The organism is Blastococcus sp. SYSU D00813 (genome assembly GCF_054050735.1).
The window spans coordinates 111,451-167,089 of sequence record NZ_JBJGZX010000004.1 but is presented as its reverse complement, the minus strand read 5'-3'; the positions used below and the strand labels follow the sequence as shown (position 1 = coordinate 167,089).

Genomic DNA, 55,639 nt, shown 5'->3' with positions numbered 1-55,639 from the left:
GTCGCGGAAGTCGGCCACCCGCTCGTCGGCGGGGTCGGTGATCTGCTGGGGGCGCACACGGCCGATCCTCGGGCATCGGATCCGACGCCCCCGTGTCCGGCCCCCCGACGTGGGCATCGCTTCCCGCGCCTCGGGGGGCGGGGACGGCGGACTGCCCGCAGGATCAGGCGGTGCCCTCCCCCGTGACCGTCGTCGGCGGCGGCATCGCCGGCGTCGCCTGCGCCCGGGCGGTGGCCGCCACCGGTGGCGCCGTCCGCCTGCTCGACCGGGCACACCTCCCCGGCGGCCGCATGGCCAGCCGCGGCATGCGCGGCGGGCGGGTCGTCGACATCGGCGCCTCCTACCTGACCACCTCGGAGGGGTCGGCCTTCGCCGGGGTCGTCGCCGGCTGGGTGGACCGGGGCCTGGCCCGGCCGTGGACCGACACCTTCGCCGTCGCGGGCCCCGACGGCGTCGAGCGGACCACCACCGGCCCGGTGCGCTACGCGGCACCGGGCGGGCTGCGCTCGCTGGTGGCCGACCTCGCCGCGGGTCTCGACGTCACGGCCGAGCACACCGTCGAGCAGGTGCGCCCCGGTCCCACGGTGGACGGCGAGCCGGTGCCGGCCGCCGTCCTCGCCATGCCCGACCCCCAGGCGGCGCGGCTGCTCGACCCGGCCACGGCCGGCCGGCTGCTCGGCGACCGGCCGTGGGAGCCGGCGCTCGCCGTCGTCCTCGGCTACGACCGGCGCCGCTGGCCGGCCGACCTCCACGGCGCCTTCGTCCACGACGACGCCGCGGTCTCCTGGATCGCCGACGACGGGGACCGGCGCGGCGACGGCGCGCCCGTGCTGGTCGCGCACACGCCCCCGGGCCTGGCCCGTGACCACCTCGCCGACCCCGAGGCCGCCGCTCCGGCGGTCGCCGCGGCGGTCGCCCGGGTGCTGGGGCTCGACGTCGAGCCGGCGTGGACGACGGTGCACCGCTGGACCTTCGCCCGCCCCGCCGAGCCCCGCGAGGAGCCGTACGGGCTGCTCGACGCCATCGGCGTCTGCGGCGACGGCTGGGCCGCCCCCTCCCGGGTCGAGGCCGCCTGGACCTCCGGCGACGCGCTGGGCCGCGCGCTCGGCACCCTCGGCTGATGCCGGCGGGACTCGAGCCGCCACCGGGCCCGGCCGACCAGGCCGCGGAGGAGGAGCGTTCCGACGGCTCCCCGCTCAAGGCCGGGCTGCGCGGCATCGGCCTGCCCGCGCTGGTCGCCGTCGCCGTCGGCGCGCTGCTGATCGCCGTCTACCTGGCCGCGTTCCCCGCCGCCGAGCCGCACGGCCTGCCCGTGGGCGTGGTCGGCGCCGACCCGCAGGTGGCCGAGGTGCAGCGCGCGCTGGACCGGGACCGGCCCGGCGCACTGGCGCTGGAGCGGCTGGACGACGCCGCGGCCGCCGAGCGGGCGGTGGCCTCCGGGGACGTCTACGGCGCGCTCGTCCTGGGCGGCCCGGCGCCGCAGCTGCTGGTGGCCGGGGCGCACGGCCAGCCGGTGACCCAGGACCTCTCCGACACCCTCGGGCCGGTGGTCCAGCAGGCGGGCCCGCTGACCGTCACCGACGTCGCCCCGCTGGCGGCCGGGGACGAGCGGGGCCGCGCCATCGACCACACCGCCTTCGGGGTGGTGCTCGGCGGCTTCCTGTTCGGCATCACCAGCTACCAGGCGGCCCCGAAGCAGCGGCTGCGGCTGCGGCTGCTCAGCGCCCTCCTCTTCGCCGCCGCCGCGGGCGTGGTCGGCGCGACCCTGGCGGTCACCGCCTCCGACGCCCTGCCGGCGGGCTGGTGGACCGTCGCCGGGCTGGTCGCGCTGCTCGCCCTGGCCTCCGGCGCCGCCTCGGCGCTCGCTCTCCGGTTGCTGGGCGCGGCCGGCACCTTCGTGGCCACCGCGGTGCTGCTCACGATCGGGGCGGCCACCAGCACCGGCAGCTACCCCGCCGAGTACCTGCCGGGGTGGCTGGAGCCGCTGGCGCACGTGCTGCCGCCCGGGGTGGCGGTCGGTGCGCTGCGCGGCGCGGCCTACCTGTCCGGCCACGGGGTGGGCTCCGGCGTCGTCGTCCTGGCGCTGTGGTCGGTGGTGCCCTTCGCGGTGATCGCCGTCCTCGACGCGGTGTCCCGCCGCCGCGAGCCCGCCTGACCCCTGCGCGAGATCTGCACACTCGGGGCTCTGCGGGGTCCGGAGGGCCCGAGTGTGCAGATCTCGCGCGAGGGACCTTCGGCCGTTGACCCGCGCCCGGCAACTCATCTACCGTTGAGTTCATCAGGCGTTGAGTTCTCGTCCGGGAGGTCCCCATGACCGACGCCGTCACCGTCACCGATCTCGTCGTGGACCGCGGGGCACGCCGCGTGCTCCCCAGCCTCAGCTGCGCCGTCCCCGCCGGCCGGGTCACCGGTCTGCTGGGACCCAGCGGCAGCGGGAAGTCCACGCTGATGCGCGCCCTCGTCGGCGTGCAGCGCATCCGCTCGGGGCAGGTCACCGTGCTCGGGGAGCCCGCCGGCTCCCCCGCCCTGCGCTCCCGCGTCGGCTACGTCACCCAGGCGCCCAGCGTCTACGCCGACCTGACCGTGCGGGAGAACGCGCGCTACTTCGCCGCCCTGTACGGGCGCGGCGCGGCGGCCGCGGACGCCGCGCTCGCCGACGTCGGCCTGCGGGACGCCGCCGGTCAGCTGGTGGCCGACCTCTCCGGCGGCCAGCGCGGCCGGGTCTCGCTGGCCTGCGCCCTGGTGGGCGAACCCGAACTGCTGGTGCTCGACGAGCCGACCGTGGGCCTGGACCCGGTGCTGCGGGTGGAGCTGTGGGAGCGCTTCGCCGCCCTGGCCGCCGCGGGGACGACGCTCGTGGTGTCCAGCCACGTCATGGACGAGGCCGGCCGCTGCGACCGGCTGCTGCTGCTCCGCGAGGGCGAGCTGCTGGCCGACTCCACCCCCGCGCGGCTGCGCGCCGAGACCGGGACCGACGACCTCGAGGAGGCGTTCCTGCGCCTCGTCCGGGCGCGGCAGCAGGAGGTGGCGGCATGACCGCGACCCTCAGCCCCCGGCTGACCGGGGCGACGACGGGGCGGGTGCTGCGCCAGCTGGGCCACGACCACCGCACCGTCGCGATGCTGACCGTGCTGCCCAGCCTCCTGCTCGGGCTGCTGTACCTGCTGTGGCGGGACGTGCCCGTGCTCCCCGGCCAGGCGCCGGTGTTCGACCGGGTCGGGCTGACGATGCTGGGGATCTTCCCCTTCGTGGTCATGTTCCTGGTCACCAGCATCGCCATGCTCCGCGAGCGCACCTCCGGGACCCTGGAGCGGCTGCTCACCACCCCGCTCTCCCGGCTGGACCTGCTGCTGGGCTACGGCCTCGCGTTCGGCGCCGCCGCGGCCCTGCAGGCCCTGGTCACCGTCACCGTGGCCACGACGCTGTACGACCTCGACGTGGCCGGGTCGCTCGGGCTGGTCGTGCTCATCGCCGTGGTCGACGCCGCGCTCGGGGTGGCCCTGGGGTTGCTGGCCAGCGCCTTCGCCCGCAGCGAGTTCCAGGCGGTGCAGTTCATGCCGGTCGTCGTCCTCCCCCAGTTCTTCCTGTGCGGCCTGCTGGTCCCGCGCGAGCAGATGGCCGGGTGGCTGCAGGCGGTCAGCGACGTGCTGCCGCTGACCTACGCGGTGGAGGCCCTGCAGGAGGTCGGCGGCTCGGCGAGCGCGACGGGCACGATGTGGCGGGACGTCGCGATCGTGGCCGGCGTCGCGCTGCTGGCCCTGGCGCTGGCGGCGGGGACCCTGCGGAGGAGGACCAGCTGAGCGGTACCCGACGGCGCCCCGGCGGACGCCGCCCCGGCAACCCCGGCACCCGCGAGGCGGTGCTGGCCGCGGCCCGGGCGGCGTTCGCCGAGCGCGGCTACGACGGCGCCTCCATCCGCGCCATCGCCGCCGCGGCCGAGGTCGACCCGGCGCTGGTGCACCACTACTTCGGCACCAAGGACAAGCTGTTCCTCGCCGCGGTCGAGGCGCCGGCCGACCCGGAGCAGTTCCTGCCCGAGGTGCTCGCCGGGGGCCGGGAGGAGCTGGGCGCCAACGTCGTCCGGATGCTGCTGCGGGTCTGGGACGGCCCCACCCGCCCGGCCGGACTGGCCCTGGTGCGCTCGGCGGTCGGCAACGAGTGGGGCGCGCGGATGCTGCGGGAGTTCCTCGTCTCCCAGGTGCTGCGCCGGGTGGTGGGCACCCTGGACCTGCCCGAGGACGAGGTCGCACCGCGCGGCGCGCTCGTCGCCTCGCAGCTGATCGGGGTCGTCATGACCCGCTACGTGCTGCGGGTGGAGCCGCTGGCCTCGGCGCCGGCCGAGCAGGTGGTGGCCGCCGTCGGCCCCACCGTGCAGCGCTACCTCACCGGCGACGTCGACCTGCCCGGCTGACCGCTCGGCGAGGGAGCGGGTCAGCGGGGCAGGCGGGCCAGCTGGCGGCTCTGCGCGACGAGCCGGCCGGTGGAGTCCCAGATCCGGCAGTCCTCGTCGGTCCAGCCGCCGGCGACCTCGGTGTTCACGTTCTCCACCAGGCACCACCCCGGCGCCGGCAGCGCGCGGACGAGCACCTGCAGCTGCACGGTCGGCGCCCAGCCCATCCGGCCGATCGCGAAGCCCGCCGGCGGCAGCGCGTCGGCGAAGACCAGCAGCGCCAGCGGGTCGGGCTCGCGGCCGTCGGCCAGCCGCATCCAGGCCCGCAGCCGCGGCTCGGCGGCCGGGCGGCCCTCGACGAAGCCGGACGTCGCCGGGTCGAAGCGGATGTCCAGCCGCTCCACCAGCCCCGGCACGGGCACCCCCGGCGGGCGGAGCACCGCCGAGCACTCCTCCGGCCCCGGGACCGACGGCACCGGGTTCGCCGACCAGTCCACCGGCTCGTCGCCCAGCGTCGCGGTGGTGACCTGCGCGGTGAGGGTCGGCCCGGTCTCCGTCGACAGGACGGCGACGCTGTTGGCCAGCGTGCGCCCGGCCGGCCCGGACGTCAGCTGGACGTCTGCCCGGCCCCCCGCGCTGGACCGCAGGAACGTCGCCGAGACCGCCACCGGGTGGGGGTGCGGACTGCCCAGCAGCGCCGCCCGCACCGCGACCGCCATCAGGTAGCCGCCGTTGAGGATGCCGCCGCCGACCTCCCACCCGGGGTCGAGCTCGGCGACGGCGCCTCCCCCCTCGGCGGCGGTGACGGCGGTGGCGCGGTCGAAGGCGCTGTCGGTGGCACGAGGGAGGTCGTTCTGCGGCACGTCGGTCAGGGTGCCAGGGTGCTTCCCCATGGAGTACACGCACCTCGGGCGCAGCGGCCTGTCGGTCTCCCGCCTCTGCCTGGGCACCATGAACTTCGGCTGGAAGACCCCCGAGGCCGACGCGCACGCGATCATGGACCGCGCCCTGGCCGAGGGCGTGAACTTCTTCGACACCGCCAACGTGTACGGCCGCAGCGCCGGCCGCGGCCGCACCGAGGAGGTCATCGGCACCTGGTTCGCCCAGAGCGGCGACCGCCGGGAGAAGACGGTCCTGGCCACCAAGGTCTACGGCACGATGTCCGACTGGCCGAACGACTCCCGCCTGTCGGCCCGCAACGTCGTGCGGTCCTGCGAGGCCTCGCTGCGCCGGCTGCAGACCGACTGGATCGACCTCTACCAGTTCCACCACGTGGACCGGGAGACGCCGTGGGACGAGGTCTGGCAGGCCTGCGAGACGCTCGTCGCCCAGGGCAAGGTCCTCTACGTCGGGGCCTCGAACCACGCGGGCTGGCAGCTGGCCACGGCCAACGCCGTCGCCGCCCGGCGCGGGTCGCAGGGGCTGGTCAGCGAGCAGTCGCACTACAACCTGCTCACCCGGCACGTGGAGCTGGAGGTGCTGCCGGCCGCCGAGCACCACGGCATCGGCGTCATCCCGTGGAGCCCGCTGGCCGGCGGGCTGCTGGCCGGCGTCCTCGACGAGTCGGCCGGCGACCGCCGCCGGGACGAGCGCGTCCGCGCCCGGATCGAGCGGCACCGGCCCGCGCTCGAGGCCTGGGAGGCGCTGTGCCGCGACCTCGGGCACGCCCCGGCCGACGTCGGTGTCGCCTGGCTGCTGCACCGCCCGGGCGTGACCGCGCCGATCGTCGGGCCGCGGACCATGGAGCAGTTCGAAGGCGGGCTGCGGGCGCTGGACATCACGCTGGACGAGGCGACCATGAGCCGCCTGGACGAGATCTTCCCGGGCTACCGGCCGGCGCCGGAGGAGTACGCCTGGTGACTCAGCCGCCGGGCGGCCAGCCGGCCAGCCGGTCGTGCCGCGGGCGCGGGCCCAGCGTGCTGCGGACGAGGGTGACCTCATCCACCGGCCACGACGGCCCGCGGTAGCCGGCCAGCCGGTCGGCCAGCGTGCCGTCGGCCGGCCGGCCCGGGCGCCAGCGCCCGAGGGTGAGGTGCGGCCGGAACGGCCGGTCCTCCACCTCCAGCCGCAGCGACCGGGCGACCCGCCCGAGCGAGGCCGCCAGCGCCCCGAGCTCCGTGACGTCGCCGGTCAGGCCGGCCCACAGCACCTGCGGGCGGCGGGCCGAGCCGAAGCGGCCCCCGCCCGCCAGCCGCAGCGTGAGAGGCGGGCACGCCGCGACGGCCTCCCCGACCCGGCCGGTGAGCGGCTCCAGCGAGCCCGGCGGCACCGCGCCCAGGAACAGCAGGGTCAGGTGCCAGCGCTCGGGCGCCGTCCACGCCGGGGCGCCGGGGGCGTCCCGCAGCGGGCCGACCGCCGCCGCGAGGGAGGCGAGCGCGGTCTCCGGTGGGGTGACGGCGACGAACAGCCGCAGCGGGGCCGGCGCGCTCAGCGGGGGTCCAGGCCGGCGTCGGCCAGCCCCGCCTGCAGCCGCGCCCGCTCGATGTCCCGCGCCGGCCCGGCCGGCGTGAGCGTCATCGTGTGCGGGACCTCGAGGAGGGCGGCCGCCTCGACGAGGACGTCGTCGTAGGCCGCCTGGAGCCCCCGCCGGCGGGCGACCGGGGCGCCGGCCGGGACGAGCGCGAGCTGGCGGGCCAGCCGGCGCAGGTCGGCGGCCACCTGCTGCAGCGGCCGGTGCACCGGCTCCTCCGCGCGGCGGCGCCGCGTCGGCACGCGCACGGTGCCGCAGAACAGGCCGGTCAGCAGGCCCAGCAGGCCGAAGGCGCCGACGAGAGCGGCGGTGAGCAACGCGATCTGCAGCAGGGCGCCGGCCATGGCGGCCTCCGGGTCGGCGAGGTGCGGGCGTGGTCCGAAACGGTACGCCGACTCAGCCCCCGGCGACCGGGGAGCCCTGGACCTGCTCCCGGACCTGCGGGGACGCCTGCCGGCGGCTGCGGGCCAGCCACACCGCGGCGCCCAGGCCGGTGACGACCATGGCGATCCCGGTGAGGACGATCGCCCAGGGCGCGCCCAGGTGCTCGGCCACCCACCCGATCGCCAGGCCCCCGACGGGCATGCCCCCGGTGAGGCAGGTGAAGTAGAGCGCCATGACGCGCCCGCGCATCTGCGGGTCGGCCCCCAACTGGACGAAGCTGTTGTTCGCCACCAGGAGGACCATCGCCGCCGCGCCGTAGGGCACCAGCATCGCGGCGAACGTGGCGTAGCTGGGCATGACGCCGGAGACGATGCCCATCACGCCGAACACCACGACCGCGACGACGAGGAACCGCTCCCGCGGCCGCGCGCTGCGCCGGGCGGAGACCAGCGCGCCGGACACGGAGCCGACGGCGAAGAAGGTGCCGAGCAGCCCGTAGGCCTCGGCGCCGAGGCCGAACTCCTGCCGGGCCATGAGCGCGAAGGTCAGCTGGCTGTTCAGGCCGAAGCCGCCCACCAGGAGGATCAGGACCATGGCCAGCCGGAGGTCCGGGCGCGACCAGGCGTAGGCCAGTCCGGCCCGCAGCTGCCCGCGCCCCCGCGCCGCCGGCGGGCTCGGGAACAGCTCGTCGGCACGCATCGCGGCCAGCGCGGCGATCGTGAACCCGAAGCTGGCCGCGTTGACGAAGAAGACCAGCGCGGTGTCGCCGGACGTGGCGCCGATGATCAGCCCGGCCAGCGCGGGGCCGAACAACCGGGCGCCGTTGAAGGTGGAGGAGTTGAGGCTGACGGCGTTGACCAGCAGGTCCGGGCCGACCATCTCGGAGACGAACGACTGCCGGACCGGGGCGTCGATCGCCGACACCGACCCCAGGGCCCCCGCCAGCACGAACACGTGCCACAGGGCGACCCCGCCGGCGGCGACCAGCAGGCCGAGGACGAGGGCCAGCACCCCCATGACCGCCTGGGTGAGCACGAGCAGACGGCGCTTCGGGTAGCGGTCGGCCAGCACGCCGCCGTACATGCCGAACAGGAGCACCGGCCCGAACTGCAGCGCCGTGATCACCCCGAGGGCCACACCGCTGTCGCCCGACAGCTGCAGGACCAGCCAGTCCTGCCCGATGCGCTGCATCCACGTGCCGGTGTTGCTGAGGAGGTTCGCCGAGGCGTACAGCCGGTAGTTGCGGACCCGCAGGGACCGGAAGGCGCTCCGGGACGACGTGGCGTCCTCCGTCGGTGCCGTCACCGAGCGGCCAGCTTCTCCATGATCGTCGCCGCCTCCCGCAGGACGGTGCGCTCCTCGTCGGTGAGCTCGCCGAGCTGCCCGGTCAGCCAGGCCTCGCGGGCCTGGGCCTCGGCGGTCAGCAGGTCCTCGGCCGCCGCGGTCAGGTCGATGACGACCTGCCGCCCGTCGGTCGGGTGCGGGCTGCGGGTGACCAGCCCCTGGCCCTCGAGGGCGACCACGATCCGGGTCATCGACGGCGGCTGCACCCGCTCGTGCGCGGCCAGTTCGCCGGGGCTCATCGGGCCGTGCCGCTTGAGCGTCGACAGGGCGGCCAGCTGCGTGAGCGTCACCGACGTGTCGACCCGTTGGTGCCGCAGGCGGCGGGAGAACCGCATGACGGCGAGCCGCAGGTCGTGGGCGAGCGCCGCGGTGTCCAGGGTCGTCCGGGGCACGGTCCGTAGCCTACCTAACGACCCCTCCGTGGCCCCGCTGCAGGGACCCGCCGCGAGCTCGCGAGTGGTGGGGGGCAGCGGGGTCCTTCGTCAGACGAGCTGCTGGATCGGCTCGAGGGCGAAGTACACGACGAAGACCACCGCGATCACCCACATCAGCGGGTGGACGTCCCGGCGGCGGCCGACCGCCAGGCGCAGCAGCACGAAGCTGACCACGCCCGCGCCGATCCCGTTGGTGATCGAGTAGGTGAACGGCATCAGCGCGATCGTCAGGAAGGCCGGGATGACCAGGGACATGTCGTCCCAGGCGAGGTGCCGGATCTGGGTGATCATCAGCGCGCCGACGATCACCAGCGCCGGCGCGGCCGCCTCCGACGGCACCATCTCGACCAGCGGGGTGAACAGCATCGCCACGAGGAAGAGCACGCCGGTGACCACGCTGGCCAGGCCGGTGCGGGCGCCGTCGGCGACGCCGGCGGTGCTCTCGATGTAGGTCGTGTTCGACGAGACGCTGCCCGCACCACCGGCCGCGGCGGCCAGCGAGTCGACCAGCAGGACCGGCTGCGACTTCGGCAGGTTCCGCTTCTCGTCCAGCAGGTCGCCCTCGGCGCCGACGGCGGTGACGGTGCCGACCGTGTCGAAGAAGTCGGCGATCATGATCGAGAACACGATGAGCAGCGCGGCGATGACGCCGATCCGCTCGAAGCCGCCGAAGAGCGAGAAGTTGCCGATCAGCGACAGGTCGGGGCTGCTCACGACGTCGTCGGGCAGCTCGGGCACCTGCAGCGCCCAGCCGCGGGCGTTCTCCCCGGCGTCGCCGAACCGCGGACCGATGTCGGCGACCGCCTCGACCACGATCGCCAGCGCCGTGGTCGCCACGATGCCGATGAGCAGCGCGCCCTTCACCTTGCGGACGACGAGCACGGCCATGAGCAGCAGCCCGACGACGAACACCAGCAGCGGCCAGCCGGCGAGCCCGCCGTCGACGCCGAAGCTGATCAGCGGGTTGCCCGGGCGGATCACGCCGGCGTCGGCCAGCCCGATGATCGTGAGGAAGAAGCCGATGCCGACGGCGATGGCGGTCTTGAGCTGCGCGGGGATGGCCTCGAAGACGGCCTTCCGGAAGCCGGTGAGCACGAGCACCGTGATGAGCAGGCCCTCCAGCACGACCAGGCCCATGATCTCGGGCCAGCTGAGCTGGGTGGCCGCGTAGACGCCGACGATCGCGTTGATGCCCAGCCCGGTGGCCAGCGCGAAGGGGTAGCGGCCGACGACGCCCATGAGGATCGTCATGACGCCGGCGATCAGCGCGGTGACCGCCGCGACCGAGCCGAACGGCAGCGTCGTGCCGTCGATGTCGGCGCCCGACAGGATGATCGGGTTCAGGATCACGATGTAGGCCATCGTGAAGAACGTCGTGAGCCCGCCCCGGACCTCGCGGGTCACGGTCGAGCGCCGGGCGCTGATCTCGAAGTAGCGGTCGAGGCCGTTGCGCGGCTTGACCCGCGGGCCCTCGCTGCGCCGCGGGGTGGTTCGCGGCTCGGCCGCGGAGACCTCGGCGGGGGTGTCCCCGGAGGCGGAGCGGGACTTCTCGGGCATGGCGGATCTCCCCGTATGTGCGCCGGACGGGCGGCGACACTGTGCCACACGCCGGCCACGCGGAGATCACGGTCCGGCGACGCCTAGGGTCGGGGCGTGCCCGGACCGACGAAGCAGGCGCCGCCGCCGCTGCGGGTCGACACCGCCCGCGTGGTGCTGGCGGGCATCGCGCTGTGGGTGGTGGCCCTCGTCGTGGTGCTGCTGCTCGGCGACCGGGTCGACCGGGTGTGGACCTGGACCTGCCTGGCCGGCATCGCACTGGCCGTCCTGGGGCTGGGGATCATGCGCTGGCAGGGCCAGCTCGGCCGCCGCGACTGATCAGTCCGTGAGGACGTCGTACTCCGAGGTGTCGTAGCGGGCCGTGGTGACCACCTCGGTGGCCTCCTGCACCACGAGCGTCGCCTGGCTGTGCGCCCCGCAGCCGTAGTCGACCGTCACGACCCGGCCCTCCGCGGGCGCGTAGGCGTTGCCGCAGGCGCCCGCGGCGTGCCGCAGCGACCCGGCGAGCGGCAGGAAGAACCCGCAGGTGCCGCACGGGCCGGGGGCGTGCCGGGCCATCGACGACCGCGGCCCGAAGTCGCCGCCGTTCCACCGCGCCAGGGCCTCGGCGCGGCCCTGCTGCGACATCACCCGCTCGCGACCGAGACCGATCTCCTGCGCGACCACCCGGGCCTCCGGGTCGTCGGCGGCGTCGTCGTCGACCGTGTAGGCCGGGACCAGCCGGGGGTCGTCCTCCGTGGCCGGCAGCACGTCGCCCACGGAGAGGTCGCCGGGCCGCAGCCGCTCGTGCCACGGCACCCACGCCGGGGCGAGCAGCGCCTGCTCCCCCGGCAGGAGCACGACCTCGTCGACGGTGACGGTGTCCTCGCCGGTGGCGCGAGCGATCGTGACCGCCCAGTACCAGCCCACGTAGCCGGGCAGCGTGCTCGCGAAGGAGTGGGTCAGCACCTCGCCGAGGGCCGGGTCGGCCCCGGTCTCCGGGGTGGCCGCGAGGTGCTCGCCGACGACGGCGGGGTCACCGGCGGTCTCCTCCGCCGCGGCGCGGGCGAGGTCGACGGCGGCGGCCAGGGCGGACGGCGGGGTGTCGGGCACGGCGCCATTGTCGCGCACCGGTCCGCCTCCGTCCCGCGCCCCCGGGCACGCGGCGGCTTCCACCTTCCCCGCCTGATCAGGGAGGTGCGGCACCATGGAGCGGTGTCCGACTCCCCGCCCCCCGGTCCGCGCCGCGGCCTGCTGCGCCGCCGGTCGGCGCCGCCGGTGACGGGGACCATGGACACCGCCCCCGTCGAGCGTCCCCGCTCGGTGACCAGGCCCATGCCCGCCGCCGACCCCGTCCCGGCCGACGACACCCCGACGTCCCGGGTGCCCCTCCCCGCCCCGGCGTACGACCAGCAGCCGGCACCCGCGGGGAACCTCCCGCCCGCCGTCCCCGGCGCTCCGGTGCACCCCGGCACGCCGCCGGCCGGGGCGCCCGCGTACCCGCCGGGAGGCCACGTCCCGGCGCCTGCCGCCCACCCGCCGGCGGCCTACCCCCCGGGCGCCTACCCACCGGCGGCCTACCCGCCGGGGGCCTACCCCGCGGCCGCGTACCCACCGGCGGCCTACCCGCCCGCCGCCCATCCACCCGGCGCCGGGTACCCGGGCGGCGGCTACCCGGGCGCCGCGTACCCGGGCGGCGGCTACCCGGGCGGGGCGTACCCCGGGGCCGCGTACCCGCCCGGCCCGCCGGCGCCGTGGTACCCGGGTCAGCAACCGCCGGGCTGGCCGGCCGGGACGCCGGACGCCGCTGCGGAGACGACGGTGCTGCCGGAGGAGCCGGGTCCGCCGGCCGGGCCGGCGTCCGCGGTGCCGCCGCGGGCGACGGTGACCCGGGTGGCGGTCGCCCGGTCGCGCGAGCTGACCGGCGCCGCCGTGCGCCGGGTGCGGGCCGCCAGCGCCGCCGACGGCGCCGCCGAGAGCGGCCTGACGAAGCTGCTGTGGACCAACGCCCTGCACGCGGCCGGCGACGCGATGATCGCCGTCTCGCTGGCCGGCACGCTGTTCTTCGCCGCGACCACCGACGCCCAGCGCAGCAACGTGGCGCTGTACCTGCTGGTGACGATGGCGCCGTTCGCCGTCGTCGCCCCGGTGATCGGCCCGCTGCTGGACCGCCTGCAGCGCGGCCGGCGGCTGGCGATGGCCGCCTGCTCCCTCGGCCGGGCGGTGCTCGCGCTGGTCATGGCCGCCCACTTCGACGACTTCGTCCTCTACCCCGCCGCCCTCGGCGTGCTGGTGCTGTCCAAGGCGCACAACGTGCTGCGCGCCGCGGTGCTGCCCCGGGTCCTGCCCGGTGCCATGTCGCTCACCAGCGCCAACTCGCGGACGTCGGTGTTCGGGCTGGTCACCGCCGGGGTCTTCGGCGGCCTGGCGGCCGGCGTCGCCGCGGTGTTCGGGTTCCCGCCGGAGCTGTGGCTCACCGCCGTCGTCTTCACCGCCGCCGGCGTGCTGGCCGTCCGGCTGCCCGCGCACGTCGACGTCCCGGCCGGCGAGCAGCCCGCCGACGTCCTCACCACCACCCCGCAGGAGACGGCGGGCAGGCGGCGCCGCCAGGTCAGCCCGCACGTCGTGGTCGCGCTGCGGGCCAACTCGGCGCTGCGCGGGCTGGGCGGGTTCCTCACGATCTTCTCGGCGTTCCTGGTGCAGGCCACGGCCGACGGCTGGGAGGCCACCCTGGCGCTCGGCGGCATCGCGGCCGCCGCGGGGCTGGGCAGCGTGCTGGGCACCGCCGTCGGGTCGCGGCTGCACACGGCCAGCCCCGACCAGATGGTGCTGGTCTCCGCCGGCGTCGCGGCCGGGATCACCGTGCTCGCCGCCGTCTTCTACGGGTTCGCGATGGCCGCGGTCGTCGCCGGCGTCTCGGCGGTGACGAACGCGCTGGGCAAGGTGTCGCTGGACGCGATCATCCAGCGGGAGGTGCCCGACGCGCAGCGCGCCTCGGCCTTCGCCCGGTCCGAGACGATGCTGCAGCTGGCGTGGGTCGTGGGCGGCGCGCTGGGCATCGCCCTCCCGCCGATCGGCTGGCTGGGCTTCACCGTGGCGGCGGCCCTGCTGGTGCTCGCCGTGGGCGTGGTCCTCTGGGGGCTGCAGCGCCAGCGGCGCGCGGCGCCGACCGAGCAGTGGGCGCAGTGAGGCCGGCGGCGGCCGGGGCCGCCGCGCTGCTGGCGGTGCTCGCCGGCTGCGGGGAGGACGAGCCGGACGCGCCGCCGCAGGTGCAGGTCACCGTGGGCCCGCAGGACGTCGACGTCGACCCCACGCAGTACTGCGTGGACGGCGAGGGCCAGCGCTACACCTCGGTGCAGCCGCCGGTCATCGAGGTCTCCCCCGACTCACCGATCGCGCTCACCGTGCCCGACGCGGTGGCCGAGCGCGGCTGGAGCGTGCAGGTCTTCGACGACCGGCTCGAGGAGCAGCTCGGCGAGGTCGCCGTCGACGCGGACGAGGCCACCTTCGAGGTCAACAGCTCCGACGTCGTCCCCGTGGCCTTCTACCTGGTCGTCGTCGAGGACGGCGACACCGACTGCGACGGCTTCTCCGGCGCGTGGCCGATCGGCTTCATCCGCGCCGGCTAGGCACCCCAGGTCCGTACGCGACGCCACCAGCCGTGGCTCCCTCGCAGGGCCCCGCCGCGAGCTCGCGAGTGGCGGGGGGCGAGGGGGCTTCCCTCAGTGCTCCAGGTCCGTGGCGACCGCGCGGAGCACGGTGCCGACCTTGCGGGCGTGGGCCCGGTCGGGGTGCCGGCCGTGGCGCAGGCCCTCGGAGACGTCGTCGAGGAGCTTGATCAGGTCCTCGATGATCGGCACGAGCTCGTCGGGCTTCTTGCGGGTGGCGGCCGCGTGCGCGGCGGTGACCGACGGCAGCGGGTCCAGGACGCGGACCTGCAGCGCCTGGTCGCCACGGCGGCCGGCGACGATGCCGAACTCGACGCGCTGGCCCGGCTTGAGCTCCTCGGTGCCCGCGGGCAGGGCGTCCCGGTGCACGAAGACGTCGGGGCCGTCCTCGCGGGAGAGGAAGCCGAAGCCCTTCTCCGGGTTGAACCACTTCACTCTGCCGGTGGGCACGTCGATCCCTCAGTCACTCGCGGTCGGTCCGGCAGGTCGCCGGGGGTCGGCGCGGCACGGCTGGCCGCTCCCCGCCCAGGTTAGTCGGCCCTCCGGCGGACCGGGCAGCGCGTCAGGGCCGATCGCGTCCTCGGTCCGGTGCCGGCCGTCAGTCCTCCTCGGGGACCTCGACGATGCCCAGCCGGCCCAGCAGGACGAGGAAGACGACGGCGAAGTCGTTGCCGGCGGTGTCGCGGCGGACCCGGGCCCAGTCGACCTGCTCGCGCAGCGCCCGGGCGACCGGCAGCATCCGCGCGAAGTCGCAGTAGTGCTCGTCGAGGGCCATGAGCTTGGTGACGACGATGTCGGTCGCGGCCAGGACCGGCATGTGCACCGACAGGACCGGCTTCTCCTCGGCGCGGTCGATCAGGTCGGTCTCCACCGGGGCGCCGCACACCCGCCACAGGACGTCGACGAACGAGTTGCCCTGGACGACCTTGGTCAGCCAGTCCTCCGCCGGGTCGGCCACCTCGAGCCCGGCCTCGGCCAGCACCTTGGCGGCCCGCTCGGACTCCGCGGCCGGGACCAGGAAGTCGGCGTCGTGGTCGGGCTCGGGCGCGCCCCGGACCCACGCGGCGTAGCCGCCGCACAGGGCGAAGGGCACCCCGCCCTCCTTCAGGGCCACGGCGGTGCGCTTGAGCAGGTCGCGGATCTCGTCGCGGTCGTCGGGCTGCACGGCAGGCTGCTACCCGCTCGTGCCCGCGGCACGCACGGTAGGGACGGGCCGCCCCGGGGCATGCCCCGGACGTGCGCATCGCGACCTTCAACATCCTGCACGGGCGCTCGCCGGCCGACGACCGGGTGGACTGCGACCGGCTGGCCGCCGCCGTCAAGGCCCTGGACGCCGACGTGCTGGGGCTGCAGGAGGTGGACCGGGACCAGCCCCGCTCGCTGAACGCCGACCTGACCGCGGTGGCCGCGGAGGCCATGGGCGCCGTCGACTCGCAGTTCGTGGCCGCACTGGCCGGCACCCCGGGCGGCACCTGGATGGCGGCCACCGGCGACGAGCAGCCGGGGTCGGCCAGCTACGGCATCGCGCTGCTGTCGCGGCTGCCGGTGGTCTCCTGGCGGGTGGTGCGGCTGCCGGCCCTGACCACCCGGGTGCCGGTGTGGTTCCGCGGCGACCGGCGCCCGCGCGTCGTCGGCGACGAGCCGCGGGTGGCCGTGGCCGCCGTCCTGGAGGGACCGCACGGGCACCTCACCGTGGCCAACACGCACCTCTCGTTCGTGCCGGGGTGGAACGAGTACCAGCTGCGCCGGCTGATGCGGTCGCTGTCCGGCACCCGGGAGCCGCTGGTGCTGATGGGTGACCTCAACATGGAGCCGCGGCAGGCCGCGCGGGTCAGCCGGCTGCGGCCGCTGGCGTCGGCGGCCACGTTCCCCGTCGAGCACCCCGACCGGCAGCTGGACCACCTGCTCGCCCGGGGCCCGATCAGCGCCGCCGGGCCGGCGGAGGCGGTGCGGCTGCCGCTGTCGGACCACCGCGCGCTGGCGGTGGACTGCCGGCTGGCCTGAGGGCCGACGGGTCGCGCGACGGTGTGACCTGCGCGATCATCGGGGCATGGCCGGCCGAGCACTCAACGTCGTCGCCACCGTGGTGCGGGTCGTCTGCTCGCTCATCGGGGCGGTCATCCTGCTGTACGCCGTGTTCGTCTTCTTCGAGGCGAACCCGGCCAACGGACTCGTGGAGTTCGCCCGCGGCGTGCGCGAGGACTTCGGCTGGTTCACCCAGGACCTGTTCAGGCCCGACGACCCGAAGACCGGCGAGACGATCAACTCGGCGCTGGCCGCGCTGGTGTGGGTCGTGGTCGGGACGATGCTGTCCAAGCTCGTCGTGCGGCTGGCGCCGGCCCCCAGGGCGAAGGCCGGCTGACCAGCCGCACGGTCGGCCTCAGCGGCGCTTCTTGCGGGGGTTCTCCCCGGCCTGCAGGCCGGCGCGGTTGGGCTTGTCGGTGGGGTGGGCGTAGCGCAGCCGCTCGGGCGGCAGCGGGAAGCTGTGGTCCTCGCCGAACGGCGACAGGGCACCGGCCATCTCGCTGACGAGCTCGGTCACCGGCGGGCCGGCGTCCTCCGACTGGCCCCAGGTGGGCTCCACCAGGTGCGCCTGCTTGGGGTTGCGCTTGCTCATTCCGCCTCCGAGGTCTGCGTGCGCACGCGCCGGTGCGCCGGTTGCCGTCATTCTCGCCGACCGCCCGGCGCCGGTGCACGCGACACCACCCGGGGTGGTCAGCGGCGCCGGCGCGGCTCCCGTGCGCCGTAGAGGGTGCCCAGCCCGTCGGCGGTGAACACCCACTCGCCACCGCCGACGGGGACGGCCCGGACGTCGGCGCCGTCGAGCCGCTGCACCGCCCGCGCGCGCCACAGCGTCGTGCTCTCCAGCAGCCAGTGCACGTTCTCGTCCCGGTCGGCGCCGTAGGGCTCGAAGGCCAGCACCGCCGGCCCCCCGGCCCGGAGCACCCCGGGCCGCCACGGCTCGCGGGCCAGCGCCGCGGCCCAGCGCCGGGCGCGCAGCAGCGAGCCGGCCCCGATGACGACCGCCGCCGGCGCGGCGAGCAGCAGCGCGACGACGGCCAGGCCGACGAACGGCACCCGCCGGCCGGTGTCGTCCGCGACCGCCGAGACGGCGACGCCGACGAGCACGGCGACCACCGCGGCCACCACCCCGCCGCCGATCCAGCGCAGCGCACCACCCCGGTACGCGGCGAGCGCCGCGACGGTGACGGGGTCGTCGGCGGCCGGCTGCACGCGGCCATCGTCGCAGGCGCCGTACCGTGGACCGGATGCCCGCCGAACGCCCCGCGACCCTGTCGGCCTGGTTGCGCACCCGCAGCGACGCCCAGGTGGCCGCCCTGCTGGCGGCCCGGCCCGACGTCGCCCGGCCCGCGCCGTCGGACGTGGTCGCGCTGGCCAGCCGGCTCGCCGTGCCCGTCTCGGTGGACCGCGCCCTCGACGAGCTGGACGCGGCGACCCTGCAGGTGCTCGACGTGGTCCTGCTCGCGCCCACCGACGGGGTGGAGGCCGCCGAGCTGCCCGCGGCGCTGCCGGAGGTGCCCGACGAGGTGCTCGCCGGCGCGGTCGAGGCGCTGACCACGCGGGCGCTGCTGTGGGGCGACGAGGTCCTGCACGCCCCGGACCCGGTGCGGCGGGCGGTCCGGCACCCGGCCGGCCTCGGCCGGCGGGCGGCCGAGCTGCGCCTGGTCCTCCCCGCCGACCTGCCCGCGGCGCTGGGCGAGCTGGACCCCGACGAGCGGGAGGTGCTCGAGCGGCTGGCCGGCAACCGCCCCGTGGGGCACCTGCCCGACAACGCCGGCGGCCCGGCGACCCCGGCGCGGCGGCTGCTGCAGCGCGGCCTGCTCGCCCGCATCGACGCCCTCAACGTGGAGCTGCCCCGCGAGGTGGGCCTGGCCCTGCGCGGCGACCGCCCCTACGGCCCGCCGCGGCTGCGGCCCGAGCCGCACGCGGTGTCGCGCGAGCCGGGCACGCTGGACCGGCGGGCCGCCGGCGCGGCGCTCGAGGCCGTGGGGCGGATCGGCGAGCTGCTGACGGTCCTGGAGGAGGAGCCGGCGGGGCTGCTGCGCAGCGGGGGCGTCGCCGTCCGGGACCAGAAGCGCATCGCCCGCACGCTGCACGTCGACGAGGCCGACGCCGGCTGGCTGCTGGAGCTGGCGCACGCGGCGGGGCTGCTCGACGTGGGCGGGCCGCACCGGGACGAGTGGCTGCCCACCCGGGCCTACGACGTCTGGCGCGAGCAGGACCTGGCCGACCGCTGGGCCGTGCTGGCCGCCGGGTGGCTCGACAGCTCCCGGCTGCCCTCGCTGGTCGGGCAGCGCGACGTCGCCGGCAAGGCGGCCAACGCGCTGTCGCCCGACCTGGTCCGGCACACGGCGGCCGGCATCCGCCGGGGCGCGCTCGCCGCGCTGGCGGAGTACCCGCCCGGGTCGGGGCTCGAGGCCACGGAGCTGGTCGAGCTGCTGCGCTGGCGCACGCCCCGCCGGGCCGACCGGCTGGCGCCGGTGCCCGGCATGCTCGAGGAGGCCACGCGGCTCGGCGTCCTGGTCGGCGGCGTGCTGTCGACCGGCGGCCGCGGGCTGCTCACCGCCGGGGAGGACGGCGCCGCCGACGGCATGCGCGGGCTGCTGCCGGAGCCGGTCGACCACGTGCTGGCCCAGCCGGACCTGTCGCTGATCGCGCCCGGACCCCTGGTCGCCGAGCTGGCCGACACCCTCGCCGTCGTCGCCGACGTCGAGTCCTCGGGCGGGGCGACGGTCTACCGCGTCTCGGAGGCGAGCGTGCGCCGCGCGCTGGACTCGGGGTGGTCGGCCACCGACCTGCACGAGTTCTTCGGCCGGGCCTCCCGCACGCCGGTCCCGCAGGCCCTGGACTACCTGGTCGACGACGTCGCCCGCCAGCACGGCCGGCTGCGGGTCGGCTCGATCGAGAGCTACGTGCGCTCCGACGACCACGGGCTGCTCTCCCAGGTGCTCAACGACCGGCGGACCGCCTCCGCCGAGCTGCGCCGCCTGGCGCCCGGCGTGCTGGTCAGCGGTCTGGGCGCCGACGAGGTGCTCACCGTGCTGCGCGAGGCCGGCTACGCCCCGGCGGGCGAGTCGGCCGGCGGTGCCGTCCTCACCCGTCCCCCGGCGCGCCCGCGGGCCCTGGGCCGGAAGACGACGACGGCGACGACGGCCGCCCCGCGTCCGCTCACCGAGGCGGAGCTGGCCGCGACGGTGCGGGAGATCCGGGCCGGCGACGCCGCGCTGTCGGCCCGCCGCGGCGAGGCGGTGCGCCAGGTGCCCGGGGTGACCACCGCCGGCACGCTGGAGCTGCTGTCCCGGGCGATGCGGGCGGGCCTGCCGGTGTGGCTGGGGTACGTCGACGCGCAGGGCAGCGGCAGCCAGCGGGTCGTGCAGCCGGTGTCCCTGGGCGGCGGCTTCCTGCAGGCGTTCGACGAGGGCCGGGGCGAGACCCGCACCTTCGCCGTCCACCGGATCACCTCGGTCGCGCTGGTCGACGAGGACGCCCCCGCCGGCTGACCCGGCTCAGCCGCCAGGAGCGGCCGCGCGGGCGAGGTCGGTCTCGATGTCGCGGGCGGTGACCGCCAGGGCGGCCACGAGCTGCGGCAGGCGTTCCTCGGAGAAGCGCAGGCTGGGCATCGACACCGAGACGGCGGCCTCGGCCCGGACGCCGTCCGGCCGGATCGCGCGGCCGACCGCGGTGAGCCCCGCCTCGGTCCGCCCGGCGTTGAGGGCGAACCCGTTCTCGCGGACCGAGCGCAGCTCGGCCTTCAGCGCAGCCGGGTCCGGCCGGCCGGGGCGGTCGGCCCACCGCTGCTCGCCGTACCGCGCCTCGATGTCGTCGTCGGGCAGGTCGGCCAGCAGCACCCGCCCGCCGGAGGTGAGGTGGGCGGGGAAGACCATGCCCTCGCGGTCGCCGACGCGCAGCGCCTGGGAGCACTCCACCGAGCCGACGAAGCGGACGACGTCACCGGCGAGCACCTGCACGTTGGCCGTCTCCCCGACCCGGTCGACCAGGGCCGCGAGGTGCGGCATCGCCACCGCGCGCAGGAGCGCCGCACGCGAGGAGGCGTGCGCCCCCAGGGAGAGCACCGGGCCGGCGACGTACCGCCGGTCGCCGTCCTGGGCGGCGAAGTCGCGGTAGACCAGCATCGCCAGCAGCCGGTGCGCCGTGGACCGTGCGACGCCCAGCCGCTCGGCCGCCTCGCTCACGCTGAGCGACCCCTCGACCTGCAGCGCCACCGCGAGCTGCAGCGCGTGGTCCACGCTGGTCACCGCGTACGGCGGGCGGTTCTTCACCGCAGAATCGTATGGGCACTGTCCAGAACACAGGCGCACGCTGGGGGCGTGACCCGCGTCGCCTCCCCCGTCTCCCTGACCGCCGTCGACGCGCCGGGGCAGCCGACCCCGAGCCCCGAGCTCGAGCAGCTGTACCGCGGCTTCGAGCGGGAGCTGCTGGTGCCGCTGTGGACCGAGATCAGCGGCCTCATGCCGGTGCACCCGAGATCGCGGGCCGTCCCGCACCTGTGGCGGTGGCGCAACCTGCTGGAGCTGGCCGACCGGGCCGGGCACCTGGTCCCGGTCGGCCGCGGCGGGGAGCGGCGCGCGATCGCCCTGGCCAACCCCGCGCTCGGCGGGCGGCCCTACGCCACCCCGACGCTGTGGGCCGCGATCCAGTACCTGATGCCGGGCGAGGACGCCCCCGAGCACCGGCACACCCAGCACGCGTTCCGCTTCGTCGTCGAGGGCGACGGCGTGTGGACCGTCGTCGACCGCGACCCGGTGCCGATGACGCGCGGCGACTTCCTGCCCCAGGGCGGGTGGATCTGGCACGCCCACCACAACGCCGCCCGGCACCCCATGGCCTGGATCGACGGCCTCGACATCCCGTTCCAGTACGCCACCGAGACGCAGTTCTTCGAGTTCGGCCGCGACGAGATCAGCGACGCCGAGCGGATCTCCCCGGAGCGGTCGCGCGCCCAGCGCCTGTGGGGCCACCCCGGCCTGCGACCGGTCTCGGTGCCCGGGCCGCAGCAGTCCAGCCCGCTGCTGAACTACCGGTGGGTCGACACCGACGCGGCGCTGGCCGACCAGCTCGAGCTGGAGGACGAGGGCTCCCCCGGCACGCTCGGGCCGGGCCACGCCGCCGTCCGGTACACGAACCCGACCACCGGCGGCGACGTGCTGCCGACCATCCGCGCCGAGATGCACCGGGTGCGCAGCGGGACCGAGACGGCGCCGCGGCGCGAGGCCGGCTCCTCGGTGTTCCAGGTCTTCGACGGCACCGGCACGGTCACCGTCGGCGACACCTCCTGGCGGGTGGAGCGCGGCGACATGTTCGTCGTCCCCTCGTGGCAGCCGCTGTCGATCCGGTCGGAGGCCTCGGCGTCGGACTCCGACTCCGGTGCCCTGGACCTGTTCCGGTTCAGCGACACCCCGATCCTCGCCGCCCTCGGCCTCGACCGGGTGTCGGTGGACGCCGGCTGATGGGACCCGGTCCCGACGTCCTCGTCGTCGGCGGGGGCATCGGCGGGCTGGCCAACGCGCTGGCGCTGACCCGCGAGGGCCTGCGGGTGCGGCTGCTGGAGCGCGCCGCCGAGTTCGGCGAGGTCGGCGCCGGCCTGCAGATCGCGCCGAACTGCACCCGCATCCTCGACTCCTGGGGCCTGCTGGACGAGGTCCTGTCGCTCGGCGTCCGGCCGGAGGCGCTGGTCATGCGCGACGCCCTCGACGGGTCCGTGCTGACCCGGCTCGATCTCGCCGACGCCCACGCCCGCTACGGGTCGCCGTACGTCGTCATCCACCGCAGCGACCTGCACGGCACGCTGCTGCGCGCCTGCCGGGACGCAGGGGTCGACCTGGTCACCGGCGTGCGGGTCACCGGCTACGAGCACCGGGACGACGGGGCCACGGTGCTGCAGGAGGGCGGGCGGGAGACCGCTCCGGTGGTGCTCGCCGCCGACGGGCTGAACTCGGTCGCCCGCCGGCTGTTCAGCGACGACGAGCCGGTCAGCTCCGCCTACGTGGCCTACCGGGGGGCGATCCCCGCCGAGCAGGTCGCGGCGATGGACGTGTCGATGTCCGAGGTCGTCGTCTACGTCGGGCCGCACTGCCACTTCGTGCAGTACCCGCTGCGGCAGGGCGAGATGTTCAACCAGGTCGCGGTGTTCCGGTCGCCGAAGGCGCTGGCCGGCCGTGAGGACTGGGGGACGCCGGACGAGCTCGACGCCGCCTTCGCCGGCACCTGCGAGCAGGTGCGGGCCGGCCTGCCGCTGATGTGGCGCGACCGCTGGTGGCGGATGTTCGACCGCGAGCCCCTCGACTCCTGGGTGCAGGGCCGGCTCGCGCTGACCGGGGACGCCGCGCACCCGCCGCTGCAGTACCTGGCGCAGGGCGCGGTCATGGCGATGGAGGACGCCTGGGTGCTCGCCGAGCACGTGGGCGCGCGGTCCGCCGCCGGGACGCCGGACTGGGACGCCGCCCTCGCCGCCTACGAGGCCGTCCGGAGCGTGCACTGCCGGCGGGTGCAGACGACCGCCCGCGCATGGGGGGAGCTGTGGCACCTCACCGGCGCCGACCGCGAGTGGCGCAACGCGGTGCTGCGCGCCCGTGACGTGCACGACTACGCGTTCGTCGACTGGCTCTACGGGCCCACCGCGCTCACCCCCGACCGGGAACCGCCGATGTTCACCCCGATCCCCCGCGGCTCCGCCGTCCCCGCCTCGGGCATGCTGCCGGGATGAGCGACGGGCCGAGCATCCAGGAGCGACTCTTCCCGGAGCTGACCTGCTTCGGCTGCGGGCACGCCAACCCCCGGGGGCTGCAGCTGCGCAGCTACCCGGGCGAGGACGGCGTGACGGCGACGTTCACGCCGTGGCCGCAGCACGACAACGGGCTCGGGTACCTCAACGGCGGGATCATCTCGACGGTCCTGGACTGCCACAGCGCCGCGGCCGTGATGCACGAGGCCGACGCCCGCGGCTGGGGCCCGCTGCCCGGCGCCGCGCTGGCCTACGTCACCGCAGGGCTCGACGTCCGCTACCTGCGCCCGGCGCCGCTGACCGAGCCGGTGACGATGCACGCGGTGGTGAGCGAGGCCGGCGAGGCGGAGATGACCGTGGACGTGGAACTGCGGTGGGACGGCAAGCCCCGCGCCACCGCCGTCGCCCACTGGAAGCGCTGGCGCCCCCGCGTCTGAGGCAGGCGGAGGGGTCCTCACCGGTCGCGTGTCGCCGCGGAGCCCGGAGCCGAGCTCCCGGGTGCGGAGCGCGGGCGCCGGGCCGGGGGCACCGCTGCGGGGGGAGCCGGTCGGCTCCCGTCGTCGTCGTCGTCGAAGGTGGGGACGAGCGTGCTGCGGCACGCCCCGCCGGGAGGGGACACCGGCCGCGACGGAAGGAGCTGTCGCCCGGCGGCGTTACCTTGGGTAGTCCGGCGCACCCTCCGCGCCGTCGTCCCCGATCGAAGGACTGCCTGCGTGAGTGACGGCCCCCTGATCGTCCAGTCGGACAAGACCCTGCTCCTGGAGGTCGACCACCCGCTGGCCAAGGAGTGCCGGGCGGCGATCGCGCCGTTCGCGGAGCTGGAGCGCTCCCCCGAGCACGTGCACACCTACCGGGTCACCCCGCTCGCGCTGTGGAACGCCCGCGCGGCCGGCCACGACGCCGAGCAGGTCGTCGACGCGCTGGTCCGGTACTCGCGCTACCCCGTGCCGCACGCGCTGCTGGTCGACGTCGCCGACACGATGGACCGCTTCGGCCGGCTGACGCTGGTGAACAACCCGGTGCACGGGCTGGTGCTCACCTCGTCGGACCGCGCGGTGCTCGAGGAGGTCGTCCGGTCCAAGCGGGTGGCGCCCATGCTCGGTGCCCGCATCGACCCCGACACGATCGTCGTCCACCCCTCCGAGCGCGGCCGGCTCAAGCAGGCGCTGCTCAAGGTCGGGTGGCCGGCCGAGGACCTCGCCGGCTACGTCGACGGCCAGGCGCACCCGATCGAGCTCGACCAGTCCGGCTGGCACCTGCGCGACTACCAGCAGGAGGCCGTCGAGGGCTTCTGGGCCGGCGGCTCCGGCGTCGTCGTCCTCCCCTGCGGCGCGGGCAAGACGCTGGTCGGCGCCGCGGCGATGGCCGAGGCCAAGGCGACCACGCTGATCCTGGTGACCAACACCGTCGCCGGGCGGCAGTGGAAGCGCGAGCTCATCGCGCGCACGTCGCTCACCGAGGACGAGATCGGCGAGTACTCGGGTGAGCGCAAGGAGATCCGCCCCGTCACCATCGCGACCTACCAGGTGATCACCACCCGCCGGAAGGGCGAGTACCGGCACCTGGACCTGTTCGACGCGCAGGACTGGGGCCTGATCGTCTACGACGAGGTGCACCTGCTCCCGGCGCCGATCTTCCGGCTGACCGCCGACCTGCAGTCCCGCCGCCGGCTGGGCCTGACGGCCACGCTCGTGCGCGAGGACGGCCGGGAGGACGACGTCTTCTCCCTGATCGGCCCGAAGCGCTACGACGCCCCCTGGCGCGACATCGAGGCGCAGGGCTACATCGCCCCGGCCGAGTGCATCGAGGTGCGGGTCTCCCTCGACGACGAGGAGCGGATGACCTACGCCGTCGCCGAGCCGGAGGAGCGCTACCGGATCGCGGCGACCGCGTCGTCGAAGCTCCCGGTGATCCGCCGGGTGCTCGACCGGCACCCCGACGAGCAGAAGCTGGTCATCGGCGCCTACCTCGACCAGCTCGAGGAGCTCGGCCGGGCGCTGGACGCCCCGGTCATCCAGGGCTCGACCACCAACCGGGAGCGGGAGAAGCTCTTCGACGCCTTCCGCGCCGGTGAGATCAAGACCCTGGTGGTCTCCAAGGTCGCCAACTTCTCGATCGACCTGCCCGAGGCCGCCGTCGCCGTCCAGGTGTCGGGCACCTTCGGGTCCCGGCAGGAGGAGGCCCAGCGGCTCGGCCGGGTGCTGCGGCCCAAGGCCGACGGCCGGCAGGCGCACTTCTACACGGTCGTCAGCCGCGACACCCTCGACAGCGAGTACGCCGCCCACCGGCAGCGGTTCCTCGCCGAGCAGGGCTACGCATACACGATCGTCGACGCCGACGACCTGGCCGGCCCCGGCGAGGTCAACGGCCCCGACTGGGTGGACGAGCCCGCGGACTGAAGGAGGCCCCCTCGCCCCCCGACCCTCGCTCCGCTCGGGCCGGGCCCCGGCGAGGGGGCCGCACGACTCGAGTCGGTGGACCGCGACGGCCACGGGTGGTGGGGTCGCCGGCATGACGACGACGCGCGACCCCGTCGACCTCCTGGAGCTGCCCGCGGGGCTGAGCGCCCGGCGACCGGTGGAGGCCGACCACGTCCGCCTCCAGGCGGTGCTGGGCGCGTGGTGGGGCCACCTCGGCGGCGACTCCGGGGACCTGCAGCGGGCGCTGCTGCTCCCCCGGCTGTTCCTCCAGCACTTCACCGGCACCAGCACCCTCGTGGAGGACGCCGACGGGCGCGTGGCGGCCTTCCTCGTCGGCTTCCTGTCGCCGGACGCGCCGGTCGCCTACGTGCACTTCGTCGGCGTCGACCCCGCTCGGCACGGCGGCGGCCTGGGCCGACGGCTGTACGAGGCCTTCTTCGCCGCCATGACCGCCAGCGGCGCGCGCGAGGTCCGCTGCATCACCGGGCCGGACAACCGGGCCTCGGTCGCCTTCCACACCCGGATGGGCTTCGCGCTGGAGCCCGGCGACCGGGAGCACGACGGCGTCCCCGTCCACTCCGACTACGACGGGCCGGGCCTGGACCGGGTCAGCTTCGTGCGGCCGCTGCCCTGAGCACCCCGGCCAGCCGCGCCATCCCCTCGGCGATCTGCGCGGGCGTGTTCGTGGTGAACGACATCCGCAGCGTGGCCCGGTCGGGCGTCCCGGCGAAGAACGGCGCCCCGGGCACGAACGCGACGTCGGCGCGCACGGCGTCGGGCAGCAGCGCCGCGGTGTCGACGTGGCCGGGCAGCCGCACCCAGGTGAACATGCCGCCGTCCGGGTCGCTCCACGTGCTGCCCTCCGGCAGCGTCGAGGGCAGCGCGGCCACCATCGCGTCCCGCCGCTCGACGTAGGCCGCGCACAGCCGGGCCACGTGCGCCTCGACGTCCGTGGCGGCCAGCCACGCGGCGGCGGCGGCCTGGTCGACGGTCGAGGTGTGCAGGTCGGCGGCCTGCTTGGCCACCGTCAGTGCAGGCAGCAGCCCTGCAGGCGCGCGCAGCCAGCCGATCCGCAGCCCGGGCGCGGCGATCTTGGAGAAGCTGCCGAGGTACAGCACCCGGTCCTCCCCCGCCGGCTCGGCCGCCAGCGGGCGCACCGGCGTCCCGCGGTAGCGCAGCTCGCCGTACGGGTCGTCCTCGACGACCCACAGGCCTGCCGCGGCGGCGATCTCGGCGACGGCGGCCCGCCGGGCCGCGAGCAGCGTCCGGCCGGTCGGGTTGGCGAAGGTGGGCACGAGGTAGAGCAGGGCCGGCCGCTCGCGGGCGACGACGTCGGCCAGCGCCTCGGGGTCGATGCCGTCGGCGTCGCTGCGCACCGGGACCACCCGCGCCCCGGCGAGGGAGAAGCACTGCAGCGCGGCCAGGTACGTCGGCTCCTCGACGGCGACCACGGCGCCCGGGTCGAGCAGCGCGGCGGCGACGAGCGTCAGCGCCTGCTGGGAGCCGGTGGTCACGAGCAGGTCGCCGGCGGTCGTGGGCAGCCCGCGGGCGGTCATCCGCCCGGCGACCAGCGCCCGCAGCCGGGGGTCCCCCTCCGTCGGCGCGTACTGCAGGCTGCGCCGGGCGTGCCCGTCGGCGAGCGCGGTGTCGAACGCCGCGCGCAGCCCCTCGACGTCGAAGAGCTCCGGGGCCGGCAGGCCACCGGCGAACGAGATCACCTCGGGCCGGTCGAGCAGGGCCAGCAGCTCGCGCACCGGCGAGCTGGCCACCCCGCGCAGCCGCGCGGCGAGCGCCGGGGTGGGACGGGACGGGACGACGGTCGACACGGGGAGCTCCTGCGGGTGCCTCGACGGGGTGGGTGTGCGGCGCGGAGGCCGGCGGGTGGTGTCCCTGCCGCGTCGACGCGCCGATCGGGCTGCCTGGTCGAGGAGCTCGCCCCGAGACTAGCGCCGCGGGCGCTCGCGGGGCCATCGGCTCCCCGCTCCGGGGGACCGCGTCCGGGATGCCCGCGGGGCCGGACGGTCGTACTCTGGCGCGATGGCTGATCTGTCGGACCTGGTCCGGCGCCGCCTCTGGGAGCTGGACCGCAGCCCCGAGGAGGCGTCCCGGCGGTCCCGCTGGGTGATCCCGCCCCAGGTCGTGGAACTGCTGAGCCGCCGCGGGCGGAGCTTCATCTCCGAGGGTCTCGCGGCCCCGCTGGCCCGTGCCCTCGACGTGACGGAGACGCGGCTGCGGCGCACGGCCGGGCTCCCCGCCATCCCCGACCCGCGGGCCGGCATCGACACCCGGCCCGACCTCCGGGTGGTCGGCCAGGACTCCTGACCCGGCCGCCGGGGCGGCTGGGGACGGCGGGACCCGCGGGGCGGGACGGACCGGTCCGCACGCGGCATGACGCTCGCCACACGCGTGTCGTCCCACCGGACGGAACCGCAGGTCAGAGCGATGCGGGAGGCATCCCATACGTCGTCGGCGGGGCGGCGCGCAAGCGCCGGGTGGTTGGGCGTGTCCCCGCGCCGGACGGCAGGATGGACCCCGACATGGGGAGTGCAGCACGTGCGGAGGCGGTCGCCCCGCAGAGGACCGGCCGACCGCTCCGGGCGTGGCAGCAGGCCGCCCTCGAGCAGTACGAGGAGCAGTCCCCCAAGGACTTCCTCGTCACCGCGACCCCGGGCGCCGGCAAGACGACGTTCGCCCTCACGCTGGCCGCCCGGCTGCTGTCCCGGCGTGAGGTCGCCCGCGTCGTCGTCGTCGCGCCGACCGACCACCTGCGCCTGCAGTGGGCCGAGGCCGCCGACCGGATGGGCATCGTCCTCGACCCGAACCTGACCAACGCCGTCGGTCCGGTCCGCGCCGGCACGCAGGGCTACGTGACCACGTACGCGCAGGTCGCCGGCAAGCCGATGCTGCACGCCGCCCGGGCCACCGCCGTGAAGTCCCTGGTCATCCTGGACGAGGTGCACCACGCCGGCGACGGCCTCTCCTGGGGCGAGGCGATCGAGGAGGCCTACGGCATGGCCGCGCGCCGGCTGTGCCTGACCGGGACGCCGTTCCGCACCAAGCCCGACGAGCGCATCCCCTTCGTCCGCTACGAGGAGGACACCTTCGAGGGCGAGGCCGGCGGTCTGGTCAGCCGCGCCGACTACACCTACGGCTACAAGGAGGCGCTGGCCGACAGCGTCGTCCGCCCCGTCGTCTTCGCCGCCTACACCGGCACCGCCCGCTGGCGGAACTCCGCCGGCGAGGTCGTCGCCGCCTCGCTCACCGAGGCCGGCACCAAGTCGGTGGAGATGCAGGCCTGGCGCACCGCCCTGGACCCCAAGGGCCAGTGGGTGCCGCACGTCATCGCCGCGATGGACGACCGGATCACGCACCTGCGCGAGGAGGGTGGCATGCCCGACGCCGCCGGGCTCATCCTCGCCAGCGACCAGGACGACGCCCGCGCCTACGCGCGCATCGTCAGGCGGGTCACCGGCAAGGCGCCGGAGCTGATCCTCTCCGACGACCCCAAGGCCTCGAAGAAGATCGAGCGCTTCGCCACCGGGTCGGCCCGCATCGCCGTCTGCGTCCGGATGATCTCCGAGGGCGTCGACGTGCCCCGCGCCGCCGTCCTGGCGTGGATGACCTCCTACCGGACGCCGCTGTTCTTCGCCCAGGCCGTCGGCCGCGTGGTCCGCGCCCGCGCCGCCCACGAGTCGGCGACGGTGTTCCTCCCCGCGGTGCGGCCGCTGCTGTCGCTGGCCGCCACCATGGAGGAGCAGCGCAACCACGTCATGCCGCCGCCCAAGAGCCAGCCCGACGAGGAGCTGGAGGCGCTCGACCTCCCCCCGCGCGAGCCGCGCGAGGGCGAGATGAAGCAGTGGGAGGCCCTGGAGGCCGACGCCCGCTTCGCCCACGTGCTGCACAGCGGGACGGCGCACACCGGTGAGGGCTCGGGCGCCGTGGCGCTCGCCCCGGAGGACGACGACTTCCTCGGCATCCCGGGCCTGCTCACCCCCGCGCAGACGGCGGAGCTGCTGGCCAAGCGGGACGACGAGCTGCGGCTGCGCGTCGCGCAGAGCTCCCGCGCGGAGGACGGCGACTTCATGATCGTCGAGGACCACCCCGACGAGGACGACGCCGGCCGCTCCTGGCGCGACGCCGCCGAGCTGCGCCGCGAGATCAACCGCCTGGTCAGCCGCGTGTCGGCGAAGACGTCGACACCCCACGCGGTGGTGCACACGCAGCTGCGCCAGCAGGTCCCCGGGCCGCCGTCGGCCTCGGCCTCGGTCGACGTCCTCCGCGCCCGCCGGGAACGCCTCCGCACGATGCTGTGACGTCGCGGTCCTCCGGACCGCACCGCGGCCAGGTGCCGCCCCGGCCTGCGCTGAGCCGCTGCCGATGTCCCGGTCGGGAGGCCCTCCGGGCCCCCACGACGGGGCCACCCCGGCTCCGCGCCGTCCCCGGCACCCGCGGACCCGGCGCCGTCGCGTGCGGGGTCCGCGACGGCCTCAGCCGGCGGAGGGCTCCGCGGCGGGCAGGAGGCCGCGGGCGGCGGCCAGGGCCACGGCCTCGGTGCGGCTGCCCGCGCCGAGCTTGGCCAGGATGTTGCTGACGTGCACGCTCGCCGTCTTCTCGCTGATGTAGAGCTCCGTGCCGATCTGCCGGTTGGTCCGGCCGCGGGCCAGCAGGCCGAGCACCTCCACCTCGCGGGGGGTGAACACCGCCGCGGCGTCCGGCAGCCGGCCGAGGCCCGGCACGTCGACGGCGAGCCGCGCCCGCCGGGCCAGCGCGGTCACCGCCTCCTGCAGGGGTCGCGCGCCCAGGCGCACCGCCACGTCGGCGGCGAGCTGCAGCGCCTCCCGCGCCCCGTCGCGGTCGCCGGTGGCGAGCAGCGCCTCGGCCAGCCGCCACCGGGAGCGGGCCTGCTCGTGGACGTCGCCGTAGCCGAACCCGTCGACGGCCGCCCGCCAGGCCTGCGGCGCCGGCCGCCCGTGCAGCCGCTCCTGCTCGGCCTGCACCCGCAGCAGCCACGCCGTCCCCTCGGCCCCGTACGGGCCGACCTCCCGCACGTGGTCCTCCACGGCCGAGCGCGCGAGCCCGACCAGCGCGTCGCCGCGTGCGACCCACGCCCCCTCGGCCGCGGCGTCCCCGGCCGCCCGCGCGGCGGCGGCCGCGTCGGCGACCGCGGCCAGGGCCAGGGCCACCAGCCGGACGACGGCCAGCCGGTTGCTCCCCCACAGGGCGCGCAGCCGCGCCGCCACGCGCTCGGCCTCGGCGGCCGCCGTCTCGGCGTCGCCGGCCCGGGCGGCGACGTCGATGGCCGGGCCGGCGGTGGCCAGCATGAGCAGCACGTGCGCGTCCAGGCGGGCGGCCAGGCCGCGGGCCCAGGCGATCCGCTCCGGTGCCGCGGGGTCGCCCCGGCCCACCAGGACCAGCAGGCCCGCCGCCCGCACGTGCGCCGCCATCTCCGGCACCCGGGCCAGCCGTTCGGCCAGCGCCAGGCTGCCGTCCCAGTCCCCGGTCACGTAGCGGGCCACCACGCCGAGGTGGCGGATCTCGGCCGCGTAGAACATCCACGGCATGCCGAGGCCCTCCGCCCGGGCCAGCGCCGCGTCGACCCAGCGCAGCGCCGTGGCGACGTCCCCCTCCTCGTAGGGGACGGTGGCCAGGTTGAACAGCACGCGCATCTCGACGTCGCGGTCGCCGGAGCGGCGGGCGCGGTCGAGCGCGTCCTCCAGGCGCACGCCGCCCGACCCGCCGCCGCGGCTGCGCACCAGCGTCACCGCGGTGTCGGCCCAGGCGCTGTCCAGCCCGAGGGCGTCGGCCGCGGCGAGCGCCTCCTCGGCGGCGGCGTCTCCCTCGGCCCACAGGTCGAGGTCGTAGCAGGTGCGGGCGTGGGTCGCCGCGGCCCACGTGCGCGCCGCCGACGGCGGGGACGGCGGGACCAGCGCCATCGCCCGCGAGCTCTCGCGGTGGGCGGCGGCCTGGTCCTCGATCCGGCCCAGCGCCTGCGCCAGCGTGTAGTGCACGCGCGCGAGCGTCACGCGGTCGCCGTCGGGCCCGAGCAGGTCGCGGGCGGAGTGCAGGAACGCCACGGCCCGGTGCAGCTCGCCCCCCGCCCGGGCCGCGGCGGCGGCCTCGAGCAGGAGGTCGGCGTGCTCCCGGCCGGTCAGGCCCGCCGGGTCCGCGACGGCCGGCCAGAGGCCCAGCGCCGCCTCCAGGTGCTGCAGCCGCTCCGCCGGGGCGCCCACGCGGGCGGCGTCGGCGGCGGCGTCCAGCGACGCGGTCAGCGCGGTGGGCAGGTCGTTGCTCTCCCGCGCGTGGTGGGCGCGCTCGGCGGCGGTGCCGGCGCCGGGGTCGGCGGCCAGGTGCGCGGCCACGGCGGCGTGCAGCCGCACCCGCTCCCCCGGGAGCAGGTCGGCCAGCACGGCCTCGCGCAGCAGGGCGTGCCGGAAGCGGTACCGGCCGTCGGCGGAGACGACCAGCAGGTGGGAGTGCACCGCCTCGGTCAGGGCCGGCTCGAGCTCGGCCGGCGAGAGCCCGGAGACGGCGGCGACGAGCTCGTGGCGCACCTGCCGGCCCGCGACGGCGGCCACCCGCAGCACCCGCTGGGCCGCCGGTGCCAGCCGCTCCACCCGGGCCAGCAGCACGTCGGTCAGCGCGAGCGGCAGGCTCTCCCCTGCCAGCCCCGCCGCCAGCAGCTCCTGCGCGTAGAAGGCGTTGCCCTCCGCGCGGGCCACCACGTCGTCCACCGTGGCCTCCGGCACCCCGGCGGCGAGGTCCCGCACCAGCTGGCCGACGGCGGGGTCGGGCAGCGGGGCGAGCTCCAGCCGCTCGACCCCGGGCAGCCGGACCAGCTCGGCCAGCAGCGGCCGCAGCGGGTGGCGCCGGTGCAGGTCGTCGGCGCGGTAGGAGGCCACGAGAGCCACCGGCTCCTCGCCCAGGCGCGCGAGCAGGTAGCGGAGCAGGTCGCGGCTGGAGCGGTCGGCCCAGTGCAGGTCCTCGACGACCAGCAGCAGCGGCGTCGCGGCGGCCAGCTCGGCCAGCAGCGCGGCGACCGACTCGAACAGCTGCAGCCGCCCGTCGTCGGCCGGCAGCGGTGCGGCACGGTAGGGCAGCCGCCGGTCGAGGTCGGCGGCGTCGGCCGCGACGGGGCCGGGGACCGGGCCGCCCGCCCGGCCGGCCAGCAGCCCCGCCAGCGCGGGCGAGCCCTCCGCCGCCGGGTCGGCCGCCACCGGGCGCAGCAGGTCGACGAAGGGGAGGTACGGCAGCCCCACCTCGCCGAGGTCGACGCAGTGCCCGGTCAGCACCCGTAGGCCCCGGGCGCCGGCGCGGGCGCACAGCTCGTCGAGCAGCCGGGTCTTGCCCACGCCGGCGTCCCCGGCCAGCAGGACGGCGCTCCCGGCGCCGCCGACCGCGCGGTCGACCGACGCCAGCAGCCGGGCCAGCTCGGCGTCCCGGCCGACGAGCGGACGGTCCTCCCACTGCGGCACGCCCGGCATGGTGGCACGGGCCACCGACGGGCCGGGCGCGACGGCGGTCAGCCGGCCCGCCGGCGCCGCGACCGCCACGGGTTGCGCCGGGTGCGGGTGCCGCGGCCCAGCTCGCTGAGCAGCTCGCGGCGGTAGGCCAGCTCGGCCTCGAGACCGGGGTTGGGGTAGGCGCTGTACACGGCCGGCTCCTCGGGTCGTCCCTGTCGTTGACGAGGACGACGCTCGTGCTGAGGAGGCGGCCGCGGCATCGGCAGGTCGGGCAGTCCTCGCGGGCCCGGACGCGGCTGAGGCCCCTCAGGTGAGCTCCTGAGGGGCCTCAGCCGGGTGCGCGGTCGGGGTCCGGACCGGGCGCTGGTCGCCTCGCGGCGAGAAGCACGACGCGGCTCCAGGCCCCCGACCGAGGTCGGGGCGGTAGTCCGCGAAGGCGGTATCCAATTGGCACCCGGGGACACAGATCGCCCGGTCCGGACACCTCCGAGGCTACCCCTCCCGGCGCCCTGCGACACGGGATCAGCCGAATCCGCGGGCGTCCTGCTTCAGCGCGGTGTCGACCGTCAGCGCCGAGGCGATGACCATGCTGGCCAGCGGCTCGGGCAGCTTGTAGTGCACCTGGACGACGTACTTGTCCGCCGTCGTGAACAGGGTGCGGGCCAGGCCCTCCCAGTTCTTGGTGATCCGGGCGATCTCGGTGCCCGCCGCGTCGAGGACGGCGAAGTCCCACGCCCGCCAGTTCTCGCCCTGGATCGCGCCGACGACCTGACCGCCCGCGACCATGTCGAACCGGATCTTGCCGAAGACGTTGCCCTGCACGATCTCGCCGACCGGGGAGCCGTCGGGCCGCTCGACGAGGACCCGGGACTTCACGATCTTGGCCGGACGGGTCAGCACGAGGACCACGCCGCCGGCGTCCCGGACCTCGAGCCGGTGGGTCATGAACTGGTCGAGGCTCGAGACGAACCGCGCCGCCTTCTTGAGCCCGCTCTGCCCCACCTGCACGACGGCGCCGATCTGCTGGCCCTGAGCGTCGAGGACGGCGTACTCGTTGGTCAGCTCGATGAGCTTGGTCTTCTGGTTCACCACCAGGACCGGCTGGTCGTACAGCGACGGCCCGCGGCCGGCCGGCACGTGCTGCGCGGGCCCGTGCTGGCCCGGCGCGTGCTGCACCGGGGCCTGCGGGACCGGCGGCGGGACCGGCGCGGGGGGCGGGGGCGGCGGCGGGGCCTGCTGCTGCAGGTGCTCGGTCCAGCCCTGCCCGTCCCACCAGCGCATGCTGCTGCTGCCGCCGGGGTCGGGGTACCAGCCCGGAGGCGGAGGGGGTTGCGTCACGCCGGGCAAGCTAACGCCCCGCACCTGCCGAGGCACCCTCCGGCTCGCCGGTGCCGCCCGTGCCAGACTCCGCGGGTGGCCGACCCGACCGCCGCCGAGGCCCGCGTCCTGTCCGCCGTCGACGCCGCCTGGGCGACCGACCGGCTCGCCCGCCTGGTCGCGGTCCCGTCCATCGGCGGCACGGCCGCCGAGGTCGAGGTGCAGCACCTGGTCGGCGACTGGCTGGACGCGCTCGGCTGCGACGTCGACCGCTGGCCCATCGACCTGGCCGACGCCGCGGCGGCGCCGGACGCCCCGGGCCAGGAGGTGGCGCGCGAGGAGGCCTGGGGCGTCGTGGGCACCCTGCCCGGCGCCGAGGACGGCGACCCGGCGCTGGTCTTCTGCGGGCACACCGACGTCGTCCCGCCCGGCGACCGCGACCGGTGGGCCGGCGACCCCTTCACGCCCCGCATCGAGGGGGGCCAGCTGCACGGCCGCGGCGCCTGCGACATGAAGGGCGGGCTGGTCTCGGCGCTGGCCGCCCTGGCGGCGATCCGCTCCGCCGGCGTCCGGCTGGCCCGGCCGGTCGCCCTGCACGCCGTCGTCGGCGAGGAGGACGGCGGGCTCGGCGCCTGGGCGACCCTCGCCCGCGGGCACCGCGGCGACGCCTGCGTCATCCCCGAGCCCACGGCCGGCGCGGTCGTGACCGCGGCCGCCGGCGCGCTGACGTTCCGGCTGCGGGTGACCGGCGCGGCCGCGCACGCCGCGATGCGCGACCGCGGGGTCAGCGCGGTGGAGCTGTTCACCGCGGTGCACGCCGACCTGCTCGCGTTCGAGGCCGAGCGGCAGCTCGGCGCGGACCCGCGGTTCGGCGAGGCCCGGTACCCGTTCGGGCTGTCGGTCGGCACCGTGCGCGCCGGCGACTGGGCCAGCACCGTGCCGGACCTGCTCGTCGCCGAGGGGCGCTACGGCGTGCGCCTCGGCGAGCCGGTGGACGACGCCCGCCGCGCGTTCGAGGAGCGGGTGGCCGGGTTCTGCGCCGGTCACCCGTGGCTGGCCGCCCACCCCGTGTCGGTCGAGTGGACCGGCGGCTCCTTCGCCAGCGGCGAGCTCACCCCCGGGTCGCCGCTGCTCGACGAGGTGCGCGCCGCACTGGCCGACGCGGGCGCCGGTCCGGTGCCCGAGCGGGCCGTGGCGGCCGGCACCGACCTGCGCCTCTACGCCGCGGCGGGCATCCCGACGCTCCACCACGGCCCGGGCGACCTGCACCTGGCGCACGCGCCGGCCGAGCGGGTGCCCCTGGACGAGGTCGTCACCGCCGCCCGGGCCTTCGCGCTGCTCACCCTCCGGCGCTGCGGGGTGGCCTGATGGAGCTGCTGGGGTTCGCGGCCTGGGCGTCCCTGGCCGGCGACTCCGACACCGCGCGCACCGAGTGGGCCGCCGTGCTCGACGCCTGGGGGCAGCCGCACCGCCGCTACCACGACCGGGCCCACCTGGCCGCCGTCCTCGGGATCGTCGGGGAGCTCGAGGGAGCGGCGGCCGACCCGGCCGCCGTGCGGCTGGCCGCCTGGTACCACGACGTCGTCTACGACCCCACCCGTGGCGACAACGAGGCGGTCAGTGCCGAGCGCGCGCGGGCGGGGCTGCGCGGCCTGGTGCCGGAGGAGCGGGTCGAGGAGGTGTCCCGGCTGGTGCTGCTCACCGCCGGGCACGACCCCGACCCGGACGACGCGAACGGCGCGGTGCTGTGCGACGCCGACCTCGCGGTGCTGGCCAGTCCCCCGGCGGCCTACGCCGCGTACGCCTCGGCGGTGCGCGAGGAGTACGGCCACCTGTCCGACGAGGAGTTCACCGCCGGCCGGATCGCCGTCCTCGAGCACCTGCTCGGACTGGGGACCCTGTACCGGCTGCCGGCCGTGGCGGCCGACTGGACACCGCGGGCGCGGGCCAACCTGGCCGCGGAGCTCAGCCTGCTGCGGGCCCGCGCTTCTTCCGCCGCAGGCCCGCCGCCGACAGGCGGCTGAGCAGCTCCCGCGACCCGACCGGCTGGGCTCCGGCGGCCACCGCGTGCTCGTGCAGCTCCTCGGGGACGTCGTAGTGGTCGCCCTGGAAGGCCCGTCGCGGGATGCCCAGCTCGGCGGCGACGAAGGCGTGCAGCTCGTCGTAGGAGACGTCGCTGACCAGGTGCGACCAGCGACGGCCGCGCCACGGCCACACGGGACTGTCGATCAGCACGGCCACGGCACGAGTCTGCCCGGCGGCCGATAGCGTCGTCGGGGTGAGCGACGACGAGATCCGCTGGGGCATCGTGGGCCCGGGCCGCATCGCCGAGAGCGTGCTGCCCGACTTCGCGCACGTGGAGGGCGCCCGGGTGACCGCGGTCGCCTCCCGCTCCGCCGAGCGCGGCGCCGACTTCGCGCGGCGGCACGGCATCCCCCGGTCGCACGGCTCCTACGCGGAGATCCTGGCCGACCCCGAGGTCGACGTCCTCTACCTGGCCACCCCGCACGCCCAGCACGCCGCGGTCGCCGTCGCGGCGATCGCGGCGGGCAAGGCGCTGCTGGTCGAGAAGTCCTTCACCGCGACGCCGGAGGGCACCGCCGACGTGGTCGCGGCGGCCCGGTCGGCCGGCGTCTTCGTCATGGAGGCGATGTGGACGCGCTTCCAGCCGGCGGTGGTCGCGCTGCGCGAGCTGGTCGCCGACGGGGCGATCGGCGAGGTCCGCTCGGTGCAGGCCGACCTCGGCGTCGCCCGGGTGTACGACCCCGCCGACCGGTTGTTCGCCCTGGAGCTCGGCGGGGGCGCGCTGCTCGACCTCGGCGTCTACGTGGTGTCCTTCGCGCAGATGCTGCTCGGCTCGCCCGACACCGTGACCGTCACCGGCTCCACGTTCCCGACCGGGGTCGACGCCGAGGCGGTCCTTCTGCTCGGCCACGCGGACGGCCGGTCGGCGACGCTGACGACGTCGCTGCGGTACCCGACCCCCGGTTCCGCCCGGGTCCTGGGCACGCAGGGGTGGATCGACGTCCTCCCCCGCTTCCACCACCCGGACACCATCGTGCTGAACCGGACCGGCAGCGCTCCCGAGACGATCACCCGGCCGCAGACCGGCCGCGGCTACGCGCACGAGCTGATCGAGGTGACCGAGTGCCTGCGCGCCGGCCGGACCGAGAGCGCGGTGATGCCGCTGGCCGACACCCAGGCGGTCATGGACGTGCTCGGCCGCGCCGCCCGGGCGCTCGGTGTCGCCCACTCGGAGGACCCTGCCGCGCTCTGAGCAGGGACCAAGGTCCTTCACGGTTCAAGTTCCCCGGGGTGCTGCCGATCACAGCGGCATGCCTCTGATCACCGGTCTCACCGCTCTGGCGGCCAAGGTCGCCTCCGCCTCCACCGTCGCGCAGGTCACCTGCGGGGTGGGGATCGCCGTCGCCGGGGTGACCGGCGCCGGCTTCACCGGGGTGCTCCCCGGGACCGTCCAGGACGGCGTCGCAGGCGCGCTCGAGGTGGTCACCCCCTTCGACGTCCCCGACTCCGACGACGACGCCGTGCGCCACACCTCGGCGGACGACGACGAGAGCGACGACTCCGGGGCCGACAGCCCCGGCGACCTCGACGACTCCGACGAGGACAGCGGCGAGACGGACGACTCGGGTGCAGACAGTCCCGGCGACCTCGACGACTCCGACGAGGACAGCGGCGAGACGGACGACTCGGGTGCAGACAGCCCGGGCGACCTCGACGACTCCGACGAGGACGGCTCCGGCTCGGGCTCCGGCTCGGGCTCCGGCTCGTCGCACTCGGGGGACCCGGCGCGCCAGGCGGCCGAGGCCGAGGAAGAGGCCCGCGAGGCCGCGGAGGAGGCCGCCGAGGAGGCCGCCGAGCAGGCGGAGGAAGCCGCCGAGGAGGCCGCCGAGGCCGCGGAAGAGGCCGCGGAGGAGGCTGCCGAGCAGGCGGAGGAGGCCGCCGAGCAGGCCGAGGAGGCCGACCGCTCGGGTCACGGCGACGGGGACGACTCCTCCGACGACTGAACCGGCAGCCGCTCCTCGCCCGTCCACGCGGCGCCGCTCGCCTGGGCGGGTGAGGGCACCCGGGTCGGCGTCCGACCGGCCCGGCGGACGGCCTCGGCGAACACGACCGCGTCGGTCACCGCGTTCCCGCCGGGGTCGTTGTTGAAGTAGACGAGCACGTCCTGGTCCTCGCCGTAGGTGGCGGCGAGCCGGTCGGCCCAGATCTGCAGCGCCGCCGGCGGGTAGCCCCAGCCCGCGGCACCCGTGTGCAGCCGCAGGTAGCCCCAGTCCGTGGTGCGCCACAGCGGCGCGACCGGCTGCTCGGCCCGGTCGGCCCAGCACAGCGCCGCGCCGTAGCGCTCGAGCAGGGCGCGCACCTCGTCGGTCCACCAGCTGTCGTGCCGCGGCTCGACCGCCACCCGGACCGACGGCGGGAAGCACGCCAGGCACTCCTGCAGCAGGCCGGCGTCGGCCTTGAGCGTCGGCGGCAGCTGGAGCAGGACGGCGTCCAGCCGCTCGCCCAGCCCGGCCGCCCGCTCGAGCAGGCGGGCCACCGGCTCGGCCGGGTCGCGCAGCCGCTTGACGTGGGTGAGGAACCGGCTGGCCTTGACCGCCCAGCGGTAGTCGGGTGGGGTGCGCTGCCGCCACGCCTCGAAGGTGTGGTGCTCGGGCAGCCGGTAGAACGCGGCGTTGCTCTCCACCGTGGCGAACACGGCGGCGTGGTGCTCCAGCCACAGGCGCTGGGGCAGCTTCGGCGGGTAGAGGCGCCCGCGCCAGTCGCGGTACTGCCACCCCGACGTCCCGACGACCACCGCCACGCCGGTCGCCTACCCATCGGCCGACCGCGCAACTCGCGTCCGTCGTCGTACCCGCAGGTCGAACCGGGGGCCGGCGTCGGGGGGGACGGTCGTACGACCGATGTCGCCCCCTGGTTGGGGGGTGTGCGGGCCCCCCCGGGACGGCTGCCCGTCGTCCTCGCGGCGAACGACCTTGTCCGTGTGCCTCCTCACCCGAGCGGGGCGTACCACCGGTTCGACTGCGGAGATGTCATGACCGAGACACGACCAATCAGGCACCGCGGTCGCGGGGGCGGGACCGGAGTCACGGCTCCCTCCGCATCGCGATCGCTCCTGCACAGCAAGCGCGCCCGTCTGGCCGCCGCCGGGCTCGTGGCCGCCACGGCCACCAGCGGGCTCATCGGCATCGCCGGGAGCGCCTCGGCCGCCACGCCCCGTGGGCCGGGCAACATCGAGGTCTTCCCCGACCGCGACATGGTGGCCATCGAGGGCTACACCGCGCAGGCCGGCCAGACCGCGACCCTGACGGTCACCCGGGGCGGCCAGGTGATGGGCACCGCCACGGGCGTCGTGCCCGCGGACGGCTTCATCGAGTGGAACCACGACTCGGCGTCCTGCTTCACCGACCTGACTCCCGACATCCAGGCCGGCGACAAGGTGGCGGTCAGCTTCAGCGGCTCGACGCTGGTCGACGACATGACGGTCAGCTCCGCCAAGGTCACCGAGCTGACCGCCAGCACCCCGACCGCCGGCAACACCAACTCGGTCACCGTCAGGGGCACGTACGGCAGCGACGTGAGCCTCGACCGGCTCCAGATCGAGGTGGTCAACCCGGCGATGCGCGACGCGGGCGCCATCGGCGAGCGGGCCATCGGCTGGAGCCCCAACGAGGCGCCCGACCCGGCCGCCACGGGTTACACCGTCACCGGGACCGCTTCCGGCGGCAACTTCGAGGTCACCTTCTCGAACATGTCGCAGGAGGACCAGCAGATGGTCTTCGACGGCTCGTGGACGGCGCTGGGCTGGATGGCCGAGCCCACCAGCGGCGTCGAGCAGCAGCTGGGACTCACCCTGGCGGAGTACGGGCTGGCCAGCGGCGGCGCCCCCGGCTGCCCGGCCGGTCCGGCCGGAGCCGAGCCCCCGGCGAGCGAGTACTCCGTCGTGTGGAACAGCGACACCCAGGCGACGGTCACCTGGAAGACGGCCGCGCCGGTCGCCGGCGGCGCAGCCGTCACCGGCTACAGCGTCGAGGCCCTCGAGCCGGCGACCGCCGGCACGCAGGAGTTCCAGGGTGTCCGCGTCGGCGCGGACGCGACCCAGGCGGTCCTGAGCGGCCTGGACCCCGCCGCGCTGTACGACATCGAGGTCCGCTCGATGGTCGGCCGCGAGCTCGGCGCACCGTTCGCGCTCCTCGGCACCAGCGCCGTGCCCGGTGACACGACCGGCACGACCGGCCCGACACTCACCACGGACCCGGCGTTCAACGGGACCACCGCGGTCGTCGCCCAGAACCGCACGCTCACGCTGACCCCGGAGGCGGGCAGCACGGCGTACTACACGCTCGACGGCTCGCCGGTCACCACGGAGCCGAACGGCCGGGTCCCGGCGCCGAACGCGACGCTGTACACCGCGCCGATCCCGATCACGGCCGACAACACGCAGGTCAACGTCGTGGCCATCAACGCCGCCGGCGCCGCCACCCACGCCTCGGGTGTCGTCTCGCCGAGGCCCGCGGTGGCCGCCACGGCGCCGACCGGGGTGGCGGTCCTGGGCAGCACCGGCGCCGGGCCGAACAACAACGCCGGCACGATCACCGTGGGCTGGAACCCGGTGACCGACGCCACCGACTACCGGATCCGGGTCTTCGACCAGACGATCGGTTCGACCACCGCGCCGGTGCTGGTCTCCCAGTTCGACACGGTCGTCACCGGCGCCACCAACGGCACCGTCGTCGGCCTGCCGAAGAGCCTGCCGAACCACCGGTACGTCGTCCGCGTCCAGGCCAAGACGCCGGCCAGTGCCAACTGGGGTCCCATCTCCACCGGCAACCTGGCCAACGCGATCGTCACCGGTGACGACATCGCCGTCGAGGTCGCGATCTACCGGGCCGGTGACGAGCTGCGGATCCGCGGCACCGGCACCGTGCCGGGGTCGACGATCACGGTGCACCGGACGAACGCCGCAGGCACCGGGCCGGTGGCGACCGCCGCCGCCGGGTACCCGACCGCGACCGTCGGAGCGCTCGACGCGGGGCTGCCCACCGGCCCCTGGGAGATCGTGGTGGACCCCGCGCCGGCGACGAACCCGGGGACCCTGTGGTTCAAGTCCAGCAACGGGGACGTGATCGGTCCGATCACGGTCGAGGCCAGGTGACCGGCTCCCGGCCGGGCCCGCACCTCCGCCAGGGGTGAGCCCGGCCGGGACACACCACGACTGGACACTCCGAGGGCCCGTCACCGACACCGGTGACGGGCCCTCGGCCCGTTCGCGTGTGGTGAGGTGCACGGCATGGGTTCAGCCCCCGCCCGCTTCAAGGACCTCTGCCTCGACGCGAACGACCACCAGGCCCAGGCCGACTGGTGGTGCTCGGCCCTCGGCTACGTCCGCCGCGACGAGCTGGAGGGCGGCGACCCGCGCCCGGCGGACTGGCCGGTGCCCATCGTCGACCCGGACGGCGCCGGCCCGCTGATGTGGATCGTGCCGGTGCCCGAGACGAAGTTGCTGAAGAACCGGGTGCACTTCGACGTCGTCGGCGACACCGGGGCGCTGCTGGCCGCCGGCGCCACCCTGGTCCGGCAGCGGGACGCCGTCCCCACCCCCGACGGGATCGAGTGGGACGTGCTCGCCGACCCCGAGGGCAACGAGTTCTGCGTCTTCTCCCCCGAGGACTGACGCGCGAGATCTGCACACTCGGGGCTTTCCGGGGCCGCAAAGCCCCGAGTGTGCAGATCTCGTCGCCACCCCAGGGGGCGGGAACGCCGACAGGGGCGGCCCCGCGCGATGCGGGACCGCCCCTGCCGGGACCTGCTGGAACGGCTACGTCGCAGGGACCCGCGGCGCGCGGAGCGCGTCGTGGGGGGCGACGTGGTCCTTCGTCAGAAGTCCATGCCGCCCATGCCGCCGTCGCCACCGGGCATGGCCGGGGCGGCCTTCTCCGGCTTGTCGGCGATGACGGCCTCGGTGGTGAGGAAGAGCGCCGCGATGGAGGCGGCGTTCTGCAGCGCCGAGCGGGTGACCTTGGCCGGGTCGATGATGCCCGCGCCGACCAGGTCCACGTACTCGCCGGTGGCGGCGTTGAGGCCGAACCCGGTCTCGGAGTTGCGGACCTTCTCCGCCACGACGCCGCCCTCGAGGCCGGCGTTGACGGCGATCTGCTTCAGCGGGGCCTCGAGCGCGACGCGCACGATGTTGGCACCGGTCGCCTCGTCACCCTCGAGCTCGAGCTTCTCGAACGCGACGGCGGTGGCCTGCGCCAGGGCGACGCCACCACCGGCGACGATGCCCTCCTCGACGGCGGCCTTGGCGTTGCGCACCGCGTCCTCGATGCGGTGCTTGCGCTCCTTGAGCTCGACCTCGGTCGCGGCGCCGGCCTTGATGACGGCGACGCCACCGGCCAGCTTGGCCAGGCGCTCCTGCAGCTTCTCGCGGTCGTAGTCCGAGTCCGACTTCTCGATCTCGGCGCGGATCTGGTTCACCCGGCCGGCGATCTGGTCGGTGTCACCGGCGCCCTCGACGATCGTCGTCTCGTCCTTGGTGACGACGACCTTGCGGGCGCGGCCCAGGAGGTCGAGACCGGCGTTCTCGAGCTTGAGGCCGACCTCCTCGCTGATGACCTGGCCACCGGTGAGGATGGCGATGTCGGTCAGCATGGCCTTGCGGCGGTCACCGAAGCCGGGGGCCTTCACCGCGATGGACTTGAAGGTCCCGCGGATCTTGTTGACCACCAGGGTCGCCAGGGCCTCGCCCTCGACGTCCTCGGCGATGATGGCCAGCGGCTTGCCCGACTGCATGACCTTCTCCAGCAGCGGGAGCAGGTCCTTGACCGAGCTGATCTTGCTGTTGACGACGAGCACGTACGGGTCGTCGAGGACGGCCTCCATGCGCTCGGTGTCGGTCACGAAGTAGGGCGAGATGTAGCCCTTGTCGAAGCGCATGCCCTCGGTGAGCTCGAGCTCGAGGCCGAAGGTGTTGCTCTCCTCGACGGTGATGACACCTTCCTTGCCGACCTTGTCCATCGCCTCGGCGATGAGCTCGCCGATGGCCGGGTCGGCAGCGGAGATCGACGCGGTGGCGGCGATCTGCTCCTTGGTCTCGACGTCCTTGGCGGTCGAGAGGAGGTACTCGGTGACCGAGGCGACGGCCTTCTCGATGCCCTTCTTCAGGGCCATCGGGTTGGCGCCGGCGGCGACGTTGCGCAGACCCTCGCGGACGAGGGCCTGGGCGAGCACGGTGGCGGTGGTGGTGCCGTCACCCGCGACGTCGTCGGTCTTCTTCGCGACCTCCTTGACCAGCTCGGCGCCGATCTTCTCCCAGGGGTCCTCGAGCTCGATCTCCTTGGCGATGCTGACACCGTCGTTGGTGATCGTGGGGGCGCCCCACTTCTTCTCGAGGACGACGTTGCGGCCCTTGGGGCCGAGCGTCACCTTGACGGCGTCGGCGAGGGTGTTCATGCCCCGCTCGAGGCCGCGGCGCGCCTCTTCCTCGAAGGCGATCATCTTGGCCATGTGGTGATGTCCTCCATGCATGGATCGCTGCACGGCCGGGTTCGGCGCCCGCGACGGACGACACCGGGACCTGCGGGCGCTCCGTCGGCCCGCGGACCGGTGCCTCACCGTTCCGACCTGATTGGCACTCGGCACTGTCGAGTGCCAACCGGAAGTCTGGCACTCGCCCCTGCCGAGTGCAAGAACGGGGGTCGGCGGGCCGCTGTTCCCCGCAGCGTGCGCGCCCGCGCGGCGGGATCCGGCGCAGGACACGGCGGGAGCGCACACACTCCCGGACACACAGAGGCCCGCACCCCGAGCCGGGATGCGGGCCTCTGCGAGGACTGCGGGATCAGGCGACGCGGACGCCGTCGGCCTGCGGGCCCTTCTCGCCCTGGACGACCTCGAAGGTGACCCGCTGGCCCTCGTCGAGGCTCTTGTAGCCGTCCATCTGGATGGCCGAGTAGTGGACGAAGACGTCCTGGCCGCCGTCGACGGCGATGAAGCCGAAGCCCTTCTCGGCGTTGAACCACTTCACGGTGCCCTGTGCCACGTGTGCTCCCACGTTCGTGCGTGCGGACGGTCCCCCGGATTCCGGGAGCCGGGTTACTCGCTCTTCCGCCCGTCGGACACGTGCGTGGAACTCGAACCGCGCGAGAAGGTACAACAAAGAGACGTCGAACACACCAGTCCAGCGCGCGACGCGGGCCGGGGCCGGCGGACGCCGTGGTTCCGCCACCCGGTCAGGCGACCAGCCTATCCCCTAGCTGATGAGCCCCGCCGCGCGGACCGACCGCAGCGAGGGCTCGACCCGGTGGGTGGGGCCGACGACCGGCTCCAGCGGGTCGAGGGTCTTGAGCCCCTCGCCGGTGTTGAGGACGACGGTCTCCCTCGCCGGGTCCAGACGCCCGTCGGCGACCAGCTGCTTGAGCACGGCGACGGTCACCCCGCCCGCGGTCTCGGCGAACACCCCGGTGGTGCGGGCCAGGTCGCGGATCCCCTGCACGATCTCCTCGTCGCCCACCCGGCCCACCGAGCCGCCGGTCCGCCGGATGGCGTCGAGCGCGTACGGGCCGTCGGCCGGGTTGCCGATGTTCAGCGACTTCGCGATGCCCGTGGGCTTGACCGGCTTGACGACGTCCCAGCCGTTCTCGAACGCCGTCGCGATCGGGTCGCAGCCGGCCGACTGGGCGCCGAAGATCGTCCACCCGGTGGCCTCGACGATCCCGGCCGCGGTCAGCTCGCGGAAGGCCTTGTCCACCTTGGTGAGCAGCGAGCCCGACGCCATCGGGATGACGACCTGGGCCGGGATCCGCCAGCCGAGCTGCTCGGCGATCTCGTAGCCCATCGTCTTGGAGCCCTCGGCGTAGTAGGGCCGAACGTTCTGGTTGACGAACGCGGTGTCCTCGAACTCGTCGGTCTCCGCGAGCTCGCTGGTCAGCCGGTTGACGTCGTCGTAGGAGCCGTCGACGGCGACCAGCGTCTGGCCGTAGACCGCCGACTGCACGACCTTGCCCGGCTCGAGGTCGGCCGGGATGAAGACGTAGGACGGCAGCCCGACGCGGGCGGCGTGCGCGGCGACGGAGTTGGCCAGGTTGCCGGTCGAGGCCGCCGCGATCTTCGTGTAGCCCAGGCCCTTGGCGGCGGTCGCCGCGAGGCTCACCACCCGGTCCTTGAACGAGTGCGTGGGGTTGGCCGAGTCGTCCTTGACCCACAGCCCGCCGGTGATGCCCAACTCCGCGGCCAGCCGGTCGGCCCGCACGAGCGGGGTCATCCCCGGGTCGAGCGAGACCCGGTCGGCCGGGTCCTGGCCCACGGGCAGCAGCGCGGCGTAGCGCCAGATGTTCTGCGGCCCGGCCTCGATCTGCTCCCGGGTCACCGCCCTCATCAGCTCGGGGTCGTAGTCGACCTCCAGCGGGCCGAAGCACTCGGCGCAGGCGTGCTCGGCGATGAGCCCGAAGGTGGCGCCGCAGTTGCGGCAGACCAGGCCCCGCGCGGGACACGGGGGGACCGGGCCACCGGCGGACGAGTCGGCCTGGAGAGATCCGGGAGCGGTCAGGGTCATGCGACGACTACCTCCTCATCTTCCCCGCGTCGGGCCGTCGAGCCGCGCGGGACGGAATTGGCACCTGCCGCTGCGCGGACGCGCGGACGGCGGTTGCCGGGGCTTCGTCGGGCCGTGTCCCTCTGCCCCTCTGGATGAGTGGAACGCGCGTCACTCTACCCGGCGGGGGTGCGCTCCCGGCGCACGGCCAGACTGCCCGGGTGGCCACGCGCATCGTCTACACCGACCTCGACGGCACGATGGTGGGCCCGCGCGGCTCCTTCTGGCACACGGCCGGCCGGGACCTCACCGCCGACCCGGCGGCCGCTCTGCTGGACCTGCACCGTGCCGGGGTGGCCCTCGTGCTGGTCAGCGGGCGGACGTTCGAGCAGGTCGTCGAGGCCGCGCGGATCTTCGCCGCCGACGGCGCCATCGCCGAGCTCGGCTCGGTGGTGAGCTGGGACGGCGGCCGGGCCACCCACCGGCTGACCGGCGAGCTGCCGGCGGAGTACGACGGCCGGACGCCGATGGACGTGATGGCCGAGACCGGCGTGGTCGAGGACCTGATCGCCCGGCACCCCGGCCGGCTCGAGTGGCACGCCCCCTGGCACGCGACGCACGAGACCGACGCGCTGCTGCGGGGCCGGGTCGACCCGCTCGCGGTGGACGCCGACCTCGCCGGGCGCGGCTTCGGCTGGCTCACGCTCAACGACAACGGGGCGATCCACCCGACGTCCCGGATGACGCTGGAGCCCGACGCCGCGCCGCCGCGGGTCTACCACCTCATGCCGCGCGGCATCTCCAAGGGCCTGGCGATCGCCTGGGACCTGCAGCGGCGCGGCGTCGACCCGGCCGAGGCGGTGGCGATCGGCGACAGCGTGAGCGACCTGGAGATGGCGCCGGCGGTGGGCCGGCTGTGGATCACCGCGAACGGGGCCGCCGTCGACGGGATGGCCGACCGCCTGGCCGCCGTCCCCAACGCCGCGGTGACCGACGCCCCCATGGGCGAGGGCTGGGCCCAGGCCGTCCGCGCGTCCCTGTAGCGGTCGAAGGACCCCGTCCCCCTCACGCCTCGCGAGCTCGGCGCGAGCCTCTGGACGGGGCCGAGGGCTGAGCGGCTACGACGTCACGTCTCGTCTCGAGAAGTGCCGGAAGGCGAGCGCCGTGAACACCGCCGCGTAGACCAGCGACTGCACCACGCCGCGGAACAGGTCCCCGGAGTCGACCGGCGTCTGCAGCAGGTCGGTCCAGGCGAACTCCTCCGCCGTGGGGAACCAGTCCCGGATCGACCCGAGCTGCTCCACCTGGTCGAGGATCGCGAACACGAACATCGTGAACACCGCCCCGCCGACCGCCGCCAGGGGCGCGTCGGTGACGGTCGACAGCCAGAAGGCCAGCGTCCCGACGACGAGCAGGTGGACGGCGAGGTAGCCGACCATCCCCGACAGCCGCAGCATCCCGTCGGCCTGGGAGAGCGTGACCCCGAGCGGCGTCTCGATCGCGTCGAAGCCGAAGGCGATCCCCCCGGCCACCACCGCCACGGCGGTGAGGACGACGAGCGCGCCCACCGAGAGCAGCAGCGCCGCGGCGAACTTCTGCCGCAGCAGCCGCATCCGGGGCACCGGCGTGGCCAGCGTGTAGCGCAGCGACCCCCACGAGGCCTCGCTGGCGACCGTGTCGCCGAAGAACAGCGCGTAGACGACGACCAGGAAGAAGCCCGTCGTCGCGAACAGGACGAACAGCGTGAAGTTCAGCCCGCTCGCGGTCGCGACGTCGACGAGGTTGAGCCGGCTGTTCTCCTGCGCGTCCTCCCCGGCCCCGAACTGGAGGGCGGCGATGAGGATCAGCGGCAGCGCCAGCATGAGCGCGAGCACGCCGAGGGTGCGGCGCCGCTTGAACTGCCGGCGCAGCTCCACCGACAGGCGCAGGGTGCGCTCGGGCCGGTAGCCGGCCACCGCGCCGGTCGGCTGCACGTGGTCGGCCGATGTGGTCACGTCGGTCACGAGCCCTCCCCCACCAGCGCCAGGAACGCGTCCTCGAGCCGTCGCCGCGGCGTGAACTGGTCGACCGCCACGTCGGCGGCGACCAGCGCCTGCAGCGCGTCGGCCCGGCTGGTGCCGGTGCCGAGGTCGGCGACCAGGCCGTCGTCGGCGCGCTCGACCGTGACGCCGGGCAGCGCCGCCAGGACGGCGACGGCCCGGTCGGCGTCGGCCTCGTCGGCCAGCCCCACGAGCACCGAGCCGCCGGTGCCCACGATCTCCTCGACGGTGCCCTGAGCGATCTTCTGCCCCTTGGCCATGACGACGACGTGGCTGCAGGTCTGCTCGATCTCGCTGAGCAGGTGGCTGGACACGATGACGGTCCGCCCGGTGGCCGCGTAGGAGCGCAGCACCTCGCGCATCGCGTGGATCTGCGGCGGGTCCAGCCCGTTGGTCGGCTCGTCGAGCACCAGCAGGTCGGGCAGGCCGAGCATCGCCTGCGCGATCGCCACCCGCTGTCGCATGCCCTGGCTGTAGCGGCGCACCGGCCGGTCGATGGCCGCGTCCAGGCCGGCGACCTCGATGGCCTCCTCCATGTGCGCGTCGGCGTCGGGCCGCCCGGTGGCCGCCCAGTACAGCCGGAGGTTGTCCCGGCCGGACAGGTGCGGCATCAGCCCGGTGCCCTCGACGAAGGACCCCAGCCGCGACAGCACCGGCTTGCCGGGGCCGGCGGCGTGGCCGAAGACGCTGATCCGCCCCTCGGTGGGCCGGATCAGGCCCATGAGCATCCGCAGCGACGTCGTCTTCCCGGCGCCGTTGGGGCCCAGCAGGCCCAGCACCTGGCCCCGCCGGACCTCGAAGGACAGGTCGCGGACGGCGACGAAGCCGTCCTTGTAGGCCTTGGTGACGCCCTCGAACCGCAGCGGCACGTCCTCGCCGTCGGGCTCGACCTCCGACACGCGGCGCCGCTGGCGGCGGCCCCACAGGCGGGCGGCCAGCCAGCCGAGCAGCGCCAGCCCGGCGAGGACCCCCAGCAGGACCCACCAGCGGGTCGCGCCGGAGTCGCCGACCGGGGTGCCCTCGACCTCGGGCACGGCGAGCACCGCGCCGTCGCCGTCGGCCAGCGCGACGGTGTAGACGGCCGGCTCGGCCGGCAGCGCGAAGGCCTGGTCGGTGGACGAGACCAGGACGCGCATGGTGTGCCCGGCCTCGAAGCGGTGCACGATGCCCGGCAGCGTGACGGTGACCTCGGTCGGCGCCGCGGGGTCGGTCGACAGCCCGGTCAGCTGCACCGGCGCCACCAGGCCGGCCGGCAGGGTGAGCCCGCCCTCGGGGGCGACGTCGTAGAGCTTGGCGAACAGCACCGCCGTGCCGGTGGGCGAGGAGACGGCGAGGTCCACGGTCGGCGCGCCGACCACCTCGACCGCCTCGTCCAGGGGCCGGCTGTCGAACGCGGCGAACTGGCCGGGGATCTCCACGGTCGCCCCGCCGAGCGCCGCGGTCACCGCGCCGAGCCCCGGGACGGTGGTCAACGCGGCCGGGGTGCCGCCGGCGGGGGTGACCACCGGCTGCCCCGGTCCGGACACCGGGACCGCGGTCCGCTCGGCCGGCTCCCCGCCGTCCAGTCCCGGGTAGGCGTCGGCGACGACGGTCCGGGCGGCGCCCCCGCCCTGCACCGTCAGGCCGGTGGTGGCGATGCCGGTGGGTGCGGGGAACTCGAACCCGGTGCCCGGGTCGCTGCCACGGGCGGGGTCGTCCTCGTCGCGCAGGTGCCAGGAGAACCAGCCGGCCACCTCGTCGCGGAGCCCGGCCGCGACCCGCGCGGCGGGCTGGTTGTCGTGGCCGCCGTCGAACCAGACGACGCGGACGGGGGTGCCGTTCGCGGCGATGCCGCGGGCGTTGGCGTCGGCCTGGCCGAGGCCGAACAGCGAGTCCTGCGTGCCCTGCACCAGCAGGGTCGGCGCCGTGATGCGGTCCAGCACACCGGCCGGGCTGCTCCGGTCCAGGATCGCGGCGATCTCGGGGGTGAGGGTGCCGGTGGCCGCGGCGTCCTGGTAGGCCGCGCAGACCTCGGCGCGGAACCGGCCGCAGGTCAGCGCCTGCTCGACCGCGGCGGGGTCGAGCGTGGCCGGGTCGACCGGGGGCTGCTCGGCCGCGCCGGCGTCGTCGGCTCCCCCGCCGCCGAGGGCCTCGAGCAGGCCGCCGGCGGTCGGCACCGAGCCGACGCCGAAGAACAGCCCCGACCACAGCCGCTTGTAGACCCCGCCGTCACCCTGCGGCGTGGCCGCGACCGTGGCGGCGTCGCCGGGGGCGCCGCTGGAGTCCGGGAAGAGCGCGGCGGTGAGGGAGTTCCAGGTGATCTGCGGGGCGATGGCGTCGACGCGGTCGTCGTAGGCCGCGCCCAGCAGCGACAGCGCCCCGCCGTAGGAGGCGCCGGCGACGCCCACCCGCGGGTCGCCCGGCGCGTCGAGCAGCACGTCGTCCCGCTCGGCGAGCAGGTCGAGCAGCGTGGAGAGGTCCGCCACCTCGTAGCGCGGGTCGTCCAGGCCGATCTGCCCGGTGCTGGCGCCGAAGCCCCGCGCGGAGAAGGTGAGGACGACGAAGCCGCGGCCGGCCAGGTCGCGCGCGTCGTCGGCGACCGAGTCCTTGCTGCCGCCGAAGCCGTGGGCGAGCACCACCGCGGGCGCCGGGTCGTCGGTTGTGGCGGAGCCGGGCAGGTGCAGCGTGGTGTCGAGCTCGACGGCGTCCGCGCCGGCGCCCGAGGGGACCGTCGCCTCCTCCGTGGTGACGTCCTCGGCAGCCGCGGCCGGCGCCGCGGGGAGCAGGACGAGGAGGGTCAGGGAGAGCAGGAGCGTGAGCAGGGCGGCGGACGCCGGCCGGGCGCCGGGGCGCGGGCGATGACGTACGTGCCCGCGGGGTGGGCGCACGCAGCGGCCAACGGACGGCGACACGATGGTGTTCCGCAGGTGCCCCGCGGGTGGATGCGTCAGGGCTGCCAGTCGCCGGCGGCCACCACGACGAGACCCGGGTCGGCCACGCCGGGCACCTCGAAGAAGCGGACCGCGACGTTGACCACCTCGGGGTGCAGCTCGTGCATCTGCTCGGCCGACCAGCGCTGCTCGTCGCTGTCCGGGCTGTAGAAGACGGTCGTGGTCGCGACGTCGCCGCCGTCGTACGCGCCGGCGGTGACCAGCTCCCAGCCGTCGGCGGTCAGGACGTCGGCGATGTCGCCGGCCAGCCCGTTGACGTTCGTCGCGTTGAGGACGGTCAGGCGGGTCCGGACGGGCGTGGCCGGCGCCTCGTCCACCGTCAGCGGGGTGACGTCCAGCGGGGGCAGGGCACCGCTGGTGACCACCGGCGCGGAGGCGGTGGGCGCGGCCTCCTGCTCGCTGTCCGAGGCCGGCTGGGTCTCCGGGGAGGCGAAGGAGTAGACGCCCAGGACCACGAGGGCGACGAGGACCACGGCGACGAGCGCGACCACGCCCCGGCGGCGGGCCGGGCGGGGCTCGTCCTCCTCGGTGCCGGGGACGCGTGGGCGGACGTGCGCCACGCCGTTCTTCCTCGCCTCGCGCCGGCGCTCCTCCTCGGCGGCCCGGCGCTCCTCGCGCAGCGCCGCCCGGCCCCCGACGACGCCCGTCTGCGCGCCGCTCGCGGGCTCCCGGTCCCGCGGTGTCCGCTCACGGGGGGCCTGCTCCCGCGGCGCCACCGTCTCCGGCGCCTCCGCCGGCGGCCCCTCGGGGACGACGGTCTCGGGGACGACGGTCCCGGGGGCGGCGGCCTCGGCGCGGCGGCCGCGGCCGACCTCCCGGTCCGGGATGGCGGTGGTCGCCGGCGCCGCCCCCTCCCCCGAGGGGCGGGTCCAGTCCCGGTACGCCGGGTTGCCCTGCGGCGAGACGGGGCCGGCCGGGGAACGGCGCGGCTCGGCGGCGGGCTCGCCGGTCGGGACGACGGTCGGCGGCACCTCGGGCGCGGCCGGGGACCCGTCGAGCCAGCCGCGATCCCAGCCGGGGGCCGAGACGTCGGGCAGCGGCGCCGAGGGGTGTTCGGTGGGGGCCGGGGACGGCACCGCCTGGAACGGCGCCACCGTGGTCCGCGGCCCGGCGGGGGCCGGGGCGGCCGCGACCGCCGGCGGAGCGGAGGCGGCCGCGGCCGCGGGGACGGCAGGGACCGCGACGGGTGGCCGGGAGCGGGTCGGCGCGGGCGGCTCGAACGGACGCTGCCGCGCCGACGACGCCGCGGCCGGACGAGCGGCCGCCGGCGGGCGGGCCGGGGCGGGCTCGGCGGCGCGGCCGGCCTCGGGCGCCCCGGGACGGGCGGTCCGCGGGGGGCGGCGGCCCGGGTCGACCCCGGCCGCGAGCAGCCCGTCGCGGCGGCGGTCGGCGCGGCTGCGGCCCGGCGTCGTGGGGTGGTCGCCCAGGTCCTCCGGGAGTTCCGCAGCCGACGGCGCCGGGGCGTCGGTCCGCCGACGGTTCATCGGGACCGCGGGTCTCCCCCGGTCCGTTCCGTCACCGCCTGGCGCGGCATGCCTCCCCACAGTGGTCGAGGCTAGACAACACGGTTGTCATTTCCCAGCAGGTGCGACGAACGACGCTGTCCGCGCGCGGCGCGCAGCCGCCGCAGACGGCGGACGAGGAGGGGGTCGGCCGCCAGTGCCGCCGGCTTCTCGACCAGCGCGTTCAGCGCCTGGTAGTAGCGCGTGGGGGCCTGGCCGAAGCGCTCGCGGATGGCCGTCTCCTTCGCGCCGGCGTGGCGCCACCACTGCCGCTCGAAGGCGAGCATCTCGTGCTCGCGCCGCGTCAGCGCGGCGCCGGGAGAGGCGGCCGTCTCGGGAGCGGGGAGGGCCGCCTCGGACTCGGGCGGGGTGACCTCGCCCCCCGGCGGGGAGACCGCGGAGGCTGGTTCGGGGTGCATCGGACGTCCTTCGGTCGGTGCGCGCGGGGAAGGGGCGCTGAGGCGACGGTAGTCCGGGGTACCGACGTTCTCGACGTCGTTCAGACCGGTGCGGGCACCGTGTCCGCCAGCCGGCGGCGGGCCCCAGCGCGGGCGTGCCGGAGGCTGTCGAGGCTGAACACGGCCAGGGCCACCCACACGATCACGAAGCCGGCCAGCCGCGCGGGCGGCATCGGCTCGTGGAACACGAACACCCCGAGGGCCAGCTGCATCAGCGGCGTCACGTACTGCAGCAGGCCGACGGTCGACAGCGGCACCCGGCGGGTGGCTGCGGCGAACAGCAGCAGCGGGATCGCGGTCGCGATCCCGGAGCTGAGCAGCAGCAGCGCGTGCCCCACGCCCTCGCTGCCGGCCGTCCCCTCGCCGCGCGCGTGCAGGACGACGAGGAAGGCCGCCGCAGGGACGAGCACGATCGCCGTCTCCACGAACAGGCCCGGCGCGGCCTCGACCCGGACGAGCTTCTTCATCAGGCCGTACAGACCGAAGCTGGCGGCCAGGGCGAGGGCGATCCACGGTGGCCGGCCGTAGTCGACGGTGAGGACCACGACCGCGACCGTGGCGATGCCGACCGCGACCCACTGGAGCGGCCGCAGCCGCTCGGCGAAGAACACGACGCCGAGCAGCACGCTGACCAGCGGGTTGATGAAGTAGCCGAGCGAGGTCTCCACGACGTGCCCGGAGTTGACCGCGACGACGAAGACCAGCCAGTTGACCGCGATGAGCAGCGCGGCCCCCGCGAGGATCAGCAGCGAGCGGCGGTCGGTGGCCGCCGCGCGCACGTGGGACCAGCGCCGGACGACGGTGAGCAGCAGCCCGACGAACAGCAGGGACCAGACGACCCGGTGGGCCACGATCTCCACGCCCCCGGCGGGCTCCAGCAGCCGGAAGTAGAGCGGGAAGACGCCCCACAGCAGGTAGGCCGCCAACCCGGACAGCACCCCGATCCGGCCCTCCTGCACGGCCGCACGCTACGCCGCCGGACGGCGGAGGTCGTGAGCCGGGCTCACGACCACTCCGGTCAGACCGTCTGGATGTAGTCGACGAGCTGCGCCCGCTCCTGCTCCAGCTCGTCGAGGCGGGCCTTGACCACGTCGCCGATCGAGACGATGCCGACCATGCGGTCCCCCTCGACCACCGGGACGTGCCGGATGCGGTGGTCGGTCATCGTGCGCGCGAGGTCGTGCACCGAGGCGGTCGGGACGCAGGTGCGCACCTCGGCGGTCATGACGGCCGAGACCGGCTCCTCCAGCAGCGCCGCACCCCGCTCGGGCAGCGCCCGGACGACGTCGCGCTCGGTGACGATCCCCTCGATGGCCCGCCCGTCCGGTGACACGACGAGCGCGCCGATCCCCCGCTCGGCGAGCAGGCCCAGGGCCGCGGAGACGGTGACGTCGCGCGGGACGGTCGCCACCTCCTGGCCCTTGCGACGGAGCAGCTGCGCGATCTGCACGGGAGCCTCCTGGGGTCGCGACGACGCCGCGAGTGTGCTGGACGTCACACTCGGCCCGCAACGGCACTCCCCCGCGCACGCCGGGAGGCCTACCGTCGGAGGCGTGCGTACACGGCACCCCGCGCCACCGGCCCCGCCCCGTCCCGGGCCCCTCCGGTGGCTCCGCTACGCCCTCGGCGGCGGGCTGCCCGAGCGGTTCGCGCCCTGGGTCCTGGCCGACACGACCGAGCCGGGCTGGGTCCGCCGCCACCTCGCCCGCGCGGTGGTCCAGATGCTCCCGCTCGTCGCGCTGTGCCTCGCCGTCCCGGTGCCGGTCGTCTACCGGCTGTCGGCGGCCCTGGGCGGCCTGCTGATCGGCCTGTCGTTCTCGCTGGCGTTCATGGTCGAGACGACCGAGCACCGGGTCGCCAAGGCCGGCTACCCCGCCGGCACCGCCGCCGCGCTGCGGGAGGAGCGGGTCGAGCGGGCCCGCGTCGAGCGGCGGGCGCCGTACCGGGTCGACGGGGCCGGCAGCTTCGACTGACGCCCCGCGGCCTCATCCCGACCGGGCGGGGTCCTCCTCCGACGGCGGCAGGTGCGTGCGCGCCCAGAGGGCGGCCGACGTGCGGTCGCGGACGCCGATCCGCTGGAACACGCTGCTCAGGTGGGCCTTCACGGTGCCCTCGCGGATCCCGAGGGCCCGCGCGATCTGCTTGTTCGCCATGCCCTGGCCGACCAGCCGCAGCACCTGCTGCTCCCGGTCGGTCAGCTCGGCCCCGGGGCCGGCGGCGGGGCCGGGCTCGCGGCGCGCGTGGAGGAGGGTGCGGGCGACCCGGGGGTCCAGCGGTGAGTGCCCCCGCGCCGCCGAGCGGATGGCCTCGAGGATCACCGACGGCTCGGTGTCCTTGAGGACGTAGCCGATGGCGCCGGCATCCAGCGCCTCGGTCACGCGGGGCGCGTCGGAGAACGAGCTCAGGACCAGGACGGCGACGTCGGGGTGCTCCTCGGTGATGCTGCGGGTCGCGGCCACGCCGTCCAGGACGGGCATCGAGAGGTCCATGAGGACCACCTGCGGCGACGCCGTCGCCAGCGCCTCGAGCGCCTGCGCCCCGTCGGACACCTCGCCGACCACGCGCATGTCGTCGGCGGAGCCGATCACCCCGCGCAGGCCGGCCCGGACCAGCGCGTGGTCGTCGACCAGGAGGACGTCGATCACGGCAGCGGGACCTCCATGCGCAAGTGTGTGCCCGCACCGGGCGCGGTCCGCACATCGAGGCGTGCACCGGCCGCCCCGGCCAGGTCGGTGAGCGTGCTCAGCCCCAGGTGCGCGCCGCGGGGTCCGGCCAGCGTGGCCGCGAGGTCGAAGCCGACGCCGTCGTCGCGGACCTCCAGGACGGCGGAGCCGGCCGACCTCGTCAGGGTGATCTCGACGACGGAGGCCCCGGCGTGCCGGGCCACGTTCTGCAGCGCCTCCTGGGCGGTGCGGAAGAGCACCGTCGCCGCCTCGAGCGGGAGACGGAGGTCGTCGGGCACGAGGACGCGG

The 55,639-nt window shown here is 75.9% G+C and carries 57 protein-coding genes and 1 riboswitch (2 of these 58 running past the window's edge); of the genes, 27 read left to right on the top strand and 30 right to left on the bottom strand.

Annotation, left to right across the window (positions count from 1 at the left end; translation table 11 throughout):
• Positions 1-57, bottom strand: partial view of a TrmH family RNA methyltransferase gene (locus ACI8AX_RS04530; RefSeq protein ID WP_456548602.1) — the 5' end (the start) only. Its footprint begins 747 nt before the window's first position; only the first 57 of its 804 coding nucleotides appear in the window; it begins with the start codon at positions 55-57; its stop codon lies beyond the left edge, outside the window.
• A 113-nt stretch (positions 58-170) separates the two neighbouring features.
• Between ACI8AX_RS04530 and ACI8AX_RS04525 the strand changes: the two genes are divergently transcribed.
• From ACI8AX_RS04525 to ACI8AX_RS04505, 5 genes are all read left to right on the top strand, one after another.
• A complete protein-coding gene (locus ACI8AX_RS04525; protein ID WP_456548601.1) occupies positions 171-1,121 on the top strand; it encodes an NAD(P)/FAD-dependent oxidoreductase in 951 nt (316 codons plus the stop codon).
• Positions 1,121-2,155: a hypothetical protein gene (locus ACI8AX_RS04520; RefSeq protein WP_456548600.1), complete on the top strand. Its 1,035-nt coding sequence runs from the start codon at positions 1,121-1,123 to the stop codon at positions 2,153-2,155. The genes ACI8AX_RS04525 and ACI8AX_RS04520 overlap by 1 nt, the downstream gene beginning before the upstream one ends.
• A gap of 155 nt (positions 2,156-2,310) precedes the next feature.
• Positions 2,311-3,036, top strand: coding sequence for an ABC transporter ATP-binding protein (locus ACI8AX_RS04515; protein WP_456548599.1), 726 nt, complete (start codon positions 2,311-2,313; stop codon positions 3,034-3,036).
• Positions 3,033-3,800 (top strand): ABC transporter permease, encoded by a 768-nt coding sequence (locus ACI8AX_RS04510; RefSeq protein ID WP_456548598.1) that lies wholly within the window; start codon positions 3,033-3,035, stop codon positions 3,798-3,800. The genes ACI8AX_RS04515 and ACI8AX_RS04510 overlap by 4 nt, the downstream gene beginning before the upstream one ends.
• A gap of 59 nt (positions 3,801-3,859) precedes the next feature.
• Complete coding sequence (locus ACI8AX_RS04505) at positions 3,860-4,411, top strand: TetR/AcrR family transcriptional regulator (RefSeq protein WP_456548597.1); 552 nt, start codon at positions 3,860-3,862, stop codon at positions 4,409-4,411.
• A 20-nt stretch (positions 4,412-4,431) separates the two neighbouring features.
• On the opposite strand, the gene ACI8AX_RS04500 is transcribed toward ACI8AX_RS04505, so the two are convergent.
• A complete protein-coding gene (locus ACI8AX_RS04500) occupies positions 4,432-5,283 on the bottom strand; it encodes a thioesterase family protein (protein WP_456548596.1) in 852 nt (283 codons plus the stop codon).
• Here ACI8AX_RS04500 and ACI8AX_RS04495 point away from each other — a divergent pair.
• Positions 5,282-6,250 (top strand): aldo/keto reductase, encoded by a 969-nt coding sequence (locus ACI8AX_RS04495; RefSeq protein ID WP_456548595.1) that lies wholly within the window; start codon positions 5,282-5,284, stop codon positions 6,248-6,250. The genes ACI8AX_RS04500 and ACI8AX_RS04495 overlap by 2 nt on opposite strands.
• A 1-nt stretch (position 6,251) precedes the next feature.
• Here ACI8AX_RS04495 and thpR read toward each other — a convergent pair whose 3' ends face one another.
• The 5 genes from thpR to ACI8AX_RS04470 all read right to left on the bottom strand — a co-directional run bounded on the left by thpR (position 6,252) and on the right by ACI8AX_RS04470 (position 10,579).
• A complete protein-coding gene (thpR, locus tag ACI8AX_RS04490; RefSeq protein ID WP_456548637.1) occupies positions 6,252-6,797 on the bottom strand; it encodes an RNA 2',3'-cyclic phosphodiesterase in 546 nt (181 codons plus the stop codon).
• A gap of 20 nt (positions 6,798-6,817) precedes the next feature.
• Positions 6,818-7,204 (bottom strand): hypothetical protein, encoded by a 387-nt coding sequence (locus tag ACI8AX_RS04485; protein ID WP_456548594.1) that lies wholly within the window; start codon positions 7,202-7,204, stop codon positions 6,818-6,820.
• Positions 7,205-7,256: 52 nt separating this feature from the next.
• Positions 7,257-8,549 carry an MFS transporter gene (locus ACI8AX_RS04480; RefSeq protein WP_456548593.1) on the bottom strand — a complete coding sequence of 431 codons (1,293 nt, stop codon included), beginning with the start codon at positions 8,547-8,549 and terminating at the stop codon, positions 7,257-7,259.
• The gene (locus ACI8AX_RS04475) at positions 8,546-8,980 is read right to left on the bottom strand and encodes a MarR family winged helix-turn-helix transcriptional regulator (protein ID WP_456548592.1); all 435 of its coding nucleotides are present in this window, start codon (positions 8,978-8,980) and stop codon (positions 8,546-8,548) included. Before ACI8AX_RS04475 ends, ACI8AX_RS04480 begins: the two co-directional genes overlap by 4 nt.
• Positions 8,981-9,070: 90 nt before the next feature.
• Positions 9,071-10,579, bottom strand: coding sequence for an NCS2 family permease (locus ACI8AX_RS04470; protein ID WP_456548591.1), 1,509 nt, complete (start codon positions 10,577-10,579; stop codon positions 9,071-9,073).
• A 96-nt stretch (positions 10,580-10,675) separates the two neighbouring features.
• Here ACI8AX_RS04470 and ACI8AX_RS04465 point away from each other — a divergent pair, with 96 nt between their 5' ends.
• The gene (locus ACI8AX_RS04465) at positions 10,676-10,897 is read left to right on the top strand and encodes a DUF2530 domain-containing protein (RefSeq protein ID WP_456548590.1); all 222 of its coding nucleotides are present in this window, start codon (positions 10,676-10,678) and stop codon (positions 10,895-10,897) included.
• On the opposite strand, the gene ACI8AX_RS04460 is transcribed toward ACI8AX_RS04465, so the two are convergent.
• Positions 10,898-11,671, bottom strand: a complete 774-nt coding sequence (locus ACI8AX_RS04460) for a DUF3027 domain-containing protein (RefSeq protein WP_456548589.1) — start codon at positions 11,669-11,671, stop codon at positions 10,898-10,900.
• A gap of 102 nt (positions 11,672-11,773) precedes the next feature.
• Between ACI8AX_RS04460 and ACI8AX_RS04455 the strand changes: the two genes are divergently transcribed.
• A complete protein-coding gene (locus ACI8AX_RS04455) occupies positions 11,774-13,747 on the top strand; it encodes an MFS transporter (RefSeq protein WP_456548588.1) in 1,974 nt (657 codons plus the stop codon).
• Positions 13,744-14,187, top strand: coding sequence for a DUF2771 family protein (locus ACI8AX_RS04450; protein WP_456548587.1), 444 nt, complete (start codon positions 13,744-13,746; stop codon positions 14,185-14,187). The genes ACI8AX_RS04455 and ACI8AX_RS04450 overlap by 4 nt, the downstream gene beginning before the upstream one ends.
• 93 nt (positions 14,188-14,280) lie before the next feature.
• Here ACI8AX_RS04450 and ACI8AX_RS04445 read toward each other — a convergent pair whose 3' ends face one another.
• Together ACI8AX_RS04445 and ACI8AX_RS04440 are read right to left on the bottom strand one after the other, a co-directional pair.
• Positions 14,281-14,676 (bottom strand): cold-shock protein, encoded by a 396-nt coding sequence (locus ACI8AX_RS04445; RefSeq protein ID WP_425330367.1) that lies wholly within the window; start codon positions 14,674-14,676, stop codon positions 14,281-14,283.
• Positions 14,677-14,824: 148 nt separating this feature from the next.
• A complete protein-coding gene (locus ACI8AX_RS04440; RefSeq protein ID WP_456548586.1) occupies positions 14,825-15,391 on the bottom strand; it encodes a hypothetical protein in 567 nt (188 codons plus the stop codon).
• A gap of 71 nt (positions 15,392-15,462) precedes the next feature.
• Between ACI8AX_RS04440 and ACI8AX_RS04435 the strand changes: the two genes are divergently transcribed.
• Both ACI8AX_RS04435 and ACI8AX_RS04430 read left to right on the top strand, forming a co-directional pair.
• Positions 15,463-16,230 (top strand): endonuclease/exonuclease/phosphatase family protein, encoded by a 768-nt coding sequence (locus tag ACI8AX_RS04435; protein WP_456548585.1) that lies wholly within the window; start codon positions 15,463-15,465, stop codon positions 16,228-16,230.
• 46 nt (positions 16,231-16,276) lie between these two features.
• Positions 16,277-16,588, top strand: a complete 312-nt coding sequence (locus ACI8AX_RS04430) for a hypothetical protein (protein WP_456548584.1) — start codon at positions 16,277-16,279, stop codon at positions 16,586-16,588.
• Between the two features lie 18 nt (positions 16,589-16,606).
• Here ACI8AX_RS04430 and ACI8AX_RS04425 read toward each other — a convergent pair whose 3' ends face one another.
• Entirely contained in the window at positions 16,607-16,843 is a 237-nt protein-coding gene (locus ACI8AX_RS04425) for a hypothetical protein (protein ID WP_456548583.1), read from the bottom strand.
• A gap of 98 nt (positions 16,844-16,941) precedes the next feature.
• A complete protein-coding gene (locus ACI8AX_RS04420; RefSeq protein ID WP_456548582.1) occupies positions 16,942-17,460 on the bottom strand; it encodes a hypothetical protein in 519 nt (172 codons plus the stop codon).
• A gap of 35 nt (positions 17,461-17,495) precedes the next feature.
• On the opposite strand from ACI8AX_RS04420, the gene ACI8AX_RS04415 reads away from it, so the two are divergent.
• Positions 17,496-19,748, top strand: coding sequence for a helicase-associated domain-containing protein (locus ACI8AX_RS04415; protein ID WP_456548581.1), 2,253 nt, complete (start codon positions 17,496-17,498; stop codon positions 19,746-19,748).
• Positions 19,749-19,754: 6 nt separating this feature from the next.
• Here ACI8AX_RS04415 and ACI8AX_RS04410 read toward each other — a convergent pair whose 3' ends face one another.
• A complete protein-coding gene (locus tag ACI8AX_RS04410) occupies positions 19,755-20,528 on the bottom strand; it encodes an IclR family transcriptional regulator (protein WP_456548580.1) in 774 nt (257 codons plus the stop codon).
• 48 nt (positions 20,529-20,576) lie between these two features.
• Here ACI8AX_RS04410 and ACI8AX_RS04405 point away from each other — a divergent pair, with 48 nt between their 5' ends.
• The 5 genes from ACI8AX_RS04405 (at position 20,577) to ACI8AX_RS04385 (ending at position 26,044) form a co-directional block, all read left to right on the top strand.
• On the top strand, positions 20,577-21,716 hold the full coding sequence (locus ACI8AX_RS04405; RefSeq protein ID WP_456548579.1) for a cupin domain-containing protein: 1,140 nt from the start codon (positions 20,577-20,579) through the stop codon (positions 21,714-21,716).
• On the top strand, positions 21,716-22,972 hold the full coding sequence (locus tag ACI8AX_RS04400; protein WP_456548578.1) for an FAD-dependent monooxygenase: 1,257 nt from the start codon (positions 21,716-21,718) through the stop codon (positions 22,970-22,972). The genes ACI8AX_RS04405 and ACI8AX_RS04400 overlap by 1 nt, the downstream gene beginning before the upstream one ends.
• Positions 22,969-23,427 carry a PaaI family thioesterase gene (locus ACI8AX_RS04395; protein WP_456548577.1) on the top strand — a complete coding sequence of 153 codons (459 nt, stop codon included), beginning with the start codon at positions 22,969-22,971 and terminating at the stop codon, positions 23,425-23,427. Before ACI8AX_RS04400 ends, ACI8AX_RS04395 begins: the two co-directional genes overlap by 4 nt.
• Before the next feature lie 276 nt (positions 23,428-23,703).
• Positions 23,704-25,389, top strand: a complete 1,686-nt coding sequence (locus ACI8AX_RS04390) for a DNA repair helicase XPB (protein WP_456548576.1) — start codon at positions 23,704-23,706, stop codon at positions 25,387-25,389.
• A 112-nt stretch (positions 25,390-25,501) separates the two neighbouring features.
• Positions 25,502-26,044 carry an N-acetyltransferase family protein gene (locus ACI8AX_RS04385; protein ID WP_456548575.1) on the top strand — a complete coding sequence of 181 codons (543 nt, stop codon included), beginning with the start codon at positions 25,502-25,504 and terminating at the stop codon, positions 26,042-26,044.
• Here ACI8AX_RS04385 and ACI8AX_RS04380 read toward each other — a convergent pair.
• Entirely contained in the window at positions 26,019-27,236 is a 1,218-nt protein-coding gene (locus tag ACI8AX_RS04380; protein ID WP_456548574.1) for an aminotransferase-like domain-containing protein, read from the bottom strand. The two genes, ACI8AX_RS04385 and ACI8AX_RS04380, sit on opposite strands and share 26 nt — an antisense overlap.
• Before the next feature lie 211 nt (positions 27,237-27,447).
• Here ACI8AX_RS04380 and ACI8AX_RS04375 point away from each other — a divergent pair, with 211 nt between their 5' ends.
• Both ACI8AX_RS04375 and ACI8AX_RS04370 read left to right on the top strand, forming a co-directional pair.
• The gene (locus ACI8AX_RS04375) at positions 27,448-27,732 is read left to right on the top strand and encodes a hypothetical protein (RefSeq protein WP_456548573.1); all 285 of its coding nucleotides are present in this window, start codon (positions 27,448-27,450) and stop codon (positions 27,730-27,732) included.
• A 215-nt stretch (positions 27,733-27,947) separates the two neighbouring features.
• Positions 27,948-29,723 carry a DEAD/DEAH box helicase gene (locus tag ACI8AX_RS04370; protein ID WP_456548572.1) on the top strand — a complete coding sequence of 592 codons (1,776 nt, stop codon included), beginning with the start codon at positions 27,948-27,950 and terminating at the stop codon, positions 29,721-29,723.
• A gap of 174 nt (positions 29,724-29,897) precedes the next feature.
• Here ACI8AX_RS04370 and ACI8AX_RS04365 read toward each other — a convergent pair whose 3' ends face one another.
• From ACI8AX_RS04365 to ACI8AX_RS04355, 3 genes are all read right to left on the bottom strand, one after another.
• Positions 29,898-32,891 (bottom strand): helix-turn-helix transcriptional regulator, encoded by a 2,994-nt coding sequence (locus tag ACI8AX_RS04365; RefSeq protein ID WP_456548636.1) that lies wholly within the window; start codon positions 32,889-32,891, stop codon positions 29,898-29,900.
• A gap of 38 nt (positions 32,892-32,929) precedes the next feature.
• Positions 32,930-33,061 (bottom strand): hypothetical protein, encoded by a 132-nt coding sequence (locus ACI8AX_RS04360; protein ID WP_456548571.1) that lies wholly within the window; start codon positions 33,059-33,061, stop codon positions 32,930-32,932.
• Positions 33,062-33,392: 331 nt separating this feature from the next.
• Positions 33,393-34,208, bottom strand: coding sequence for a phospholipid scramblase-related protein (locus ACI8AX_RS04355; RefSeq protein ID WP_456548570.1), 816 nt, complete (start codon positions 34,206-34,208; stop codon positions 33,393-33,395).
• Between the two features lie 75 nt (positions 34,209-34,283).
• On the opposite strand from ACI8AX_RS04355, the gene ACI8AX_RS04350 reads away from it, so the two are divergent.
• Positions 34,284-35,555 carry an ArgE/DapE family deacylase gene (locus ACI8AX_RS04350; protein WP_456548569.1) on the top strand — a complete coding sequence of 424 codons (1,272 nt, stop codon included), beginning with the start codon at positions 34,284-34,286 and terminating at the stop codon, positions 35,553-35,555.
• Positions 35,555-36,211 carry an HD domain-containing protein gene (locus ACI8AX_RS04345; protein ID WP_456548568.1) on the top strand — a complete coding sequence of 219 codons (657 nt, stop codon included), beginning with the start codon at positions 35,555-35,557 and terminating at the stop codon, positions 36,209-36,211. The genes ACI8AX_RS04350 and ACI8AX_RS04345 overlap by 1 nt, the downstream gene beginning before the upstream one ends.
• On the opposite strand, the gene ACI8AX_RS04340 is transcribed toward ACI8AX_RS04345, so the two are convergent.
• Positions 36,153-36,428, bottom strand: a complete 276-nt coding sequence (locus tag ACI8AX_RS04340; protein WP_456548567.1) for a DUF4031 domain-containing protein — start codon at positions 36,426-36,428, stop codon at positions 36,153-36,155. The genes ACI8AX_RS04345 and ACI8AX_RS04340 overlap by 59 nt on opposite strands.
• A gap of 37 nt (positions 36,429-36,465) precedes the next feature.
• Between ACI8AX_RS04340 and ACI8AX_RS04335 the strand changes: the two genes are divergently transcribed.
• Both ACI8AX_RS04335 and ACI8AX_RS04330 read left to right on the top strand, forming a co-directional pair.
• The gene (locus tag ACI8AX_RS04335) at positions 36,466-37,464 is read left to right on the top strand and encodes a Gfo/Idh/MocA family protein (protein WP_456548566.1); all 999 of its coding nucleotides are present in this window, start codon (positions 36,466-36,468) and stop codon (positions 37,462-37,464) included.
• Positions 37,465-37,522: 58 nt separating this feature from the next.
• Positions 37,523-38,215, top strand: a complete 693-nt coding sequence (locus ACI8AX_RS04330) for a hypothetical protein (RefSeq protein ID WP_456548565.1) — start codon at positions 37,523-37,525, stop codon at positions 38,213-38,215.
• Here the strand turns inward: ACI8AX_RS04330 and ACI8AX_RS04325 are convergent.
• The gene (locus ACI8AX_RS04325; protein WP_456548564.1) at positions 38,182-39,012 is read right to left on the bottom strand and encodes a DUF72 domain-containing protein; all 831 of its coding nucleotides are present in this window, start codon (positions 39,010-39,012) and stop codon (positions 38,182-38,184) included. The two genes, ACI8AX_RS04330 and ACI8AX_RS04325, sit on opposite strands and share 34 nt — an antisense overlap.
• A 351-nt stretch (positions 39,013-39,363) precedes the next feature.
• Here ACI8AX_RS04325 and ACI8AX_RS04320 point away from each other — a divergent pair, with 351 nt between their 5' ends.
• Both ACI8AX_RS04320 and ACI8AX_RS04315 read left to right on the top strand, forming a co-directional pair.
• On the top strand, positions 39,364-41,364 hold the full coding sequence (locus ACI8AX_RS04320; RefSeq protein ID WP_456548563.1) for a fibronectin type III domain-containing protein: 2,001 nt from the start codon (positions 39,364-39,366) through the stop codon (positions 41,362-41,364).
• 135 nt (positions 41,365-41,499) lie between these two features.
• Positions 41,500-41,883, top strand: coding sequence for a VOC family protein (locus ACI8AX_RS04315; RefSeq protein WP_456548562.1), 384 nt, complete (start codon positions 41,500-41,502; stop codon positions 41,881-41,883).
• 203 nt (positions 41,884-42,086) lie between these two features.
• Here the strand turns inward: ACI8AX_RS04315 and groL are convergent, their stop codons facing one another.
• The 3 genes from groL to thrC form a co-directional block, all read right to left on the bottom strand.
• On the bottom strand, positions 42,087-43,715 hold the full coding sequence (gene groL / locus ACI8AX_RS04310; RefSeq protein WP_456548561.1) for a chaperonin GroEL: 1,629 nt from the start codon (positions 43,713-43,715) through the stop codon (positions 42,087-42,089).
• 331 nt (positions 43,716-44,046) lie between these two features.
• Positions 44,047-44,247, bottom strand: a complete 201-nt coding sequence (locus ACI8AX_RS04305) for a cold-shock protein (protein ID WP_089405184.1) — start codon at positions 44,245-44,247, stop codon at positions 44,047-44,049.
• A gap of 210 nt (positions 44,248-44,457) precedes the next feature.
• Positions 44,458-45,759, bottom strand: a complete 1,302-nt coding sequence (gene thrC, locus ACI8AX_RS04300) for a threonine synthase (RefSeq protein WP_456548560.1) — start codon at positions 45,757-45,759, stop codon at positions 44,458-44,460.
• Positions 45,760-45,771: 12 nt separating this feature from the next.
• Positions 45,772-45,900: riboswitch (SAM riboswitch) on the bottom strand.
• 59 nt (positions 45,901-45,959) lie between these two features.
• Here thrC and ACI8AX_RS04295 point away from each other — a divergent pair.
• The gene (locus ACI8AX_RS04295) at positions 45,960-46,781 is read left to right on the top strand and encodes an HAD-IIB family hydrolase (protein WP_456548559.1); all 822 of its coding nucleotides are present in this window, start codon (positions 45,960-45,962) and stop codon (positions 46,779-46,781) included.
• A gap of 75 nt (positions 46,782-46,856) precedes the next feature.
• On the opposite strand, the gene ACI8AX_RS04290 is transcribed toward ACI8AX_RS04295, so the two are convergent.
• The 6 genes from ACI8AX_RS04290 to ACI8AX_RS04265 all read right to left on the bottom strand — a co-directional run bounded on the left by ACI8AX_RS04290 (position 46,857) and on the right by ACI8AX_RS04265 (position 54,117).
• Positions 46,857-47,741, bottom strand: a complete 885-nt coding sequence (locus tag ACI8AX_RS04290) for an ABC transporter permease (protein ID WP_456548558.1) — start codon at positions 47,739-47,741, stop codon at positions 46,857-46,859.
• Complete coding sequence (locus tag ACI8AX_RS04285) at positions 47,738-50,644, bottom strand: alpha/beta fold hydrolase (RefSeq protein WP_456548557.1); 2,907 nt, start codon at positions 50,642-50,644, stop codon at positions 47,738-47,740. Before ACI8AX_RS04285 ends, ACI8AX_RS04290 begins: the two co-directional genes overlap by 4 nt.
• Before the next feature lie 59 nt (positions 50,645-50,703).
• Positions 50,704-52,191, bottom strand: a complete 1,488-nt coding sequence (locus ACI8AX_RS04280) for a LytR C-terminal domain-containing protein (protein WP_456548556.1) — start codon at positions 52,189-52,191, stop codon at positions 50,704-50,706.
• Between the two features lie 71 nt (positions 52,192-52,262).
• Positions 52,263-52,628, bottom strand: a complete 366-nt coding sequence (locus tag ACI8AX_RS04275; protein ID WP_456548555.1) for a DUF3263 domain-containing protein — start codon at positions 52,626-52,628, stop codon at positions 52,263-52,265.
• A gap of 80 nt (positions 52,629-52,708) precedes the next feature.
• The gene (rarD, locus tag ACI8AX_RS04270; RefSeq protein WP_456548554.1) at positions 52,709-53,626 is read right to left on the bottom strand and encodes an EamA family transporter RarD; all 918 of its coding nucleotides are present in this window, start codon (positions 53,624-53,626) and stop codon (positions 52,709-52,711) included.
• Between the two features lie 59 nt (positions 53,627-53,685).
• The gene (locus ACI8AX_RS04265) at positions 53,686-54,117 is read right to left on the bottom strand and encodes a CBS domain-containing protein (protein WP_456548553.1); all 432 of its coding nucleotides are present in this window, start codon (positions 54,115-54,117) and stop codon (positions 53,686-53,688) included.
• 103 nt (positions 54,118-54,220) lie between these two features.
• Here ACI8AX_RS04265 and ACI8AX_RS04260 point away from each other — a divergent pair, with 103 nt between their 5' ends.
• The gene (locus ACI8AX_RS04260) at positions 54,221-54,640 is read left to right on the top strand and encodes a DUF5313 family protein (RefSeq protein WP_456548552.1); all 420 of its coding nucleotides are present in this window, start codon (positions 54,221-54,223) and stop codon (positions 54,638-54,640) included.
• A 12-nt stretch (positions 54,641-54,652) separates the two neighbouring features.
• Here ACI8AX_RS04260 and ACI8AX_RS04255 read toward each other — a convergent pair whose 3' ends face one another.
• On the bottom strand, positions 54,653-55,312 hold the full coding sequence (locus ACI8AX_RS04255; RefSeq protein ID WP_456548551.1) for a response regulator: 660 nt from the start codon (positions 55,310-55,312) through the stop codon (positions 54,653-54,655).
• Positions 55,309-55,639, bottom strand: the 3' portion of a protein-coding gene (locus ACI8AX_RS04250) for a sensor histidine kinase (protein ID WP_456548550.1). The gene runs 1,088 nt beyond the window's last position; the window shows 331 of its 1,419 coding nt (coding positions 1,089-1,419); the start codon falls outside the window, past its right edge; the stop codon is at positions 55,309-55,311. The genes ACI8AX_RS04255 and ACI8AX_RS04250 overlap by 4 nt, the downstream gene beginning before the upstream one ends.

What these genes read in the sequence shown, in the direction of transcription:
- ACI8AX_RS04520 (WP_456548600.1), top strand. Translation starts at nt 1,121, where the DNA reads ATGCCGGCGGGACTCGAGCCGCCACCGGGCCCGGCCGACCAGGCCGCG.
- ACI8AX_RS04515 (WP_456548599.1), top strand. Translation starts at nt 2,311, where the DNA reads ATGACCGACGCCGTCACCGTCACCGATCTCGTCGTGGACCGCGGGGCA.
- ACI8AX_RS04510 (WP_456548598.1), top strand. Translation starts at nt 3,033, where the DNA reads ATGACCGCGACCCTCAGCCCCCGGCTGACCGGGGCGACGACGGGGCGG.
- ACI8AX_RS04495 (WP_456548595.1), top strand. Translation starts at nt 5,282, where the DNA reads ATGGAGTACACGCACCTCGGGCGCAGCGGCCTGTCGGTCTCCCGCCTC.
- ACI8AX_RS04500 (WP_456548596.1), bottom strand. Translation starts at nt 5,283, where the DNA reads ATGGGGAAGCACCCTGGCACCCTGACCGACGTGCCGCAGAACGACCTC.
- ACI8AX_RS04485 (WP_456548594.1), bottom strand. Translation starts at nt 7,204, where the DNA reads ATGGCCGGCGCCCTGCTGCAGATCGCGTTGCTCACCGCCGCTCTCGTC.
- ACI8AX_RS04470 (WP_456548591.1), bottom strand. Translation starts at nt 10,579, where the DNA reads ATGCCCGAGAAGTCCCGCTCCGCCTCCGGGGACACCCCCGCCGAGGTC.
- ACI8AX_RS04430 (WP_456548584.1), top strand. Translation starts at nt 16,277, where the DNA reads ATGGCCGGCCGAGCACTCAACGTCGTCGCCACCGTGGTGCGGGTCGTC.
- ACI8AX_RS04425 (WP_456548583.1), bottom strand. Translation starts at nt 16,843, where the DNA reads ATGAGCAAGCGCAACCCCAAGCAGGCGCACCTGGTGGAGCCCACCTGG.
- ACI8AX_RS04415 (WP_456548581.1), top strand. Translation starts at nt 17,496, where the DNA reads ATGCCCGCCGAACGCCCCGCGACCCTGTCGGCCTGGTTGCGCACCCGC.
- ACI8AX_RS04400 (WP_456548578.1), top strand. Translation starts at nt 21,716, where the DNA reads ATGGGACCCGGTCCCGACGTCCTCGTCGTCGGCGGGGGCATCGGCGGG.
- ACI8AX_RS04395 (WP_456548577.1), top strand. Translation starts at nt 22,969, where the DNA reads ATGAGCGACGGGCCGAGCATCCAGGAGCGACTCTTCCCGGAGCTGACC.
- ACI8AX_RS04385 (WP_456548575.1), top strand. Translation starts at nt 25,502, where the DNA reads ATGACGACGACGCGCGACCCCGTCGACCTCCTGGAGCTGCCCGCGGGG.
- ACI8AX_RS04375 (WP_456548573.1), top strand. Translation starts at nt 27,448, where the DNA reads ATGGCTGATCTGTCGGACCTGGTCCGGCGCCGCCTCTGGGAGCTGGAC.
- ACI8AX_RS04370 (WP_456548572.1), top strand. Translation starts at nt 27,948, where the DNA reads ATGGGGAGTGCAGCACGTGCGGAGGCGGTCGCCCCGCAGAGGACCGGC.
- ACI8AX_RS04365 (WP_456548636.1), bottom strand. Translation starts at nt 32,891, where the DNA reads ATGCCGGGCGTGCCGCAGTGGGAGGACCGTCCGCTCGTCGGCCGGGAC.
- ACI8AX_RS04345 (WP_456548568.1), top strand. Translation starts at nt 35,555, where the DNA reads ATGGAGCTGCTGGGGTTCGCGGCCTGGGCGTCCCTGGCCGGCGACTCC.
- ACI8AX_RS04330 (WP_456548565.1), top strand. Translation starts at nt 37,523, where the DNA reads ATGCCTCTGATCACCGGTCTCACCGCTCTGGCGGCCAAGGTCGCCTCC.
- ACI8AX_RS04315 (WP_456548562.1), top strand. Translation starts at nt 41,500, where the DNA reads ATGGGTTCAGCCCCCGCCCGCTTCAAGGACCTCTGCCTCGACGCGAAC.
- groL (WP_456548561.1), bottom strand. Translation starts at nt 43,715, where the DNA reads ATGGCCAAGATGATCGCCTTCGAGGAAGAGGCGCGCCGCGGCCTCGAG.
- thrC (WP_456548560.1), bottom strand. Translation starts at nt 45,759, where the DNA reads ATGACCCTGACCGCTCCCGGATCTCTCCAGGCCGACTCGTCCGCCGGT.
- ACI8AX_RS04280 (WP_456548556.1), bottom strand. Translation starts at nt 52,191, where the DNA reads ATGAACCGTCGGCGGACCGACGCCCCGGCGCCGTCGGCTGCGGAACTC.
- ACI8AX_RS04275 (WP_456548555.1), bottom strand. Translation starts at nt 52,628, where the DNA reads ATGCACCCCGAACCAGCCTCCGCGGTCTCCCCGCCGGGGGGCGAGGTC.